General features: G+C 71.9%; 61 protein-coding genes (1 of these 61 running past the window's edge). 39 read left to right on the top strand and 22 right to left on the bottom strand.

Features of this window, described 5'->3' with window-relative positions:
* Together ACIGFK_RS39530 and ACIGFK_RS39525 are read left to right on the top strand one after the other, a co-directional pair.
* Positions 1-120, top strand: the 3' portion of a protein-coding gene (locus tag ACIGFK_RS39530) for a hypothetical protein (protein WP_400055733.1). Its footprint begins 870 nt before the window's first position; only the last 120 of its 990 coding nucleotides appear in the window; the start codon falls outside the window, past its left edge; its stop codon occupies positions 118-120.
* A 113-nt stretch (positions 121-233) separates the two neighbouring features.
* Positions 234-2,984 (top strand): DEAD/DEAH box helicase, encoded by a 2,751-nt coding sequence (locus tag ACIGFK_RS39525; protein ID WP_400055731.1) that lies wholly within the window; start codon positions 234-236, stop codon positions 2,982-2,984.
* Between the two features lie 85 nt (positions 2,985-3,069).
* Here the strand turns inward: ACIGFK_RS39525 and tpg are convergent, their stop codons facing one another.
* Both tpg and tap read right to left on the bottom strand, forming a co-directional pair.
* Positions 3,070-3,627, bottom strand: a complete 558-nt coding sequence (gene tpg, locus ACIGFK_RS39520; RefSeq protein ID WP_400055729.1) for a telomere-protecting terminal protein Tpg — start codon at positions 3,625-3,627, stop codon at positions 3,070-3,072.
* 6 nt (positions 3,628-3,633) lie between these two features.
* Positions 3,634-5,856 carry a telomere-associated protein Tap gene (tap, locus tag ACIGFK_RS39515; protein WP_400055728.1) on the bottom strand — a complete coding sequence of 741 codons (2,223 nt, stop codon included), beginning with the start codon at positions 5,854-5,856 and terminating at the stop codon, positions 3,634-3,636.
* A 111-nt stretch (positions 5,857-5,967) separates the two neighbouring features.
* Between tap and ACIGFK_RS39510 the strand changes: the two genes are divergently transcribed.
* Both ACIGFK_RS39510 and ACIGFK_RS39505 read left to right on the top strand, forming a co-directional pair.
* Complete coding sequence (locus ACIGFK_RS39510) at positions 5,968-7,098, top strand: zeta toxin family protein (protein WP_400055757.1); 1,131 nt, start codon at positions 5,968-5,970, stop codon at positions 7,096-7,098.
* On the top strand, positions 7,011-7,751 hold the full coding sequence (locus ACIGFK_RS39505) for a zeta toxin family protein (RefSeq protein WP_400055726.1): 741 nt from the start codon (positions 7,011-7,013) through the stop codon (positions 7,749-7,751). Before ACIGFK_RS39510 ends, ACIGFK_RS39505 begins: the two co-directional genes overlap by 88 nt.
* Here the strand turns inward: ACIGFK_RS39505 and ACIGFK_RS39500 are convergent.
* Entirely contained in the window at positions 7,738-8,025 is a 288-nt protein-coding gene (locus ACIGFK_RS39500) for a hypothetical protein (RefSeq protein WP_400055725.1), read from the bottom strand. The genes ACIGFK_RS39505 and ACIGFK_RS39500 overlap by 14 nt on opposite strands.
* A gap of 118 nt (positions 8,026-8,143) precedes the next feature.
* Between ACIGFK_RS39500 and ACIGFK_RS39495 the strand changes: the two genes are divergently transcribed.
* Entirely contained in the window at positions 8,144-10,822 is a 2,679-nt protein-coding gene (locus ACIGFK_RS39495) for an ATP/GTP-binding protein (RefSeq protein ID WP_400055723.1), read from the top strand.
* A gap of 171 nt (positions 10,823-10,993) precedes the next feature.
* On the opposite strand, the gene ACIGFK_RS39490 is transcribed toward ACIGFK_RS39495, so the two are convergent.
* From ACIGFK_RS39490 to ACIGFK_RS39445, 10 genes are all read right to left on the bottom strand, one after another.
* The gene (locus tag ACIGFK_RS39490; protein ID WP_400055755.1) at positions 10,994-11,677 is read right to left on the bottom strand and encodes a restriction endonuclease; all 684 of its coding nucleotides are present in this window, start codon (positions 11,675-11,677) and stop codon (positions 10,994-10,996) included.
* Between the two features lie 76 nt (positions 11,678-11,753).
* A complete protein-coding gene (locus ACIGFK_RS39485; protein WP_400055721.1) occupies positions 11,754-11,963 on the bottom strand; it encodes a hypothetical protein in 210 nt (69 codons plus the stop codon).
* A gap of 195 nt (positions 11,964-12,158) precedes the next feature.
* A complete protein-coding gene (locus ACIGFK_RS39480; RefSeq protein ID WP_400055720.1) occupies positions 12,159-12,428 on the bottom strand; it encodes a hypothetical protein in 270 nt (89 codons plus the stop codon).
* Between the two features lie 384 nt (positions 12,429-12,812).
* A complete protein-coding gene (locus ACIGFK_RS39475) occupies positions 12,813-13,679 on the bottom strand; it encodes a DciA family protein (protein ID WP_400055718.1) in 867 nt (288 codons plus the stop codon).
* Positions 13,680-13,688: 9 nt separating this feature from the next.
* A complete protein-coding gene (locus tag ACIGFK_RS39470) occupies positions 13,689-15,137 on the bottom strand; it encodes a winged helix-turn-helix domain-containing protein (protein WP_400055716.1) in 1,449 nt (482 codons plus the stop codon).
* 915 nt (positions 15,138-16,052) lie between these two features.
* On the bottom strand, positions 16,053-16,469 hold the full coding sequence (locus ACIGFK_RS39465) for a helix-turn-helix transcriptional regulator (RefSeq protein WP_400055715.1): 417 nt from the start codon (positions 16,467-16,469) through the stop codon (positions 16,053-16,055).
* Positions 16,466-16,933 carry a deaminase gene (locus ACIGFK_RS39460; protein ID WP_400055714.1) on the bottom strand — a complete coding sequence of 156 codons (468 nt, stop codon included), beginning with the start codon at positions 16,931-16,933 and terminating at the stop codon, positions 16,466-16,468. The genes ACIGFK_RS39465 and ACIGFK_RS39460 overlap by 4 nt, the downstream gene beginning before the upstream one ends.
* Positions 16,933-17,619 carry a RibD family protein gene (locus ACIGFK_RS39455; protein ID WP_400055712.1) on the bottom strand — a complete coding sequence of 229 codons (687 nt, stop codon included), beginning with the start codon at positions 17,617-17,619 and terminating at the stop codon, positions 16,933-16,935. Before ACIGFK_RS39455 ends, ACIGFK_RS39460 begins: the two co-directional genes overlap by 1 nt.
* Positions 17,620-17,640: 21 nt before the next feature.
* Entirely contained in the window at positions 17,641-19,074 is a 1,434-nt protein-coding gene (locus ACIGFK_RS39450) for a helix-turn-helix domain-containing protein (RefSeq protein WP_400055711.1), read from the bottom strand.
* Positions 19,075-19,227: 153 nt separating this feature from the next.
* Positions 19,228-19,560: a GntR family transcriptional regulator gene (locus tag ACIGFK_RS39445; RefSeq protein ID WP_400055709.1), complete on the bottom strand. Its 333-nt coding sequence runs from the start codon at positions 19,558-19,560 to the stop codon at positions 19,228-19,230.
* Between the two features lie 188 nt (positions 19,561-19,748).
* Here ACIGFK_RS39445 and ACIGFK_RS39440 point away from each other — a divergent pair, with 188 nt between their 5' ends.
* The 7 genes from ACIGFK_RS39440 to ACIGFK_RS39410 all read left to right on the top strand — a co-directional run bounded on the left by ACIGFK_RS39440 (position 19,749) and on the right by ACIGFK_RS39410 (position 25,577).
* Positions 19,749-20,129: a hypothetical protein gene (locus tag ACIGFK_RS39440; RefSeq protein WP_400055708.1), complete on the top strand. Its 381-nt coding sequence runs from the start codon at positions 19,749-19,751 to the stop codon at positions 20,127-20,129.
* 767 nt (positions 20,130-20,896) lie between these two features.
* On the top strand, positions 20,897-21,166 hold the full coding sequence (locus ACIGFK_RS39435) for a WhiB family transcriptional regulator (protein ID WP_400055753.1): 270 nt from the start codon (positions 20,897-20,899) through the stop codon (positions 21,164-21,166).
* A gap of 230 nt (positions 21,167-21,396) precedes the next feature.
* The gene (locus ACIGFK_RS39430; RefSeq protein WP_400055706.1) at positions 21,397-21,726 is read left to right on the top strand and encodes a hypothetical protein; all 330 of its coding nucleotides are present in this window, start codon (positions 21,397-21,399) and stop codon (positions 21,724-21,726) included.
* Between the two features lie 110 nt (positions 21,727-21,836).
* Entirely contained in the window at positions 21,837-22,202 is a 366-nt protein-coding gene (locus ACIGFK_RS39425) for a hypothetical protein (protein WP_390072502.1), read from the top strand.
* 67 nt (positions 22,203-22,269) lie between these two features.
* The gene (locus ACIGFK_RS39420; protein ID WP_400055705.1) at positions 22,270-24,531 is read left to right on the top strand and encodes a hypothetical protein; all 2,262 of its coding nucleotides are present in this window, start codon (positions 22,270-22,272) and stop codon (positions 24,529-24,531) included.
* A gap of 169 nt (positions 24,532-24,700) precedes the next feature.
* Positions 24,701-25,357: a hypothetical protein gene (locus ACIGFK_RS39415; RefSeq protein WP_400055704.1), complete on the top strand. Its 657-nt coding sequence runs from the start codon at positions 24,701-24,703 to the stop codon at positions 25,355-25,357.
* Between the two features lies 1 nt (position 25,358).
* A complete protein-coding gene (locus ACIGFK_RS39410) occupies positions 25,359-25,577 on the top strand; it encodes a hypothetical protein (protein WP_249004794.1) in 219 nt (72 codons plus the stop codon).
* A gap of 383 nt (positions 25,578-25,960) precedes the next feature.
* Here ACIGFK_RS39410 and ACIGFK_RS39405 read toward each other — a convergent pair whose 3' ends face one another.
* A complete protein-coding gene (locus ACIGFK_RS39405) occupies positions 25,961-26,197 on the bottom strand; it encodes a hypothetical protein (RefSeq protein WP_400055702.1) in 237 nt (78 codons plus the stop codon).
* Positions 26,198-26,306: 109 nt separating this feature from the next.
* Between ACIGFK_RS39405 and ACIGFK_RS39400 the strand changes: the two genes are divergently transcribed.
* The 6 genes from ACIGFK_RS39400 to ACIGFK_RS39375 all read left to right on the top strand — a co-directional run bounded on the left by ACIGFK_RS39400 (position 26,307) and on the right by ACIGFK_RS39375 (position 30,569).
* On the top strand, positions 26,307-26,777 hold the full coding sequence (locus ACIGFK_RS39400; RefSeq protein ID WP_249004792.1) for a hypothetical protein: 471 nt from the start codon (positions 26,307-26,309) through the stop codon (positions 26,775-26,777).
* Between the two features lie 17 nt (positions 26,778-26,794).
* On the top strand, positions 26,795-27,187 hold the full coding sequence (locus ACIGFK_RS39395) for a hypothetical protein (RefSeq protein WP_375881921.1): 393 nt from the start codon (positions 26,795-26,797) through the stop codon (positions 27,185-27,187).
* Between the two features lie 14 nt (positions 27,188-27,201).
* A complete protein-coding gene (locus ACIGFK_RS39390; RefSeq protein WP_400055700.1) occupies positions 27,202-29,421 on the top strand; it encodes a hypothetical protein in 2,220 nt (739 codons plus the stop codon).
* A complete protein-coding gene (locus tag ACIGFK_RS39385; protein WP_384563203.1) occupies positions 29,418-29,882 on the top strand; it encodes a hypothetical protein in 465 nt (154 codons plus the stop codon). Before ACIGFK_RS39390 ends, ACIGFK_RS39385 begins: the two co-directional genes overlap by 4 nt.
* Before the next feature lie 17 nt (positions 29,883-29,899).
* Entirely contained in the window at positions 29,900-30,106 is a 207-nt protein-coding gene (locus ACIGFK_RS39380; RefSeq protein ID WP_249004876.1) for a hypothetical protein, read from the top strand.
* Positions 30,107-30,233: 127 nt separating this feature from the next.
* Positions 30,234-30,569, top strand: coding sequence for a hypothetical protein (locus tag ACIGFK_RS39375; RefSeq protein WP_249004875.1), 336 nt, complete (start codon positions 30,234-30,236; stop codon positions 30,567-30,569).
* 372 nt (positions 30,570-30,941) lie between these two features.
* Here ACIGFK_RS39375 and ACIGFK_RS39370 read toward each other — a convergent pair whose 3' ends face one another.
* Together ACIGFK_RS39370 and ACIGFK_RS39365 are read right to left on the bottom strand one after the other, a co-directional pair.
* Complete coding sequence (locus ACIGFK_RS39370; RefSeq protein WP_400055697.1) at positions 30,942-31,259, bottom strand: GIY-YIG nuclease family protein; 318 nt, start codon at positions 31,257-31,259, stop codon at positions 30,942-30,944.
* 70 nt (positions 31,260-31,329) lie between these two features.
* Positions 31,330-31,560 (bottom strand): hypothetical protein, encoded by a 231-nt coding sequence (locus ACIGFK_RS39365; protein ID WP_384922262.1) that lies wholly within the window; start codon positions 31,558-31,560, stop codon positions 31,330-31,332.
* Positions 31,561-31,658: 98 nt separating this feature from the next.
* On the opposite strand from ACIGFK_RS39365, the gene ACIGFK_RS39360 reads away from it, so the two are divergent.
* From ACIGFK_RS39360 to ACIGFK_RS39275, 18 genes are all read left to right on the top strand, one after another.
* Positions 31,659-32,102 carry an RRQRL motif-containing zinc-binding protein gene (locus tag ACIGFK_RS39360; protein WP_400055695.1) on the top strand — a complete coding sequence of 148 codons (444 nt, stop codon included), beginning with the start codon at positions 31,659-31,661 and terminating at the stop codon, positions 32,100-32,102.
* 16 nt (positions 32,103-32,118) lie between these two features.
* The gene (locus tag ACIGFK_RS39355) at positions 32,119-32,631 is read left to right on the top strand and encodes a hypothetical protein (RefSeq protein WP_400055693.1); all 513 of its coding nucleotides are present in this window, start codon (positions 32,119-32,121) and stop codon (positions 32,629-32,631) included.
* 117 nt (positions 32,632-32,748) lie between these two features.
* Positions 32,749-33,405, top strand: coding sequence for a hypothetical protein (locus tag ACIGFK_RS39350; RefSeq protein WP_400055691.1), 657 nt, complete (start codon positions 32,749-32,751; stop codon positions 33,403-33,405).
* A gap of 124 nt (positions 33,406-33,529) precedes the next feature.
* Positions 33,530-34,507: an AAA family ATPase gene (locus ACIGFK_RS39345; protein WP_400055690.1), complete on the top strand. Its 978-nt coding sequence runs from the start codon at positions 33,530-33,532 to the stop codon at positions 34,505-34,507.
* Positions 34,508-34,600: 93 nt separating this feature from the next.
* Positions 34,601-35,446, top strand: coding sequence for a hypothetical protein (locus ACIGFK_RS39340; protein ID WP_400055688.1), 846 nt, complete (start codon positions 34,601-34,603; stop codon positions 35,444-35,446).
* A gap of 77 nt (positions 35,447-35,523) precedes the next feature.
* Entirely contained in the window at positions 35,524-36,294 is a 771-nt protein-coding gene (locus tag ACIGFK_RS39335) for a hypothetical protein (protein WP_400055687.1), read from the top strand.
* A gap of 87 nt (positions 36,295-36,381) precedes the next feature.
* Positions 36,382-36,684, top strand: coding sequence for a hypothetical protein (locus ACIGFK_RS39330; RefSeq protein WP_400055686.1), 303 nt, complete (start codon positions 36,382-36,384; stop codon positions 36,682-36,684).
* A gap of 90 nt (positions 36,685-36,774) precedes the next feature.
* Entirely contained in the window at positions 36,775-37,458 is a 684-nt protein-coding gene (locus tag ACIGFK_RS39325; protein WP_400055685.1) for a GGDEF domain-containing protein, read from the top strand.
* Positions 37,455-37,916: a hypothetical protein gene (locus ACIGFK_RS39320; RefSeq protein WP_400055683.1), complete on the top strand. Its 462-nt coding sequence runs from the start codon at positions 37,455-37,457 to the stop codon at positions 37,914-37,916. The genes ACIGFK_RS39325 and ACIGFK_RS39320 overlap by 4 nt, the downstream gene beginning before the upstream one ends.
* Complete coding sequence (locus ACIGFK_RS39315) at positions 37,913-38,428, top strand: WhiB family transcriptional regulator (protein WP_400055681.1); 516 nt, start codon at positions 37,913-37,915, stop codon at positions 38,426-38,428. Before ACIGFK_RS39320 ends, ACIGFK_RS39315 begins: the two co-directional genes overlap by 4 nt.
* Positions 38,429-38,437: 9 nt before the next feature.
* Positions 38,438-39,253: a histone-like nucleoid-structuring protein Lsr2 gene (locus ACIGFK_RS39310; RefSeq protein ID WP_400055679.1), complete on the top strand. Its 816-nt coding sequence runs from the start codon at positions 38,438-38,440 to the stop codon at positions 39,251-39,253.
* A 3-nt stretch (positions 39,254-39,256) separates the two neighbouring features.
* Complete coding sequence (locus ACIGFK_RS39305) at positions 39,257-39,733, top strand: hypothetical protein (protein WP_400055678.1); 477 nt, start codon at positions 39,257-39,259, stop codon at positions 39,731-39,733.
* A 106-nt stretch (positions 39,734-39,839) separates the two neighbouring features.
* Positions 39,840-40,958, top strand: coding sequence for a DNA polymerase III subunit beta (gene dnaN, locus ACIGFK_RS39300; protein ID WP_400055676.1), 1,119 nt, complete (start codon positions 39,840-39,842; stop codon positions 40,956-40,958).
* Positions 40,959-41,040: 82 nt separating this feature from the next.
* Positions 41,041-41,469: an NUDIX domain-containing protein gene (locus ACIGFK_RS39295; RefSeq protein WP_400055674.1), complete on the top strand. Its 429-nt coding sequence runs from the start codon at positions 41,041-41,043 to the stop codon at positions 41,467-41,469.
* 108 nt (positions 41,470-41,577) lie between these two features.
* Entirely contained in the window at positions 41,578-41,952 is a 375-nt protein-coding gene (locus ACIGFK_RS39290; protein WP_400055672.1) for an HIT family protein, read from the top strand.
* Positions 41,953-41,978: 26 nt separating this feature from the next.
* A complete protein-coding gene (locus ACIGFK_RS39285) occupies positions 41,979-42,464 on the top strand; it encodes a nucleoside 2-deoxyribosyltransferase domain-containing protein (protein WP_400055751.1) in 486 nt (161 codons plus the stop codon).
* A gap of 193 nt (positions 42,465-42,657) precedes the next feature.
* Positions 42,658-43,269, top strand: a complete 612-nt coding sequence (locus ACIGFK_RS39280; protein WP_400055671.1) for a plasmid partition protein — start codon at positions 42,658-42,660, stop codon at positions 43,267-43,269.
* A gap of 82 nt (positions 43,270-43,351) precedes the next feature.
* Positions 43,352-44,263, top strand: coding sequence for a hypothetical protein (locus tag ACIGFK_RS39275; RefSeq protein ID WP_400055669.1), 912 nt, complete (start codon positions 43,352-43,354; stop codon positions 44,261-44,263).
* Between the two features lie 70 nt (positions 44,264-44,333).
* Here ACIGFK_RS39275 and ACIGFK_RS39270 read toward each other — a convergent pair whose 3' ends face one another.
* Together ACIGFK_RS39270 and ACIGFK_RS39265 are read right to left on the bottom strand one after the other, a co-directional pair.
* Positions 44,334-45,026: a hypothetical protein gene (locus tag ACIGFK_RS39270; RefSeq protein ID WP_400055668.1), complete on the bottom strand. Its 693-nt coding sequence runs from the start codon at positions 45,024-45,026 to the stop codon at positions 44,334-44,336.
* A 42-nt stretch (positions 45,027-45,068) separates the two neighbouring features.
* Positions 45,069-45,422 carry a hypothetical protein gene (locus ACIGFK_RS39265; protein ID WP_400055666.1) on the bottom strand — a complete coding sequence of 118 codons (354 nt, stop codon included), beginning with the start codon at positions 45,420-45,422 and terminating at the stop codon, positions 45,069-45,071.
* A gap of 295 nt (positions 45,423-45,717) precedes the next feature.
* Between ACIGFK_RS39265 and mobF the strand changes: the two genes are divergently transcribed.
* Positions 45,718-47,691, top strand: a complete 1,974-nt coding sequence (mobF, locus tag ACIGFK_RS39260; RefSeq protein ID WP_400055665.1) for a MobF family relaxase — start codon at positions 45,718-45,720, stop codon at positions 47,689-47,691.
* 487 nt (positions 47,692-48,178) lie between these two features.
* Here mobF and ACIGFK_RS39255 read toward each other — a convergent pair whose 3' ends face one another.
* Entirely contained in the window at positions 48,179-48,622 is a 444-nt protein-coding gene (locus tag ACIGFK_RS39255; protein ID WP_400055663.1) for a hypothetical protein, read from the bottom strand.
* 689 nt (positions 48,623-49,311) lie between these two features.
* Here ACIGFK_RS39255 and ACIGFK_RS39250 point away from each other — a divergent pair.
* Together ACIGFK_RS39250 and ACIGFK_RS39245 are read left to right on the top strand one after the other, a co-directional pair.
* A complete protein-coding gene (locus ACIGFK_RS39250) occupies positions 49,312-50,952 on the top strand; it encodes a replication-relaxation family protein (RefSeq protein WP_400055661.1) in 1,641 nt (546 codons plus the stop codon).
* Positions 50,953-51,120: 168 nt separating this feature from the next.
* Entirely contained in the window at positions 51,121-51,348 is a 228-nt protein-coding gene (locus tag ACIGFK_RS39245) for a hypothetical protein (protein WP_400055659.1), read from the top strand.
* 62 nt (positions 51,349-51,410) lie between these two features.
* Here ACIGFK_RS39245 and ACIGFK_RS39240 read toward each other — a convergent pair whose 3' ends face one another.
* From ACIGFK_RS39240 to ACIGFK_RS39230, 3 genes are read right to left on the bottom strand one after another with little or no spacing between them, the layout of a single operon-like run.
* On the bottom strand, positions 51,411-51,860 hold the full coding sequence (locus ACIGFK_RS39240) for a hypothetical protein (protein WP_400055657.1): 450 nt from the start codon (positions 51,858-51,860) through the stop codon (positions 51,411-51,413).
* Positions 51,857-52,156: a hypothetical protein gene (locus tag ACIGFK_RS39235; protein ID WP_400055656.1), complete on the bottom strand. Its 300-nt coding sequence runs from the start codon at positions 52,154-52,156 to the stop codon at positions 51,857-51,859. The genes ACIGFK_RS39240 and ACIGFK_RS39235 overlap by 4 nt, the downstream gene beginning before the upstream one ends.
* Positions 52,156-54,678 (bottom strand): Helicase associated domain protein, encoded by a 2,523-nt coding sequence (locus ACIGFK_RS39230; protein WP_400055654.1) that lies wholly within the window; start codon positions 54,676-54,678, stop codon positions 52,156-52,158. The genes ACIGFK_RS39235 and ACIGFK_RS39230 overlap by 1 nt, the downstream gene beginning before the upstream one ends.
* Positions 54,679-55,208: the final 530 nt, after the last annotated feature.

Genomic DNA, 55,208 nt, shown 5'->3' with positions numbered 1-55,208 from the left:
TTCGCGGCGGTGGATCAGGCCATTCAGGACGCCGGTCGGCACATCGTTGACATGTGGGCCTCCCTGGGGGTGACCGCCAGCCTGACGGACGATGAGCAGCTCTACGTGTCGGTGGCTTGAACACGCTGATCTGCCCAGGGCGGCTGACTCAACGGGGACCGTGACCTGCCTGGCCGGGGGGACCGTTGGTCGTTGGAGCTACCTGTACAAGGTGTTCCAGGCGGTCGTTCGAGTTGTTCGTCTTCAAGGCGATTGGGTCGGGTACTACGCTCCTGCTCGGGGCGGGGAGAGAGCCTCCTCAGCTGGGTTTCGGGAGGTTGCCGGTGAGCGGTGGGCCAGAGCCGGTCCGTTTCAAGCGGCGCGTGAAGCAGCGAGCCGTGCCGGACACACCGGAGGCGCTGTTCGGGGAGCTGCCTCGCACGAGGGGTGGCCACGGTGCGCTGTGGTCCCATCAGGCGGATATTCTGCGTGACTATGTGGCGAACCGAGGTAAGTCGGATGTCGCTCTGGAGCTTCCGACTGGCTCGGGCAAGACGCTGGTCGGTCTGCTGATCTCCGAATGGCGGCGCAGGTTCTTCGGGCACCGGTCGGTCTACGCCTGCCCGACGAAGCAGCTCGCTCACCAGGTGTGGGAGGCGGCGCAGGCGCAGGGGGTTCCCGCAGCGCTGTTCATCGGGCGGTCGCGTGACTTCGATGAGCGGGACCTCGGCCGCTACGAGGCCGCCGAGCTCGTGGCCATCACGGTGTACAGCCACGTCTTCAACAGCAACCCGGTCTTCGGGGGTGCTCAGAGTCTGCTCTTCGACGACGCGCACGCGGCCGAGGACTATGTGGCCGACGCCTGGGCCTTGAAGGTCCCGGCAAACACGCACCAGTTCCGGGGCCTGCTCGACGTCCTGGGCGACGACCTGGACCCTCACCTGGTGGCCCGGCTCACCGACGATCAGGGCGAGGACACCGAGGTGCGGATGCTGCCGGTGGCGACCGTGGCCCGGCACACCGAGGCCTTCGACAAGGTGCTGATCGCTCTGGACGGCCCGGCGAAGTTCCGGTTCGAGATGATCCGGCAGCAGCTGCGCTCGTGCCTGTTCTACGTCAGTTCCCAAGGGTGGTACATCCGGCCGATGATCCCGCCGACCTTCGACCACACGCCGTTCACCAGCCCTGTGCAGCGGATCTATCTCTCTGCCACGCTCGGAGAGGGCGGAGAACTCGAACGGTCCTTCGGGCGCGCCCCGATCACCCGTGTCCGGGCGCCGGAGAACTGGGAGCGGTCCGGGAGCGGACGCCGCTTCTTCGTCTTTCCCGGCCTTGCCGAGACCGACGAGGACATCTTCGGTCCCGAGGCCGCAGCGGATGGCACGGCCGAGGGCGACGGCCAGGGCGAGGACGAGGCGGCGGTGGAGCCGTCTGGGGAAGACGTCCAGGAAAAGGGTGGCCTCGTCGGCCAGTTGGTGCGCCTCCGCGCCAAGAGCGTGCTCCTGACACCGGACGAGGCGACAGCCAAGAAGACCGCCGCTGCGATCGGGGTGCCGACGACAGAGCAGTACCGTCCCGGTGCGAGCGCGGAGGGCCTGCGGCCGTTCATCGGCGCGAGCCAGGGCATGCTCCTGGCTCCGAGCCGGTACGACGGCATGGACCTGCCCGACGAGTCGTGCAACATCATCCTGATGCGGGGCCTGCCGGAGAGCATGCACCTCCAGGACCGGTTCCTCTTCAGCCGGCTCGGTGCCAGCAACATCGCCATGGAGCGAGTGCGCACCCGGGTCATGCAGGGTGCCGGCCGCTGTACCCGGGGACCGAAGGACTTCGCTCTGGTCATCGTGGTGGGGCGCGAGCTGCAGCGGTTCCTCTCACGCGTGGACGTCCGGGCGGGTATGCCGCCCGAGCTGCAGGCTGAGATTGCCTTTGGGCGGGAGAACAGCGAGGTGCCGGCGGCCGACCTCGTCGCGCTCGCACGCAGCGCGCTGGACCGCGACGACGTCTGGCAGGAGGACGCCGAACCGGACCTGACCGAACGGCGCAGCGAGGCGACCAGGGAGGTACCTGACTACGTGACCCGGCTGGACGCCAGTGTCTGGCGCGAGATCGACGCCTGGCAGGCCGCCTGGCAGCAGGACTGGGACCGCGCCTCCCGCGAGGCGGTGGAGGTTCTCAACCGTTTGACGGGGAAGGAACTGCGCTCGTATCAGGCCTTGTGGGCCTACCTGGGCAGCGCCTGGGCGTCCCTCGCCGTCGGGTCGCCAGCAGCCGCCGAGCGTTCCCGGGAACTATTGCGCCGCGCTCACGAGGCAGCGAGCCGTACCACCTGGCTCAGGGAGATCGAGGGGCCCGGGGGCGAAGCGCGCGTCCTGGACGTGCTGGATGCCGAAGGCGTCAACGGCGTCATCACCGCCTTCAGCCGCCCGCCTTGGAAGAGCACGGCCAAGTTCAACCAGCTCACCAACAACATGGTCCGTGATCTGGCCCGCCAGGGTGCCACCGGGTACGAGCAGGCGCTCGTCACCCTGGGCGAGCTCCTCGGCGCCCGCTCGTTCAAGCCCACGGGCGACGGGCGCACCGATGCCGCGTGGATGTGGCCGTCCTCGTGGCTGACGCTCGAGGCCAAGAGCGAGCAGAAGTCCGACGGCGGCATCAGCCAGAAGTACATCCGGCAAGCCAACACCCAGCTTGACCATCTTGCCGCAGACGAGGGCCTGGACGAGCCGGCGCCCGGCAGCATCACTGTGGTGGTCTCCCCGCGCAGCGTCGTCGTCGACGACGGCGTGAAGATCGCCCGTGACCACCTCTATCTCGCCTCCCCCCAGTCGGTGCAGACGATCGCCCAGCGCGCCGTCCGTGCCTGGACGGCGATCCGCGGTGCCGCCCCCAACGGCGTCGAAGGCGAGGCTCTGCGCGCCGTGGTCCAGGACGCGCTCGCCGCGCACCGCATCCTGCCGTCCCAGGTGTTCGACGACCTCAGTACGGACCGCATCCGCCGATAGCGCCCCACGGATACGCGGGAGAGGCCCTGTACCGGCTCCAGGAGCGTGGTACAGGGCCTCACGGGCATCCGGGTCGTCCGGGGTTCTACAGCTCGATGTCGAGCCGCTCCACGTCGGTGAACTCCACGCCCAGGCCGTGTGCGCGGGAGTTGTTGGCGCGGAAGTACATCTGGGCGAGGCCATCGGCGGCGATCTGCCGGAGCTGGTCCTCGCCTGCGCCCTGGTCCCGGGCGGTGAACAGCTGGTCGGCGAACTCGGGCGGCAGGGCCTGGGTGATGTCGCGGATCCGGGCGTCGTCGGTCGTGCCCGCGGCTGCGGTGAACCCGAACCGGGCGCGGGTGGAGACGACGATGCCGCCGGTGGTCGCGGCCTTCTTCTTCGCCTTGGCGCGGATCTGCGGCTGCCACCGCTTCTTGACCTCGCTCTCCAGGCGGGCGCGCAGCTCCTGGCGGGGCCGCTTGATCTTCCCCGTGACGTACCGCTCCACGGTGCGCTGGGAGATCCCGAGCGCCTGGGCGGCGGCCTTGGTGCCCTTGAGCTGCTTGACGAGGTACTTCATCTGCGCCTGGGCGCTCTGCGGGATGCGGCGGGTGAACGCCTTCTCCAGTGCGCGGTCCAGGCTGTCCCCGAGCGAATCGACCATGACCTGCTACTCCCCTTCTCCGGCCGTCGGGTCGGCGGTCTTGATGAGGTTGGCGATGTTGAAGAGGCCGCCGCGCTCCTCGAACTGCTGCTCCGCCCACAGGACGGTCTGGGTGCCCTGCCACTTGACCATCCCGGGCGAGACCCCGAGCCGGAAGCCGCCCGGCACCGGCTTGCCCTCGGCCGTGTGCGGCAGGACGTCCAGCGGGGACGGGCCGGGCGAGGGGTAGACGATCGCGTCCGTGCCGATCGCAACCGGGTACAGGCCGGCGGCCGCCGCCGTCTTCAGCAACTTGCGGTGCAAGCCGGTCCGCTGGTTCGCGAGCACGGCAGCCCGGATGTCGGGGCGCCACGTCCACCGCTCCAGAGCCGGGTAGGGCTCGTAGTACGGCACCTGCCCCCGGGAGCGCTGGCGCAGCTTGCCGATCGCGCCCTTCGCCGTCGCCTTGATCGCGGTTTCCAGCAGCGCCATCGTCGGGTCGACCTGCTTGCGCCGCGCCATCGCCTCGAGGAAGTCGCTCCCCTCAAGGTCGGTGGTGACGCCCATGTCGGCCATCGTGTCCACGTACGCGTCGCGCAGCCGCTTGTACCAGGCGTCCAGGTAGCGGCTGGTCTGGGTGCGCACGTACGCCTCGATCGGCGCGACGTCGAAGCCGAGCTCCACCGCGTAGGCGACGGTGGGCGTGGCGTACCAGGCCGGTCCGGTGGGGGTGTCGCCCTTCGGCGTGAACGGGCTCGGGAGCCGGGTGCCGTCGACGGTGCGGCCGTTGACCCGCACGCGGGACAGGTCGACGTGCGAGAGGTCGACCAGCCACGAGCCGGGCAGCGCCGGGTCGAAGGCCGGGTTGTTCTCCAGGTGGGTGGGCCCGTTCAGCCCGACGGTGAGACTGTTCGCGGCCGCGGCGAACGACATGTTGAGGTCGACCGCGACCAGGTACGGGTTGACGCACTCCTCATCGGTCAGCGGCCGGCACCAGTCGTAGGGCTCCTCCATCAGCATCTCGGCCGGGGTGCGCATGTGGTGCCGGGCGAACTTGCCCTTCAGGACCGGGTGCTCGTCGGGGACCTCGCACTCCACCACCTCGTACCGGGCCGTGATCGCGTCGTCGTTGAACGCGGGCTTGAACTCCCCGGTCGCCTCGTCCTTCTCCGCACGGGTCGGCGGGCGCAGCGCGGTCATCAGCTCCAGGCCGGTCGTCGCCGTGCTGCCGCGCGGCGTCATCACCCGGGCCGCGTACAGGCCCAGGTACTGAACCAGGTCGGCCGGGTGCATCGTCAACAGCAGCTGCGGGTCGTCCTTCCGGCCCCACTCGCGGACGTCCAGGGCGTTCCAGGGCAGGACGCACAGCTGGACGCAGCGCCGCCGGGAGCCCTCGGGGTCGCGGAAGAGCCGCGCCCACGGGCCGAAGCCCCGCTGGGTCATCTGGAGCCCGGCCCGCTCGATCTGCTTGACCACCTTGTGGCCGGCCGGGAGTCGGCTCGCGTTCCGCTCCTCCTCCGACAGGGCGGCGGGCAGGCCGAAGCGCTCCAGCGCGGACGGGGTGAGGACGAGGATCGGGTCGGCGTCGCGGCCGTTGCGGTGCAGGCGGGCCTGACCGAGGCGGCCTTCGGCCAGCGTCCAGTCGACCAGGGCCGGGATCGTCTTGGCGGGCACGTCCAGGACCAGGCCGCCGACGCAGTACGCGGAGACCTGCCCGTCCTCGCAGTCGATGACCGCGAGCGGTCCGTTCTCGAAGCGCGGGTCGACGGCGGCCGCTGTCGTCATGGTCTTCTTCGGCGCCGCCTTCTTCGCACCCGGGCGCCGGGACGACGCGGTCGGCTTCGCGGCGGTCGCCGGGCGTACCGCAGCAATCGGGGCCGCCGGCGCTTCGGCCGCCGGGGCGGGAACGGGCGCGGGGCCGGTGAATTCCTCCGGGGTCACGGGCGCCGGGGCGGGCGTGCCGGTGAACGTGGCCGGCACCGCCGGATCCGCTGCTGGCGTGGCCGGGTACTGGGCCGCCCAGCCGTCCAGCAGGCGCTGGTACGCCTGGCGGCGGGGCGGGCGCGGCTCGGAGCGGCCGGCCTCCCAGTTCTTGATGGATTGCGTCGTCGTCTGCAGGGCCTGGGCGAGCCGGACCTGGGTGATTCCGGCCGCTTCGCGCAGCCGGGCGCGTTCCGCTGGCGGCGGCATCTCGGGCTCGCCCGCGAGCAGCGCGTCCACGGCCTCGAACAGCTCTTCTTCGGTGGGCATAGGTCACCTCCGCCACCCATCCTACCATTCTTTACCTTTAGATTTGCCGTTTGATTCCCGATGGATTTAACCTCGGTTTGAACCTGATCACTGGGGAGGGGCGGGGTGTCCATGCAGCACGCGGTGCCGGAGGGACTGTCAGAGGCGGAGATACGCCAGGTCCTGACCGACGTCCTGCTGCCGACATGGACCGCCGGCGCCGTCCCGCAGGACCGGCCGGTCGTCGTGGTCGTCGCCGGTCCGCCCGGCAGCGGCAAGTCCACGGCTGCCGACGTCATCCACAACGTGCTCCAGTGCCGGGGAGGAGCGGTCCGGATCGGCAGCGATCTCTACAAGCGGGCCCACCGGGAGTACGAGACGCTGCTGGAACGGGACGTACGGACGGCCGGCGCCGGGGTGCGGCCGGTGACCCGCTGGTGGCAGGCGGAGATCGAGGCGTACGCGCGCGCCGCCCGGCTGGACGTGGTGGTGGAGCTGGCCCTGGCCGACGCGGCCGAGGCCCGCGCCGTGTCGGCCCTGTACCGGGCAGCCGGCTACCGGGTCGAGCTGGTCGTCCTGGCGGTGGCCGAGGCGGACAGCCAGCTCGGCGTCCTGGAGCGGTTCTTCGGCCCCGAAGGCCGGTACGTCGCCTGGGAGAACCAGGACCGCTGTGCCGACGGACTGCTGACCTCGCTTGAGGTGATCGAGGCAGAGCACCTGGTGGACCGGGTGACCGTGGTCCGCCGTGGGCTGGAGCCGCTCTACGACAACGAGCTCACCGACCACGGCGCGTGGGGCCGGCCTCCGGCCGCGGCCGCGACGGTGCGCGCGGAGCGGTTACGGCCCTGGAGCGCGCCCCGCACCCGCGTCTTCCGACGGAGCCTGGTGCGCGCCGAGGTCCTGGTCCACGACGAGCGCCTGCCCGCGGACCGCCGCCTGGCCGTCTCCCGCGATGCCGAGCGGGCCGCGGCCGCCGCCGAGCCGGTCCGCCGCATCGCGCACCCGCTCCCCGGCCCGCCAGGCACCGGCTACCACCGCCTCAACCGCGACCAGCACCGCTGGACCTTCGACGAGCTGATCGCCCCGACCTTCCTGCGCAAGGCCACCTTCCGCCCGGACCCGCTGGTGTCTACCTGGTCGGCGAGCCGGGCGCACGGCAGTTGGAGGCGCGGCGGATGCTGCGCCGGGCGATGCGGCCGGGCACCGTGGTGGTGGTGGACCCCGACCTGCTGCGCGGCCACCACCCGGACCACTCCCAGCTGATCGCCGACACCCCCCGACTCGCCGACGATCTGGTGCGCCCTGATGCCGAGGACTGGCAGGCCGAGGCCGAGGCGTACGTCCGCGAACGGCGCGGCGACCTGCTTATCGAGGCCGACTTCACCAGCGCCGCCGACTTCGCCTTGAGCGCGGGCCGGTTCGCCCGGGCCGGCTACCGGATCGAGGTCGTGGTCCTGGCCGCCCGGGCGGCCGACAGCCGGCAGCGCACCCTGATCAACCACGCCCGCGCCCTGGAGCTCGACGTGGTGACCGCGCTCCCCTCCCCGGCCGCGCACGCGCGGGCCTGCCGGGTGGCGGCCGACATCGTGGCCGCCGCGGCCGCCGACCCGAGCATCAGCGCGGTGCGGGTGATCGACGGCGACCACCGGGCGCTGGGCCGGGACCGGTGGGCCGCCTGGGCCCTGGCCGCTGCCCGGCGCCGCCCCTACACCGACGGGGAGGCCGTCGGCTTCCACTCCGTTCAGCGAGCGCTGCACCGGGTGCTGCCCCGGATGCGGGAGGAGATCGCCGGCATCACGGCCCAGGCGCAGCCGCTGATGCCCGCCGCGTGGCAGGCCCGGCCGGTGGAGCACCACAGCGGCCCTGCCCGGCTGCCGCTGCCGCTGCCCGCGGCCGACTGGCTCAGTTGCCGGTGAGTTCCTTGAGCCGGGCGGCGTAGGTCACGGCGATCTGCACCGTCTCGTCTTCGTCGGCTTCCTCGAGCCGGTCCAGGTCGTCCACGGCCTGGTCCCGGCCTGCCCGCAGTTCGTCGACGGTCTCCGCGTCCGCGCCGCTCTCGCGGGCTTCGGTGAGGCGGGCGGTGTACCAGCGGAACACCTCCTTCACCGTCCGCTCGGCCTGCTCTGCGTCTCCACCGCTCTGGTGGAGCGGCTGGGGCGTGGGGTCTTCGGGGGTGAGGGGGCCGGTCACGGCGGTACCACCTTGGTCGTGCTGACGTACTTGACCAGCCAATTCTCCCTGACACACCTTCACAGCCCGCGGGGCGGGAATAGGTTGAGGGGACAGGAGACGATCACCAGGGGGAGCCATGGCGGGACGGGATCTGCGGGCGCTGTTCAGCACCAACGACCGGCAGGTGGAGGCCGGTGAGGCGTTCACGAACCGGCAGGGGCAGTGGCAGATCGTCCAGGCCGCCCTGGGCGAGCACCTGGCCCGCATCACCGCCCCCGGTTTCACGGTGGAGGATCTCGAAGCACCGCGGAACAACATCCTGGTCATGCACGGGGTCGGGGGGATCGGGAAGACGACGCTGTCGCGGACCCTGGAGGCAGCCCTCGCCGGAGCCGAGGGCCGTCCGGCCCGCTGGGGCGAGCCCGTCTGGCCCGCCCGGCCCGTGCTCCTGCCGATCCGGATCGACCTCGCCCGGTCCGCCGGCGTCGACTTCGAACGCGTCGTCCTCACCATCCGTCTCGCCCTCGCCGCGCACCTGAACCGGCCGCTGCCCGCCTTCGACATCGCGCTGCGCCGCTACTGGGAGCACCAGCACCCCGGCGAACCGCTGGAGGAGTACCTGCGCCGGGGCGGGCTCGCCGCGAAGTTCGGCAAGGCGCTGCCGCAGCAGATGCAGTCCGCCCTCAGCGATGTCGCCCAGGCCCTGTTGCTGCCTGGCACCGTCGGCAGCGCGATCGGCGCCCTCACCGGCGCCCTGACCACCGCGATCCGCGAGCGCCGCCAGACGGTGCGGGCCCTGGCTGGCTGCGCCCGGCTTGCCGACCTCCTGGACGTCGAGCCTGACGTCGACGCGCTCTCCTACTACCCGCACCTGCTGGCCTGGGAGCTCGCCCAGCTCCCCGCCGAGCAGGCCGTGGCCCCGGTCATCCTGCTGGACACCTTCGAGGACACCGGCACCCGAACCGACCGCGACCTCGAACGGCTCCTGCAGCGCCTGGTGTGGCTGATGCCGGGCAGCTTCTTCATCGTCACCGGCCGTGGCCGCTTGCAGTGGGCCGACCCCGCGCTGGAGGGCCAGCTCGACTGGACCGGCCCCACCGCCTGGCCCGGGCTCGTCGGCCAGGCCGTCCCCGGCCCCCGTACCGCCGGCACCCCGACCGGGACCGGCCGCCAGGTCCTCATCGGCGACTTCTCCCCGGAGGACTGCTCCGACTACCTTGCACGGCGCCTGACCCGCGACGGCCAGCCCCTCATCGACACCGGCCTGCGCACGGTGATCGCCGATCGCTCCCACGGCCTGCCCCTCTACCTCGACCTCGCCGTCCTGCGCTTCCTGGAGCTCCGCCGAGCCGGCCGCACGCCTGCGGCCGCGGACTTCGGCACCGACTTCCCGGCCCTGCTCACCCGCACCCTGGCCGACCTCACCCCCGACGAGCGCCACCTCTTGCGCGCCGTCAGCCTGCTGGACGCGTTCGACCTGCCGGTGGCGACCGCAGCCGCCGGCCTGTCCCACCTGTCTGCGGCCGCGCGCCTGGTGGAGCGGCCCTTCGTCCGGCATGACCCCTTCGCGCTGTGGCCCTACCACCTGCACGCCCTGATCCGCTCCACCCTGCGCACCGCGGACGACGCCACCGACGACCGGTGGACCGACACAGACTGGCAGCGTGCCGCCGCCCGCGCGCTGGCCGCGCTCGGAGCGCAGTGGCAGACCAGCAGCGGGCCGGACCGGCGCCTGCTGGTCGGCTGCCTGCGCCAGGGCCTCGCCCTGGCCCGCGACCACCAGCTCGACCTGGGCTGGCTCACCGACGCCGCTTGGGCCTACACCGACGACTACGTGTGGGAACCCCTCCCCCTCCCGGCACGCGAGCGAGGGGACGGCGAGCTCGCGACCGCCGCAGACGCCTTGGCCGAGCTCCTGGCGGCGCTGGCGCGGCGTCAGCACGAGCACCGGTCCGTGACCGCATCCCGCCTCACCCGCGTCATCGAGTCCGGCCGGCTGCCCGCCGAACTCACCGACATGGCCCTCTACTACCGGGCCAAGGCTCACCGTGACCTCGGCCAGAACGACGCCTCCCGCGACGGCATGCGCCAGGTCGCCGACGGCGGCGGCCGGCTCGCTCCTGCCGCCGCCCGCGGGCTCGCCCACCTCGCCCGCGCCACCGGCGCCTTCCCCGCCGCACTGTCCACCGCCATCACCCTCGGCTGGCCCGGGCGCGGGAACCGGGTGCTCGGCGACATCCACTTCGCCCACGGCGACATGAACCAGGCCGCCACCGCCTTCACCGCCGCCCGCACCGAGGCCGAACAGCACGGCAACACCGGGGAGCAGGCAATCGCCCAAGCCCACCTCGCCCTCACGTACGCGTTCACCGACCTCGACCAGGCCGACGACGAGATCGCCCTCGCTGAGCAGTTCCTGGCCGGACTCGACCAGCGCGCCACCGCTCTCACCGTCAAGGTCGCAGCTCTCGCCCGCGAAGCCGGCGCGCTCGCCGACCTTGACGGCGCCCGCGCCCTGCGTGCCGAGATCCGCGCAGCGGGCATCACCTCGGCCGAGGCAGTCCTCGAGCTCGCCATCGCCCTGCACCACGCCGTTCTCGGCGAACACGACAAGGTCCGCACCGTCATCGACCGGCTGCACGCACTCGCCGAGCGCGGCGACTACGCCTACTACGCCGACATCGCCCACTACATGGCCGGCCTGCCCCTGCCCGCCCCCTCCCCCACGACCTGGCTGGACGGCCCGGACGCCGTCCGGACCCGGTGGCGGCAGCTCGTGGAGGGACGGCAGACCCGCATCAGCGGGCACCGGTAACCCGGCGCACCGGCGGCTTCAGACGTGGTGCAACACGCCTGCATGCAGCTGCGCGATGGCCTCTTTCCGCAGGTGAGGGCTGCAACGCGGGGTCTGTTGCAGTGGGGCGTTGCACCCGTGTTGCACAACGTGTTGCACGTCGGTCGACTCTCCTCAGCGGCGCGGTGTCGGTCAGGCAGAGGGGCGCTGCCTGGTGCCGCCGCCGCTGCCGTTCAGCGGGATCAGGCTCTCCAGGTGAGCGCCCTTGACCCAGGAGCCCAGCAGGTCGCGGTGCAGGGCCACGATGTCCTGGCGCAGCGCCAGGCCCATCGCGTCCTTCGTGAACGAGCGGCAGGTGGTGACGAACAGGGCGACGTCCGCGCCGTGCTCGAGGCGGGCTGTGCCGACGAACTTCTGCATGTCCTGCGAGGGCACGCTCCGGTGCGTCGCGTACTTCTTGCACTGGATGACGAGCTTGCGGCCGTCGGCCAGGTAGCCGACGACGTCCGCGCCCAGGTCGCCGCTCTTGCCGCTGACGACGACATCTCGGCAGCCGTCCCGCCGGCACAGCTCCGCGATGTACTTCTCGAATTCCTGCCACGTCAGGGCGTCGACCTCGGCCATGGACAACTCGCGCGCCCGGGCCTCCTCCTGTGCCCGCCACGCGCGGTCCCGGCCGACCGCCTGGCGGTGCGCCCGCAGCAGCGTCCAGCCGGCCCCGCCCAGCGCGGCCGCGGCGAGCACCGTCACCAGGACAGGCCACACCGTCGACCAGTTCGCAAGGACCCACGCCGCTGCGGCGACCGCCGTCACGGCACCCCAGACCTGCAATTTCTTGCGGGTCTTCTTCTTCAGACGTCGTCGGCGTGCCGCCATCATTCCCCCGCCTCCCCGATCGAGCGTCCGCGGTGTGAGCTGAAGGGCTCCGTCCGGCCCGCGCGTGTGCGGGGGCTCATCGGCTGGCCTGCGTGACGCTGCCCGCCAGCTGCCCCAGGACGTCCAGGATTCCCTGGCCGACCGGGGTGGGAGCGAGAAGAACGCCCAGCGCCAGGATGATGACGGCGGTAGTCCTCTCCTCGTTCCGGCTGCGGGCCTGCGTACGGCGCCGCAGCCGGAAGAAGACGATGACTGCGAGCAGCACGGCCACGTTGATGGTCAGCAACCGTCCAGACCTCCCCCAACGATCGGCCATCACCAGGGAACGGCAGCACGCCACCCCAGCCTTCTTGTGTAGCGGCGCGTTGGTGGTGTGGGAGGCGGGTTGCCGACGAATGGCACGAAGCCATCGGGTCTGGCCGAATGCCGCACTGGCCAGGCCATGCCTTCCAGCCCAGCCGCCGGCGGCCTGGCCCCAGCCTCATCCCCTGCGCCGCCCTCCTGTGCGGGCGGACCGTACCGGCACCGGCGGCGCGGCGGTCGGCCCCCGCGTCCCGCGCCCCCAGGGGAGGAAGAGGGCCAGCGCGGCCAGGACCTGCCCGAGGCCGGGAAGGATGTGCTGTAAGTCCTCGGGCCGCGCCTTCGCCACGACCGCCCTCGCGACGATGGCGACCACGGTGAGCAGCACGACGATGACCGCGAGCGCGGCGAGCAGAACGTACGCGGGGATGGCAGAAGCAAGATCTGTCACAGGTGCCTCCGGATACAGATAAAGCCCCGGCGGGTGCCGGGGCTTCGAACACAGAACATGCAGGGTTGGGTGGGAAGACAAAGAGGTCCCGCGCTCAGAGAGTCCGGGCGCGGGAGCCTTCGGCGGTAGAGCCAGCGAGGGATTTGGTGGAGCTATCGACCTTCGCCTTCGTGCTTGCACCGTACGTGAGAGAGCTCGGCTACGACCTCGAACGTCCAGTGCCTCTGTATGTGGTTGTGGGGCGGCATCGTTGCAGCGTTGGTGACGTCCGGTCAAACCGGGTGGTCACGGGCCCGCGCCGAACGCACGACGAAGCGGGTTGGTGCCGGCGGTGAGGGAGTTGGAAGAGCCTCTGAAACCTCTGCCGTGGTGCAGGGCGCCATCCTACGCGCTCTTCGCGAAGGTCTGGGGCACCGTCGTGCCCGACGCTACGCCCGCCCGTTCGGCACGCGCCCGGCGCAGGGCTGCGGCATGGGAGGCGTCGGTAACTCGCCGCCGCTCGGCACGCGCGTCCTCGAGGGGAGTCGGGCCGCCGTCCGGGTTCGGCTCGGGATCCGGGAAGGCGCGGCGGCTGAGCTCGCGCATGGCCCGGGTCTGCCGCTCGATCGCCTCGGTGACGCCCGAGCTGACGTGCTGGCCGCGCGGGACGGCCTGGTGGGCGGCGAGCGCCCGGTGGAAGCCGGGCGCGGCCATGTCGCGGGTCTTGACCGGCGTCTCGGGCGCGGCCGCCACCGTCGGAGCGGTGACCGCCTCGCGGGTCGCCGGGGCCGGGGCGCCCAGGGGCAGGACGTGGACGGTGCGGACCGCCTGGGCGCCGACCGCCTCGTTCGCCGCGGCGACGATCCGGGAGCTGATCAGGCGCAGCTGGGTGGCGTACGCGGGCGAGTCCGGGCGCAGGTTCAGCTGGCCGGTCTCCGCGTGGAACGCGACGGCGGTGACGTGTACGGCGAGCTTCGGCGAGAGGCCGGCCGCGATGTCCGGCCAGTGGTCCAGGATGCTTCCGCCGGCGGCCGGGACGTCCCAGGCCCGGTCGGCCATCAGGCCCTGCAGCACGGCGGCGAACCCCGTCGGCTCCCGGCCGTCGCGCCGCACCGTCGTCCCGATCCGGCGCTTGGCCTTGCGGGTGCCGCCCTCGCCGCGGGCCTTGGCGGCCTCGCGCGCCTGGTGCAGCGCGACCCGGGCCAGGTCGACGCCCGACAGCTCCGGGGCCGGCTGCTTGCTGCTGCTGGCGGTGTTCAGGGTCTCGGTCATCACGGCCTCCTACCGGCGTCCGACGGTCATCAGCGAGGTGCCGCTGATCAGCTTGCGTACGCGCTGCACCAGGTCAGCGCCGTAGATCTGCTCAGCGGCAGCCGGGCCGAGGGCGTCGAGCGTCGTGACGACCTGGTCGGGCCTGCCGAGCATGAACTCCTGCCAGGCCACGGCCCGGAACTTCTTGAGCTCTTCCTCGCCGGGCACAACGGGGCTGGCCTCGCCCGCGTCCTGGTGACCGTCCGGGAGGTCGTACTGCGGCTGCTGAGGGGCGAACGCATCGGCGACCAGGCGGCGGACGGACTCACTGCGCGGCGGCGTCCAGTCGCCCTCCCACTCCTGGTGGCGGGCCTTCTCCGCGCGCCGGGAGTCCCGGTACGCCTGAACGGCGCGGGCCCGGCCTTCGGCGTGCGGCCACTGAGCCGTCGCGGTCTTGAGCCGTCCAGCGAGGAACCCCGAGGGCCGGTGAACGGTGCCCGGGGCGTCGCCGCAGTCCAGGAACGCGATCACCTCATCGGCCGTCCAGCCCGCGTCTGCAACGTCTTTGAGGATCCAGGCGATCCGGGGCACCGCAGCGCGGCCCATCCACGGCACCTGGCGGATCAGCTCCGAGGCCAGCTGGAATCGGCGCCCCACCGCGTTGAGCTTCCGGCGGCCGCGCTTGACCTTCTTCGGGGTGGGGGAATCGCTCTGCCCGCTGGCGAGCTTGCTCTCAGAGGGGAAGGAAGTAGTTCCCGCAGAAGAAACACTGCGGGAACTACCCCCCATTGGGGTGCAACGGGCCTCATCCGAAACAGCCGTCACAGCGCCCTGGTCAGCACCCTTGCGGGCACCCTTCGCCGGGGCCTTCGAGGACGACTTCGCCCGCCGCTTGCGGACCTTGCGGGCCGCCTTCTTCGACAGCGCCGCCATCAGCTCCCGGCCGGCCTCCGCGATCCCCGTCATCCGCCGCCCGGTGCCCTCACCGGCCGTACGGATGCCCAGCGCCACGTCGAACTCCACCGGCACCATCCGGGCGAACTCCGACGCCTGCGCGGCCGCCCCGCGGATGCGGGTGCCCCGCACGACGTACGCGAGCAGCCCGGCCTCCCGCAGCATCCCCAGGTGGTACTCCACCGACCGCTCCGACAGCCCGGTCCGGCGCACCAGGTACTCGATCCCCGGACGGCACGGGAACAGCTCAGCGAGCAGCTGGGCGACGCGCACCGTCGTCGGCCCGAAGCTGCGCGGCCCGTGCGACCGGTAGCGGCGCGGCTCGTACAGCCCCGCCCCGGCGACCCAGTGGACCGCCTGCATCCACGAGTAGCCGTCCAGCGCGATCCGGCCCGTCGACGTCGACAGCCACTGGGACGCCTCCGGCACGTACAGCGTCGCGGGCAGCACGGAGACCGCATCGCCGTCGACCGACGCGCGCGGGGCAGGGATCAGCGCGGCGAGGGCCGCCGCCGTGCCGCTCATCGGCCCACCGTCCCGGCCGGAGTGGTGGAGATCGCCTGCGTCATCATCAGGCCGGTGTACACGCCAAAGCGGACACCCCCCTCAGCAGGCAAAACACGCGCTTCGAGATCCATCCGCCGACCCTGCATCAGACGGCCTGTGGACAGAGCCCGCTGAGCCCGGATCACCCCCCGCGCTCCCGCACGGCGGGCAGAAATCTTCGAACCCGTCCCGCCACACGGGACGACGCCCTCGAGGACGTCCCCGCCGACGGGGTTATGGACTACCTCCGCGAGCGGGTGCGCGAGCCGGGTGGGCGAGGCCGCGACCGAGCCCGGCGAGAGCGCTCCGAAACTGCTGCTCTTGTAGCTTCCTACCGGAAATCCAATTTCCGGTACGGAACGGGAAAAGGGGCATGAACCGTACGCCGATCCCGTCACGCGGGACGACCGCCGCGCCTGAACCGGGGTGAAACGGACAAGGTCAAGCTGACAGGGGACACCACTCTCGTGCACTATGAGAAACGACCTGCCTTCCATATGGCTGGACCGATCGAGCCCCTCGGGGCTGGACCGACCTTCATGTGCGGATGTGCTGGCAAGCCCCCTTCGTGAGAAGAGGGCGGACACCGATCGGGTGGGGGGAGATTTCTCCGTCCCTCCCGGTCCTGCTGAACCGCGTGGCCCCTGTGGTGGGGGCGCCGCGGCTGAAGCGGGGCGGTACTGACTGGCTGTGGTGGCCTTGGTTAGTGGCCGGTGGTGTGTATGGCCCTGGTTAGGGGCCGTGGGAAAACAAGCGGCTGGTGAGCTGCAGCTCAGGACCGGATGCAACCGGGACCTGGGCGACCGACACGGTGGTAAGCCGGTCGGTAGACGGGCCGCGCGAGGCCAGCGGGTGGTAAATCCGCTTTTCGGCGCGCGCGGCCGATGACCTAGGTCATCCCGACCCCCCTTCGGAGGCCGGCGTCGGCATACCCTCATCCGCCGTCGCGGCCTCGGGAAAACGCGCCGCGAGGCCCTTGAGGAGACGCAAGTAGTTCTCGCGGTGCGGGCGTCGAGGGCTGGTCTGGCCCAACTCCCACCGAGTCACCGCGACCCTCTTCACGCCTACGGCATCCGCGACGTCCTGCTGGGTGAGGCCAGCCGCCAGGCGCAGCTTCGCGCACACGTGCGGAGGCGGCAGAACCTCGGGCAGGCCGTTCAGCAGGGCGTCGACCTGCTGCGAGCGGTCGTCCGGGTCGGGCATAGTCGAGCCTTCCATGATCGTTGTAACCACGAAAGATACACGATCCGGGTGATCTTTGTCGCTCACGAATGCCGTGCCGCCGGGGGTACACGAGACGGTCGCCGTCATGCCAGCTTTCCGAGGTGTGCGTTGACGGCCTTCGCGGCTGCCGCCAGCTCGGGAAGCTCCACCACCGTCACCCCCGCCTCAACCAGCTGTTCGTAGCCGACGCAGTCGTCGACGAACAGGCTCGGCTCCCGCCAGGCGATGACGACGCGAGGGATGCCGGCCTCGAGGACCCGCTGCGCACAGGGCGTACGGGTGGCGCTGCGCTGGGAGCAGGGCTCCAGCGTGCTGTAGATCGTTGCCTCCGCGAGGCGCGGGTCGTCCTGCGGGAGTTGGGCGAGGGCTACCTCCTCCGCGTGCTCGCGGGGACCGGTCGCGCGGGAGTAGCCAGACGCCAGCTCGGTGCCGTCCTCACCGACGATGACCGCCCCGACCGAGTAGGCGCCAGCAGCCGGAGGGCACAGCGCAGCGAGGTCGATTGCACGCTGCATCCAGCGCACGTCCTGGTCTCGTTCGGGCGCGTACATCAGGCGGTCCGCTCCTTCGGGGAGTAGCGGACGAAGACGACGTCGTCGATCGCCCGGATCTCCAGGACCTTCATCCGGGCCGTCGATCCGCCGGGGTAGTCGGCGGGGCCCAGGAAGCGTGCGGCCTCCGGCTGACCCACCAGCAGGGGCGCGATGGCGAGATGCACTTCGTCGGCGAGGTCCGCGGCCATGAGCTGGGTGTGGATCGTGCCGCCGCCCTCCACCATCAGCTGGCCGACGCCACGGCGCCCCAGCTCATCGAGGACCAGGCCCCAGTCGAGCTCCGGGCCGACACTGACGACGTCGGCAAGGCCATCGAGCGTGGCGCGCACCTTCTCCACTGCGTCGTCGACGGTAACGACCAGCTTCTCGCCGCCGTGGTGCCAGAAGTTGAGGTCAGCAGAGAGGTCCCCGGTCCGGGTCACCGTGACCTTGAGCGGGTAGGCCGACTTGCCCGCAGCAACCCGCTGAGCCCTGCGTTCCTCGCTGTTGACCAGGAGCCGCGGGTTGTCCTTTCGCATGGTCGTCGCGCCGATCAGGATGGCGTCGGACTCCGCGCGGACCTGGTCGACGCGGTCGAAGTCGGCGGCGTTGGACAGGCGCAGCCGCTCGGGGCTGGCGTCGTCCAGGTAGCCGTCGACCGACATGGCGGCGGAGAGGATAACGTACGGGCGGCGTGTGGTCATGGGGTCGGTGATCCGTTTCTCTCAGGACTCATGGGCAAGGACGGCGTCGAAGTTCTCACGGAAGGCGGACACCTCCGGCTGCCGCTGCCACGGGACCAGCGTCTTGTCGAGGTTGACCAGTTCGCGCATGATTCGGCCGGAGCCGGTGTCCTGCGCGACGGCCAGCGCCTGGAGGCCGACGGCCGCGGCCTCTTCCGGCGAGCCGGCGCCAGCGTGGGCGACGGCGGCGCGGGCCAGGTAGACGCCTCGGTCTCGGTGGTAGCCAGCGGGCAAAGCTTCGATGGCACGGGTGAAGACCTCCGCAGCCTGGGCGTGCTTCCCCAGCACCTCCAGGCCCTGCGCGCGGTGGACATCGAGGTACTGCTCGTTCAGCCACACGCCCCAGGGGGTCGTGTCGCTGGAGACGCGATCGAGAGAGTTACGGACGTCGTCGATCGCACGCTCGCTGTCGCTGGACTCCCCTCGAAGCGCGTGGCCGTACGACTCGTAGGTTCGGGCGACCGCCGCGAGGCGGCTCCGAGGCCGCGCCATCCGCTGCGCCGCCTCGGCCAGGTCGACGACATCGACCAGGTCCCGCATCTCCCCGGCGAGTTGTGCCTTGCGCGCCATGACGTAGGAGGTCAGGTCGCCGTCGCCGACGGTGTGGCTCCACTGGAACGCCCTGTCGAGCCAGAACTCCGCGCTGCCGAAGTCGCCCATGTCCTGATAGAGCCAGGAGGCGAACTCTGCGTACTGCGTCTGGAGCTCCATCAGGTCATGACGGTCGGCGCCCTTGGTGTCCTGACGCAGCGACTTGATCTTCTCGATGTGCTCGCGCACGGCCGCGATGGCGTGCCGCGGCCCCAGCAGGTTGTCGTTGTCGATCAGCAGGCGGCGCGCCTGCCTGAGGTGCTCGATGGGCGTGCCGTTGTACGCGGCCGCGATCCGCGAGGGCATCTTCAGGCCCTGAACAACCTCGGAGTCCGCGACCGCTGGCGTGCCCGCGCCGAATGCAGCCGCAGCGCCGATGCCCACCCCACTACGCAGCAAGTCGCGTCGATCGAGAGCCACGAATACCACCGATCCATCCCGTAGACGAGCGGGGACAAAGATCCCCTCATGGTCAGACGCTGCCCGCTGGATGCCCGCCGTGGCCAGTCCGATCGACGCTTCGGATACATGGGGAGCAGAAACGGATACAGGGGGCTGAGCGGATCCACCGGGGCTGATCCGCTCCCAGAGGTCGACCAGCACACCGCCGGCCCGGAGCAGTGAGTCGATCAGCTCAACTTCGGCTCGGTCCTTCGGCGGGCGGCTGGCGTTCTCCCATTTCTGCAGCTTGGAGTGCGACATGAAGGACTTCGCGGCCAGCTCCCGAAGGGACATGCCGCGGACCTTCCGGAGCTCTCGAAGCGTGTATCCGAAGCGGTGCAGAGGCGACTGCTCCGGCGTCAGCACGTTCGGCTGCTGCCCCACTTGGTGATCCCTCCATGTCTCCACTCGGCGTATCCAGCGCCTGGATACACGCCCGATCTAGAACTCGCTCCTGGGCTGGGCCTACAACTTTGCTAACGAAGTTGGACCGGCGAAGGAGGGACGAACATGCGCAACGGGACGCGAGGAAGGACGTCAGTCGCTTCGGCCCTTCTCGATCCGTTCGAGGCGTGCGGCGAGGTCGGCCACCTGCTCCTTAAGGGCCTTGAGGGCGCGAACAGTCGAGTCCTCGCTGGACTCGGAGGCGGCCTCCGCGACGAAGGAGCCGCGTCCCTGGTGGGAGTAGATGAGCCCCGCAGTGCGCAGCTCCGTCAGGGCCCGTTGCACGGTGCCGGCCGCGACGCCGTACTCCTCCGTCAGCTCGCGTCCGCTCGGGAGTTTCGTCCCGGGGGTCCAGCGGCCGGAACGGATCTTGTCGCGGACATCCTGAACGATTCGCTGGTACGGCTGCACGGCCTCGTTGCTCATGAGCGACATCGTAGGTCGACCCCCTCGCCTTAGCTAGCTTCCATAGCTTCCTCAATCAAGTGCTTGACACGACCCCAACTCTATCAGCTAAGTTAGGTATGTCGACAAGGTGAGCGGGGCGGCAAAGGCCCCCACCTGCCACTTTCTGGGCTCGCGTAGAGCCCGAACTCGAAGGGAGCACCACCCCCATGAACTCCACCAGCCGCCCCGCCGCCAGCCTCGCCACCGAGACCTTCGACGCGGAGACGCTCGCGCTCCTGAAGGCGGTGGAGGTGCCGCTCCCCGACTTCGCCGACCTGGACCTGGACGTTGCCTTCGGTACGCCGCTGGAGCTGTTCGAGGCTGGCCCCCTTCCCCACGAGCGGCTGGACGGCCTGGACATCACCGCCGCCGTCGCCGCGATCGAGGCCCGCGAGAACCGCATGCTCGCCGCCCGCGACATCCTCGCCACCGACCCGACCGCCACCGAGCTGGTGCGCGAGCGCCTGGTCGACGTGCTCCTCCCCTACGCCGCGCAGCTGCGCATCACACGGCCGGCCGCCGCGGCCCCCCTGCCGATCGCGGCCTGATCCTCCCCGCACCACCGCCGGGTCTTCGGACCCGGCTCCCCCACCCGGAACCGCCCCCGCGGGCGGCGCCGGATGAGGGAGCCGGAAGCGCGACTCCCGACAGCATCCGCCCGGACATCCAGCCCTTGTGCTGGCTCTGGAAGGCAGCGGCTGGTCCTTGAGAACTCAACAGCGTGATCCACCACCGCAGTACCCGCCGTGTCCGCACCGGCCGGAGGTGAGTGGAAACCCGTCGTGTGGCGCCATTACCGCTGGTGGTGGCAGTCAGCACGTGCGATGACCCGTCAGGCGCTCTGTTCCTGGAGCGGTCCGGTGCAGTACCAACCGGGCGCTCATTACTGATGGCGAGCACGGAGGGCCGACATCCCCACGACGTAAAAGAACGACGCGACACACTCCCAGACCCTCGGCAGCCGGTCCCAGCCGAGGCGAGGAGCCGCGTCGGGACTGAGGGAACCTCGTTCTCCCTCTCAGCACACAAGGCGAGCAGCGCGGCGGCAGAGGCCGCGCACCGCAACACCCCAAGCACTTCGCAGCCCCGCGCTGCCCAGTCGCCCGCCGCCGGCCTTCGGGTCGTTCGGCGGGCGGTGGAGAGCGCGGTGGACACCGGCTCTACCAACGGCGACAGCCCCAGGGATCGGACCCCCGGGGCTGTCCAGGACCTGTATGGAGGCCCTGATGCGCATCAGCATCGCACGGAACAACGGCGACTCCGACACGGACATGGACGAGGCCCTGCGCCGCGTCCGGCAGGGGAAGTGACCGCGATGGACTGGCGCCACAACGCGGTCTGCCGCGAGGAAGACCCGGACCTGTTCTTCCCGGTCGGCAACACGGGCCCTGCCCTGCTGCAGATCGAGGAAGCCAAGGCCGTCTGCCGCCGCTGCCCGGTCATGGAGGCGTGCCTGCAGTGGGCGCTGGAGTCCGGGCAGGACTCCGGCGTCTGGGGCGGGCTCAGCGAGGACGAGCGGCGGGCGATGAAGCGTCGCGCCGCCCGGAACCGCGCCCGGGGCGCGAGGAACGGGTCGGTGGCATGACGGACGCCGACCACAAGCGCCTGGAGGACAACCTCCGCCGCACCAATGAGCGCCACGACTTCGGCCGGCGCTCGCGCGGTGAGAGTCCCGCCCTGTAGGACGCGAACCCAACTTCAATCCCGCACCACGCCGTTCCACCAGGTCGGCCGCCCGCCTCGCGGGCGGTCGGCCTTTCGCATCCCCCGGATCCGGGCATCGGCCCGGCTCGACGTCCATCCCCAGGAGGCGCCATGCGCACCATCCGCCGCGACGGCTGGACCGCCGCCGACTACGACTCCGAGCAGATCCTCCGCGAGCTTGGGCACCGCGACGCCGCCGCCCGGGTGAACCGGGCCCGCCGTCGGCGCCCGATTCGCCTGGCCTGGCGCACGCTGCGCGCCCGGCTCGACCGCCGTGCCACCAACGCGACGCCGACGGCGGGCATCGACTGGGTCGCGGCCCGGGCGGCGGCCGACGCCGTCAACCGCGGCGACACCGGCGAAGCCGACCGCATCGTGCAGGCCACCGCCGACCCGCGCGGCACCGCCTTCGCGGCGTTCCGCTTCATCGGCGTCGAATGACCCACCTCCCGCCTGTCGGTTGCCTCCCCCGCCCGTTCCGGCCTGTGCGCCGGTACGGACGGGGCGAGGGGAGCCGGACAGTCCGGACACAACACGCTGAGGAGGCGTCTGTGCGTACCAGCACCGAGAAGACCAGCCCCGCCACCGTCTTCAGGACGGGTGACTTCGTCCTGTACCGCGACCCGGCGCTGTTCTGGGCGGGCAAGCCGGACCACACCTTCGTCTGCAAGATCACGTACACCTGGATGACCGGCGGCTATGACCTGTTCGCCCTGGTCTCCGGCCGCGTGATCAGCCAGGTGCGGTCGGACTACATGCGGCTGCTGCCGCCAGCCGACGCGATGCGCGACATCGACACCGCCCCGCTGCACGCCGACGCCGCGGCCGCCGACATGACGGCGGCCGCGATGGCGTGGCTCACCCGGCAGCACGCGATCGCCAACACGACGCCGGAGCTGCCCGCCCCGCGCGGCTGACCCACCCACCCCGTACAACCGCCGCCCCGGTCCTCCCGGGGCGGCACCCGACCTGGAAGGAGGCGGCGTGGCCGCCCGAACCCGTAAGAGGGCCAACGCCCGCACCAAGACGCCGGCCACGACGGCCGCGCAGCCCGCCACCTCCACCCTGCCCGCCCAGGCCCCGACCACCGAGACGGAGACCGTCGCGGACACGGCGGCGCTGGAGACGGACTGGGCGGCGCTGGCCAGGGTCGCGGACGCCCGCGACCGGGCCGCCGACATCATCGACACCGCCCGCGACCAGGCCCTCGCCCTCCAGACCCAGGCCGAGGAGCAGGCGGCGCGTACCGTCGCCGACACCCACGAGCAGACCACCGCCCTCCTGTCCGACGCGCGCACCCGCGCCGAGGCCGTCACCGCGAGCGCCCAGGAGGAGGCCACCGCCCAGCGGGCGGCGGCCACCACCCAGGCCGAGACAGTCCGCGCGGAGGCGCAGAAGCTGCGCGCCGAGGCCGACCAGCTGCTCGCCGAGGCCCGTACCCGCGCCGACCAGCTCCTCGCCCAGGCCCGTTCGCAGGTCGCAGAGCTGACCGAGCTGGCCGCCGCCGACCACCAGGCCACCGCGACGGCCATCGCCGAGCTGCGGCGCCTCGCCGAGGCCGACCTCACCGAGATCGCCGCCCTGGTCGAGTCCCGTCGCACCGAGGCCGGTCAGATCCTCACCCGCGCCCGGGAGGAGGCCGACACCCTGCTCGCCGCCGCACAGAAGGAGGTCGACCAGGCCCGCGAGCGGCACGCCCAGCTCGCCAAGGCCGCCGCCGAGCAGTACGACGCCCGGCGCACCGAGGCGGAGACGCTGCACGCGGACGCGGTCGAGGCCGCCGCCGAGCGGCGCCGCGAGGCCGACGCCCACGTCGCCGCCGTCCACACCGAGGCGGAGACGGCCCGTGCCGAGCTGCGCACCGAGCTGCGCGAGCTCGGCGAGAAGTTCGACACCGAGGCCGCGGCGAAGCGCCAGGCCCTGGCCGAGGAGCTCGCCGGGCTGAAGACGGCGTGCGACCAGCAGCGCGAGAAGCTGCGCACCGAGGCCACGACCGTCGCCCAGGAGCTGCGCGAGGCCGCCCAGAAGGAGGCCGAGCGCATCACCGCCGAGGCCGAGCGCAAGGCCAAGGGCATCACCGAGCGGGCGCAGGCCGACGAGGCCCGGGCCCGCCGGCTGCTGACTGAGGCCCGCGAGGCCAAGAAGTCCGCCTCGAAGTGGCGCGGCTGGCGTCAGAACCTCGGCGGCAAGCTGTGGAAGATGGCGCCGTGGGTGGCGCTGGCCGCCGGCGTCGGGCTCGCCGCCTCCGGCGAGTACGAGCTGGCCCGCATGGTCGGCATCAACGAGTGGGTCGCCCCGCTCCTGCCGGTGTCGATCGACGTCTACTGCGTCACCGCGTTCCGCACCAAGCGCGACATCGCGCCGGCGCTGCTGCTGATGGCGTCGGCCAACGTCGTCTTCCACCTCTCCGAGCAGGCGCACCTCGTCCCCGAGGGCGGGTCGGCTCCGTGGCAGCTCACCACCTTCGTCGTCCTGATCTTCGTGGCCGTCATCTGGCGTGTCCACACCCTCATGCACGACGACGGTACGGACGGCCACGGCAGTACGGCCGCCCCGTCCGGTACGGCCACCGGTACGCCGGTCCGTACCGGCATGGACGGCGGAAACGGAACGCCCGCCCGTACCGGTACGCACCGCCGGACGGACGGGGCGGACAGCATCGCATCCGGCCGTACGCAGCCCGCTCACAGCGACCTGTACGCCGCGAACGGCGGCGGACGAGCGGACGGTACGGGCACCGGACACGTCGGTACGGACCCTGCACACGCCCTCTCGCACCCCTCGCACCAGGACGGGGGCGAAGGGGCGCTGACCAGGCCGTACAGCGACCGTACATACGGCGTACACACCACCCAGGACGGGGCGGCGCGTACAGGTACGGCGACCCGAGGGCGTACCGGTACGGCTCACCCGGCCGTACAGGAGCGCACCGGAACGGTCAGCGTCCGTACCCAGCTCGGCCCCGACGCCGTACAGGGTGGCCGTACCGGTACGGCCACCGCCTCCTCCCGCGCAACCGGAACCGGCGGTACGGGCCGTACAGCCGGTACGGACCGACCCGGTACGCCCGCCCGTACGGACGCCGAACTCCTTCCGCTCGTACAGGCACTGCCGCGCGACGAGGACGGCTACGTCACCCTCTACCGGGCCCGTACCGACCTCTCGGTCAACCTGCCCCGCGCGGTCCGGCTGCTGAAGGAGGCCGGCCTGCTGCGGCCCGAGGACGCCGACAAGCACCTCACCTGATTCACCCGTCCGGCACACACCAAGGAGGGCCAGCCCGCGCTAATCGGGCTGGCCCTCCTCGCGACTGCCGGAAGCAGCCACCACCAGTACAGCACGTTTCCCCTGATCAGACCCCGATTCCGGCATGCCTGGACGGGCTCGAACCCACATCGCAAAGGAGCAGCCGCCCATGTCCGGCATCGACTGGGACAAGGAGTTCACCCTCATGAACCCCCAGACCCCCCAGACCCCCGCAAACCCCCCGACGCCCGAGACTCCGGAGAAGCCGAACAAGCCCGCGACCTCGCGTCTCTCCGCCGCCGTCGACGGGATGCGCCGCAACACCGCGGCCCTCGCCGTGTGCGGCACCATCGCCGTCGTTGCCGTGTGCGGCACGGTCGTCGCCGTCACCAACATGCAGGCCGACCAGGCCGCCCAGGAGCGTGCGCGCGCCAAGGAAGACGCCGCGAACGCCCTGGTCGCGGCGGAGGCCGACAAGCAGCGGGCCGAGACCGAAGAGGCCACCGCCAAGGCCGCGTACGAGCGGGAGATGACCGTCTACCGCGAGTGCATGAAGGGCCGCGCCGCGGCGGTCGCCAAGGCGTCCAGCTACGACGTCTCCAGGATCCCCGAGTGCAACGCCCCGGTCTTCAGCACCGCCTCCACCAAGGCCCAGCAGCCCGCCGGCTCCAGCTCCGACAGCGGCATCACCTCCAGCCCCTGGCTGTGGGTGGCGCTCATCGGAGGCGGCGGATTCATCGCCTACAAGAAGCTCTCCGTGCCCTCCGGTTCGGGCGCGGTAACCCCCATGAACGACAAGGGATTCACCTTCGAGAAGGGTGCGTGACATGACGCTTCAGTTCTTCGCCCTCGCCCTGTTCTGCTGGGCCCTCTTCTTCACCTTCAAGAAGACCAAGGGAAAGCAGATGGCGATCTGCATCATGCTGATCGTCTCCGGGATCTTCCTGCCGTACACGCCGTTCAGCGAGGAGATCCGCAGCACGCTGGAGTCCGTGTTCAACACGGCCAACACGACCGTGAACAACATCGGCTCGTCGTCGCGCTGAGTGACCGAGTGCGGTTACCGGTTACCGGTTACAGCCCCCGAACGCCCCCGGAACCGCCCCGCGGACGACCTGAACCGGGGTCTCAGGGGCCTGTAACCGGTAACCGGTAACCGCCGGAGACCACACAGCGTCACAGAAGGGAGGCTCATGGAACTCCTCTTACTCCTCGCCATCAGCTACGTGTTCGGCGTGGAGAAAACGCACGGCAAATACGAACAGGCGGGAATTAAGAAACCCCCCGCAAAAACAAAAGACAAATGGAATCCGACCCGGGCGCCGGACACATTCCGAAACACGCCGTACAACATCGCGGCGAAAACACATTACGGGCTCCTGGCCGGTGCCCATATGGCCGGTGGCCTGCGCGACGGATGGCGCTCGGCTTACCTCAAAAAGACGACCGGGAAGCCTTCCGTTTCCACCTCCGGAGGACCTTCTCCAGCCACCCCGCCGACAGGGACCTCGTCCACGACGACGCCGCCGTCGGGAACCTCCTCGACGACGACCCCGCCGTCGGGAACCTCCTCGACGACGACCCCGCCGTCGGGAACCTCGTCCACGACGACCCCGCCGTCGGGAACCTCCTCGACGACGACCCCGCCGTCGGGAACCTCGTCCACGACGACCCCGCCGACGACGGTGCCGCCGGGCTCCGCGGTCCCCCCGGCCGGCACCATCCCGCGGCCCCGCACCGTCAAGCTGCCCGACCACATCCGGAAGGACCCCGCGATGCAGCCCAACCCGCCCGTCCCGCATGCCGCGACCGTCGACGACAAGGGCGTCCACGTCACGACCGCCGCGGGCAAGACCCGCACCTACAGCGGCGGCGAGGTCATGACCCTCACCCAGGTCATCGACCTCGCCGACGGCTCGGCCACCCTGTGCCAGGCCAGCACCGACACCGCCCTGGAACTCATGGACGAGGCCACGGAGCTGGCCACCGACTGCGACACGCTCATCGCCGACATCACCGCGAAGGGCGTCGGCGCGGGCCTGATCGGCAAGTGCGAGTACCTCAAGGAGCAGCTCGACCTCCAGGCCGCCGCCGCCAAGGACGTCCACGACAAGATCCAGGGCGGCGAGGAGGCGTGCCGCACCGCCTCGGCGAACGCCGAGGCCCGGCACGGCGGCATCTTCCGGGCCGTCGCCGACTCCCCCCTGACCAAGCCCGCCGAGCGCGACTTCTACAACGCCCGATAGAAGAGGAGCAGCCCCGCATGAGCGCCACCGAGACCCTGAAGGACGCCGCGAACTACGCGGCCCTGCGCACCAAGCTGGCCTGGCTCACCCACAAGGTCCACGCGCACGCCCAGACCGTCACCAAGCTCGCCGCCGACGTCGACGACGCCGCCGAACAGATGCTGGACGCCTCCGAGACGATGAAGGCGCTGGCCGTCGACGACGCCACGACCTCCGAGTTCGCCGACGCCGCGCTGACCATGACCGGCGTCAAGGACGCGGCCGGCGCCTACACCTCCGCCGCCGACAGCGCCTCCGCGGCCGCCGACGACGCGAAGACCACCACCGAGAACGACCACGGCGGCATCGCCGACGCCGTCGCCACCTCCCCCGTCGACATGGCCGAAGCGGCCTTCTACACCCAGCAGTAAAGGAGCTCAGGACCGTGGGGCCGACCCGAGTAAATTTCATCCAGTACGCGCCTGCCGCGCTCGCGGTGGTGCCTCTCGTGGCCGGCCCCTGGTCCGCCCTCGCCGCCGCGGCGGCCGGAGCCGGGGCGTGGGCCGTCAACGCCTCCGCTCCCGTGCTGCGGTCCCTGATCGCGTGCGGGCTCACGACCACCGGGTGCGGCATCGCCGCGCACGAGGTCCTCGCCAGCGGCATGAACCCGCTGATCGCCCTCGGGCTCGCGGTCCCGGCCGGGGCGGCCGCCCTGGCCCACCACCGCAACCTCGCCGGCCACACCCCCGTGCCCGCGCTCACGCCCGCGACCATCACCAAGAGCGCGGGCACGGCGGCGGGGCTGACGTCGCAGGAGCAGGTGATCGCCGCCTTCTGGGCGGAGTTCATCTCCGGGCCCACCCAGACCGAAGGCCGCAAGCTCATCCAGCCGGGCGCCGCCCTGGAACACCTCGTCCTCCAGGTCGACGGCGGCCACGTGGCGTTCACCGGGATCATCACCCTGCCCCCCGGGCAGCAGGTGCGGGTCCGGGAAGGCGACATCGCCTCCGTCTACCGGGTCCCCATCTCCCAGATCGAGCTGGGAGACCCCAAGCACTACGCGCCGAACGCGCTGCCGGTCACCGTGCAGCTCACGGCGCCGACGGCGCAGCCGCAGATCGCGGCCGGCGCCCCCACAACTCCCGAGGAGCTGTGGGCCGCGTACGTCGGCGTGCCGGAAGGCGCGATGCCCGGCACCACCCTGACCGTGACCCGCTACGACGGGCCGCTGGACTGGGAGGGCATTGCGACCCGCGACCGCCGGGCGATCGGGACCGTCAACCTCCAGGACCTCGCGGGCAACCTCGACCTGGAGACGATCCAGATCGCCCTGGCCCCCGGCGACAAGCCGTCGCAGATGGGGATCCGGGTGATGCGGGAGCACGCGCTGATGCACGGCACGATGCTCTCCTCGGTCCTGGACGAGCTGGCGATGGACTCGCGCGGCTACGTCCGCGCCGGGACCTACGTCGATGGCCGGGCCGCGCTGCTTCCGCTGGCGCAGCCCGGCTCCGGTGCCCGCCACCTCTACCTGGTGGGCGGGTCGCGGTCGGGCAAGTCGGGGCTGCTGGAGCAGATCCTGCTCTCCGCCCACCGCTCCGGCATCGCGGTGGTCCTCGCCTCCCCGCAGGCCGGGACCATCGCCGGCGCCTCGCTGTCCGCGTACCTCGGGGACGGCCTGGACGAGGCGATGGGCGCGCTGCGCCTGGCCTACGCGATGATGCTCGACCGCGAGGCCCGCTACCGCTCCCCGGCCTTCCCCTTCACCGACCCGCTGATCCTGGTCGTCATCGACGAGGCGCACATGCTGCTGTCGGCCTCCTCCCCGTACCACCTGGAGGCGAAGGCGATCGTGGAGCAGCTGACCCGCCGGTCCCTCAAGCGGGGCATCGGCGTGGTCCTGGCCACCCAGACCCCGCTCGCCGAGGACCTCGGCAACAGCACGGTCATCCGCTCGCAGCTGCTGATCGGCGGTGGCGCGGTGTTCCTGCGCTGCGCCAAGGGCCAGGGCTCGCTGGTCGGGGCGAACGCGGTGGAGGGCGCGGAGGGCATCGACCTGTCGATGATCCCCTCGCAGTGGCCGGGCCAGTACGCCAAGGTCGCCGACCGCGACATGTCCGGCCTGGCCACCGAGGCCGCCGCCGCTCCCGAGGACGGCACCTTCGGCCTGGGCTACCTCCTCACCCCCGGCAGCCAGGCCGTCCAGTTCCGCTCCCTGCACCTGGACGTGCCGCCCGTCTCCCTCGCCGGAGGTGAGCGGCCGGTCGGGATCGAGGACTGCGACGCCTGGCGCGAGCGCGACGCGATCGCGAGGACGCCGATGGTCGACAAGCGCGGCAAGAACTTGGTCGGCAGCCTCGCCGACCTCCTTGCCGCGGCCGAGGGCGCCCCCTCCTCGCAGGAGTCGGCGGCCCACCACAACCCCGCCCATCTCCACGCCGTCCCCGGGCCCGCCCGGCCGGGCGGGGCACCGGCGGCGTCCGACGGACAGGAGCTGATCAAGCCGCGCATCCTCGAGCTCCTCCAGGAGCACGCCATTCCCATGACCGCCGAAACCATCGCCCGCAAGCTCGAGATCCCCGCCACTCGTGTCAAGCCGCGGTTGTCCGAGCTGAAGAAGCGGGGCGAGGTCACCAACGAGAACGGACTGTGGCAGGCAGCATGAACACCTACACCCAGAAGACCGACTTCACCCCCGTCGACCAGGACCTGTACGCGGCGGCGTTCCGGCTCCTCGACCCCGCGCCCACCCCGGCACCCGCGCGCCCCGCGGCTGTTGCGGTTCCCGCGCAGGTTCCCCTCACCGCCGCCGCTCCGGTGCGCCTGACCGGGCCGGTGGAGAAGACCCTCACCGACGCGCTCACCTTTCTCGACACCCACGGCTGGGCCAGGTACAGCCTCATCAACTCCGAGGGCGCCCGCTGCTCCATCGGCGCCCTGCGCGCCGCGGCCGGCTCCCGCAGTGCTGCCTACCGCGACGCCGGGAACCTCTTGTTGGACGAGGCCCGGCGCCAGCACGGCAAGAAGTGGGAGGCGATCCCCGCCTGGAACGACTCCCACAGCGGAGCGCAGGTGCGTAGCGTGTGGGAGGCCGCCATCCGGCGGGCCCACCACATGAACATCTGACGCTGGAGGAGCTGCCCGTGTCGTTCTCGTTCACCAACCCCGAGCCGGACGACGGCCGGTCGTTCTCGTTCACCGGTCCTCAGCCGGGCAGCGACGACGGCCGGTCGTTCTCGTTCACCGGCTCGGACCCGGCCGACATCGACAGGCAGCTCCAGGCGATCACCGACATGGCCACCGAGCTCATCCGCCGTGTCGAAGACGTCCGCAGGCAGATCAACACCTGACCGTCTCCTCCGCCCTGACGCGGAGACACCCGCACACAGCTCGGCTCACGCCCCGCCCGGATCCCTTCCGGGCGGGGCGTCGCCGTTCCCTGCCCGAAACCATCACCCTCTCGGGAGACCGAACACCGTGCGCCGATACCGCTACCGCTGCACCATCTGCCGCACCACCAGCCCCGTCGTCCTCCACCCCGACGACCTGGCCGCCGAAGGCGACGCCCACCGCCAGGCCGTCCACGGCGGCCACTTCCCCGACGGCGAACTCGGCGGCGAAATAGACCGCCAGGGCCGCTGGTACACCGCCATGTCCCCGCTCGCCGTGCTCCACGCCCGCATCGCCGACGGCCTCAGCGACCTCCGCGACGAGAAGACGATGGGCCACTACTGGTGGGCCAGCACCGGATCCGCCCTCCTGATCGGCGGCTCGGCCGCCCTCATCGCCCTCGTCGTCACCGCCGCCCTCTGACACAGGCTCCGACCGCCCCGCCTGGCCACCGGCACCGGCCCGCCCCGCACCCGGGAGCGGCCGGTCCCCGGTGACCGGACAGGCCGACCGGCCACCCGCCCCTCACCCCGTGCTCTGTCGACAGAGCCCAGCACTGCCCGCCACCCATCCCGTTGGAGGACACCCGTGCTCATCCCCCGCCCGCGCCGCCGGATCGGACGACCCCGTCCGCAGCGCCCCGGCCCCCGCTACCCGCGGTACCCCGCCCAGCTCCCTGGCCCCTGGAGCCGGTGATATCCGGTCCGGCCGCACAGAGAAGCGCGCCGCACGGATCATCCGTGCGGCGCGCTCACCGCTCCGATCGAGCGTCGAACTACTCCGTGGTGGTTCCGGCTAGATGCTGGGCGGCGGGATCGGGGTGGTGTCGTACCCCTCAGCCGCCAGCTTGGCCAGGAAGAGGCGACCAAACGCAGGCTGGTCCTTCCCGTATCGGGGAGTGCCGGCCCGTTCGTCCTGCTGCTCGACCACGGCAGCAGCGAAGCGGTCCCTGTACCAAGTGATGACCGTCCTTGCGCGGTCCACCTCGTTCCACCAGGGCTTGTTCTTGGCGTGCTCCTCGAAGCGTCGATCGGGGCTGACGGAGATGCCCACGTAGAGCAGCGTCTCCTCGAGGTCGAATAAGCGGTAGACGGCTGTCGGCCTTGCGCCCATGGCCTTTCTCCAAGTCGATTCGTGTCGCGACGACGGGTGTCCGAAGCAGATTCTCGCGATGCTGCGGTGCCTACTTGCTGCTCTTCGGCCCGGGCTTTGCGGGCTCGATGCCGTTCTCCCGGGCGATCCTTCGCACGTATGCCGCGGTGAACGGTGACCGCTCCGTTACGTCGGTGGGCCGCATCCCGTTCTTCAGCGCCGCAATGACCGCTGCGATGGCGGCTTTTCGTGCCTGGTCGTGGGCTTCTTCGGTCTCTCTGTACCGCTGGGTGGCCTGATCCAGTGCCTGCTCAACATCCATGCGCAACAGAGTATCGCTACACGCTTGCGCATGGCTTCCTTGTATCGCTACTTTGTATCGCAACACGGAGGCGCTTTCTCGGTGAAGGGAGGCAGTGCATGCGCACCCACGGCACCAACAGGAGCGACACCGACGAGGACCTGGTCGACGTCGACCCGCACGACCCCGGCGACGGCTCGCTGCCGGTCTTCCGGTGGCGCCAGGCCGGCCCCGGGCTCGCGACCCGCCGCCAGCTGCGGGAGATGGGCCTGCGCCCCGGCGGCCAGGAGCCCGTCGCCCGCATCGAATGCCGCGGCGGCCGGCGGTTCGCGTGGCTGTATCGGATCGACCTGGCCAGGCCCAAGTTCCCGATGACCCTCGCCAAGGAAGCCGCGCTCGACGCCGCGATGGCCGCCCGCCAGACCTGCGGCACCTGCCGCCGGCGCTACTTCCACTGCATCCCTCTGAAGACCTTGGGCTCGTGCCTGGAGTGCCACGACGGCACGCCCGCCGACCCCGCCTCCTACCTCGCTCCCCCGCCCCCGCACCTTCTGGCCGCCTGAACCGAGAGGACCCCTCATGCAGGCTCACCGTCCCGCCGTCTTCGCCGCCGTGCTCGGACTGACCCGCGCCGCCAGCGCCGCCGGCGACTTCTGGGTGCAGAGCGACTTCTGCGCCCGGGTGAAGGGTGCGTCCGACGACCACCCGGTCACCTACGAGGACCCGGTCACCGAGAAGAAGACGGTCCACGGCACGGCCGACGGCCGTAAGGCGTGCCTGGAGCACTGCCTGACCTACACCGCCACGCAGGCGATCGTCGCCGGGCTCGGCGCCCGCGCGCTCGGCATCCGCGTCCACCCGGCCGCCGCTGCGGCCGCCCTCGCCATCTCGTTCGGCACCCACTACGCCGCCGACCGGCGCGTCCCGGGCAAGGGCCTGCTGGAGAAGCTCGCCACCAAGACCGGCAAGGGCGGCTTCTACAAGCTCGCGGACTTCGGCATGAACGGGGCCTTCCACCTCGACAGCGCCTGGCACCACGGCTGGGAGACGGTCGCCGCCCTGATCGCCACCACCGGCGCGAAGACCCGGTAACCGGCCGCTCCCCCGCCCGCGCCGTCCGGCCGGGCACGACGAACCGCTCTCTTGACCCGCCCCGGACCGGCCCGCAGTTCTGCGGGCCGCCCTCACCCATCCCGAAGGGAACCCGCTGTGCGCGCATCCGTACGCCGCTCCATCCAGGCCCTGCTCGACGGCGCCGACATGGTCACCATGCTGGCCGGTGCCGCCAGCGGCGCCGTGGCCGGCTACACCTACTACCCCGCCACCTTCGACGCCGACCTGCGCCTGGCCGCCACCGGCGCCGTCGCGCTCGGCGGCACCTTCCTCTTCACCACGGTCGCCGACGCGGTGCTCGCCCCGCTGCGCCGCCGCTTCGCCCAGGCCGACGTCGCCGACATGCGGGCCGCCGCCCAGACCCGCGCGGCCGAGGCCCGCGGCGTCGCCGTGCCGAGCGGCCTGAGCGAGGCGGTCGACCAGGTCGCCGCGGCCGCCGAGGACGACGCCGCGCGCCGCGCCGCCCAGGCCGCCTACCGCATCGACCTCAGCGAGCAGCTGCTGAGCAACCCCGGCCGGTGGCGCGGCTACATCAACGGCGAGGCCAGCTACTACCTCGCCCCCGGCACGGTCTTGCACTACAGCCGCGAGGAGAACGAGCGCGGCATCGCCGAGCACCGCTACACGCTCCTGACCGCCGACGACCCGACCCCGGTCCCCGTCACCAACGTCCGGGACATCCTCGAGGACCTCGTCCCGCGCGCCCGCAAGACGGCCGAGGACCTCGACGCGGTGGCGCCGAGCACGGTCTGACGGCTTTCTGTGCCGCCCCCTGGCCCGCGCACCGCGCGGAGTCCGGGGACGGTGCGGAGGACCGGACAGCCCGGCCCCGGCCGTCCAACGGCCTCGCACACCCGCGACAGGAGAACTCGCGCTCATGGCCCGCACCTTCAACGCCACGCTCCAGCCGCTCGACACGGCCATCCCCGACCCGGCCGTCGTCGTCCTGATCGGGGCTGCCGGCTCCGGCAAGTCGACCTTCGCCTCCACCTGGTCCCCCTCCCAGGTGCTGGAGCTCGACGCGTTCCGGGCGATGGTCTCGGACGAGGCCGGCGACCAGGCCGCCACGGCCGACGCGGTCGCCGCCCTGCAGACCGTCCTGGAAGCCCGCCTGACCCGCAAGAAGACGACCGTCATCGACGCCACGAACTGCGAGAAGGCCGTGCGGGCGGGGCTGGTGCAGGCCGCCCGCCGCCACGGCGTCCCTGCGGTCGCGGTCCTCATGGGCACCCCGGTCTCCCTCTGCGTCAACCGGCAGACCGCCCGCACCCCCGACCGCGCCGTGCCCGCCGACACCGTCCGCGCCCAGCACGCCGCCGCCGTCACCGCCTTCCCCGGTCTGCGCGCCGAAGGCTTCGACCATGTGGTTTTCGCCGACCAGCTCCAGCGCCTGGAGCCGCTGCTGCAGCGGGCCAGCGACACCCGCCGCGCCGACCTCGGCTGGGACGGCCACCCCGGCCTCGGCTCCCTCCTCCTGGTCCGCCGCGTCTTCGGCGACGCGGTCCTGCCGCTGTGGCGGTGGGTGGAGGGCTCCACGCTCGCCGGCGGCGACCGCGTCGCCGAGATCACCCTCGGCGCCGACCGCCTCCGCCTCGCCCTGCGCCAGGACATCGACGGCGAGGGCGACTACGGCTTCGACCTGCTGACCGCGTGCCCCGTCGACGACGAGTGCACCGCCCCGGCCTGGACCCCCGCCCACTCGGTCACCACGCTCCTCGACGCGATCACCGGCGCCCTCGCCGACACGGACACCGTCTGCACCGTCCACGGCGGACCCGCCGACCACGACCAGGACGACGACCCCGAGCGCCGCGCGGACCTGGAAGAGCAGTACGCGGACGCGATCCGCGCCTGAGCCGCGCCCCCAACGCCTCGCCGAACAACCACAACCCGCCGCGACCCGCCCCGCGCCGGCCGCGCGCTGTCACCTCGGGAAGGACACCCACGCATGAGCATCACGATCACCACCACGTACGGCAACGCGCACAACGTCAGCGACACCAACCCGGCCCACGTCACCAGCTGCGACCGCTACCGGCTGCCCCTCGTCGGCACCATCGCCCCGGGAAACCCGGGTTACGAGGACATGGTCGAGATGCTGCGGGAGAACGGTCACGACACCCGCCCCGAGGGGTACGGGCTGATCTTCCTGGAGTCCGAGGAGTTCAGCGCCACGTACTTCGGATCGATCGAGCAGATCGAGCAGTACAAGCGCGACAACATCGACGGCACGGCGACCTTCGACCCCTCGCAGGGCGTCATGTACGCGAAGTGGCCACACGGCAAGGGCTGGGACACCTTCCTCCCCCGCGTCTTCTGGAACCAGGCGCAGCGCGGTGGGATCGCGGACGGCGTCGGCCTCGTCACCGCCTTCGCCCACACCGAAATCCCGGGCGCCGAGGTCATCGTCTACGAGTTCGAAGGCAAGTGGCTTCCCGACAGCGAGCCGAAGCAGATGATCACCTACCACTGCACCGCCTGCCACCTCGACACCTTCCACGACAGCGGGCACGTGCACGAGAACACCGGCCCCGACAGCCGCCGCTGGGCCGCCCGCCAGGCCCGCCAGCACATCATCAGCGCCCACCGGCACGGCGTCGGCGACAAGAGCAGCGCCTGCCGCCCCAGCGACGGCGAGATGCTGCGCGTCGTGAACGCGGTCGCCCGCGACATGTGGGGCACCCAGGGCAATGCCCTGCCGGACACCGACGACGCGTACTGCGCCACCAAGGGCCCCTGCTCGCTCATCCGCGAACTCCGTGCCGGAGTCCGCCCGCCCGTCTACCGCGCCTGACCACCGACGTGCGCACCCCGCCCAACACCCGGTTATCCAGCGGCTCCGGCCGCGCACACCCCTTCACGGAGGACCGCATGGCCAGCAAGCCCGTCACCTGGTACATCGCCACCCCCGCCGACGGCACCATCGAGGTGTCCCGGCACGCCGGCACCCCGGTGAACCTCGCCGACAACGTCGGCCAGGTCGTCGACCACCCCAAGCCCTGCACCAACCTGTGGTTCGACGAAAGCCCCTTCTCGTACTTCCGCATGGTCAAGCGCGTCGGCGAGGCGCTGGAGGACACCGGCATCTGGCCCATCACCTGGCCCGTGCGGCTGTGGATCGTGGAACCGCTGGGCGAAACCGGCAACTGGGGCCAGCGCCACTACCCCTACCGGCTGCTCTCCCACCAGATCCGCGTCATCGAGGAGACCGACGCCCACCGCGCGCTCGGTGCCGCCGGCCGCGACGTCCTGGACGTCGTCCAGCAGCAGATCCCCGAGCAGGCCGTCCGCTGGGCCGCGGACTGGGACGCCGACCCCGAGGGCATGCGCCAGCGGCAGTGGAACTGGGCGCAGTGCGGCGGCCGCGCCTGTGGCAGCGGACGGTGGGCGGAGTCGGTGGCCCTCACGACGTCGCACGCCCACCGCGAGTCGGCCGCGCAGACCTGGATCGAGCACCTCGCGCGCCACGCCGTCGACCAGGCCCTCGCCGGCACCGACGCCAGCATGTACGCGTACAGCTACGCCTACAGCCGCGCCACCGGCCACGCGGTCGCCGCCCAGCACCAGGCCCGCTTCGACGCGTACGTCCTGGACGCGCTCCGCGGCACCGACCTCGACTCCCCCGCCGCCGTCGCTGCCTGACGGGCTCTCCGTGCCGCCCCGGCCCTTCCGTAGCCGGGGCGGTCGCGGTGGCCCCTCACGCACCAGACAAGGAAGGAGATGGGCGTCATGCCGAACCGCGAGTTCTACGAGGTAGACGTCCCGATACACGACACCGCCAACCCCACCCTGCGGGGGCTGCACGTCTTCACCGGCGTCGCTGACTCCCCGGCCGCGGCCCTGCGCCGCGCGCACGAGGTGTACGACGCCGCGCTCGCCGCGCACACGGCCGGCCTCGAGACCCCCGGCAGGCAGCCGGACAGCTGGGGAGCGTCCGGGCTTCGGCCCGGCTGGCAGATGGAGTGGACGGCCGCGAAGGCCGGCCCCTGGCACAACCCGCTCAGCTGCACCCCCAGCGGCTTCGCGCTGTAGCTCCGCCCCGGGACAGGCGCACATCGGCGTCCAAACCAGCTCGCCTGCCCCGGGCCACCCAACTCGTACGAGACGAGAGGGAGATCCAGTATGGACCCCGTCACGCGCGTTCCGGGCCCGCTCGGGCAGCGCGCACTCCTCATCACCACCCTCGCGGTCCCGCTCACCGGCTGGACCCTCCACGCCCTCACGCTCCACCGGCGCCTCGCGGCCGAGCGCCGCGACCCGCTCACCGGCGCCCAGCGCCGCGCCGCGTTCCAGCGCCGCGCCCAGCGCCTCCTCGCCCGCCACCGGCAGGACGCCCTGCTCTGCCTGGTCGACCTCGACCACTTCAAGTGCCTCAACGACACCCACGGTCACGCCGCCGGCGACGCCGCGCTCGCCGCGACCGGCGAGCGCCTCGCCCGCTGGGCCGGACCCCACGGAGTCGTCGGCCGCCTCGGCGGAGACGAGTTCGCCGTCGCCACCCGCACGGACGCCCTTACCGGCGAAGACGCGATCGGGCAGCACCTCCAGGCCCTCGTGGACGCCCTGCACGAGCCCGTGCCCACCGAGGCCGGGCCCGTCGCGGTCGCCGCGTCGGTCGGCGCCGCCGTCCCCGACTACCTCGGCATCCACGCCCTGCCCGCCCTGATGCGCGGCGCGGACGTTTCCATGTACCGCACCAAGCACTCCGGCCACTACGGCTGGGCGGAGATCGAGGACCTCCAGACGCCGACCGTCAACGGCCGCCGGCAGGGCCGCCCCGGAACCGCGCTGGAGCGTGCCGCATGAGCAACTCGGCCCTGCCCGGCGACCCGGGCACCTGGGTGCGGGGCATCACGGTCCGCCAGCCCTGGGTCACCTGCCTCCTCGCCGGGAAGGACATCGAGAACCGGCCCGTGCACTGGCCGTGGCGCGGCTGGCTCCTCCTGCACGCCGGACAGACCACCGAACGCGCCCCGCTGCGCGACCCGCTGGTCGCCACCGCGATCCGCGGCCGCGACCTGCACACCGGCGCCGTCATCGGCATCGCCCGCCTGACCGACTGCCACCAGGACCCGGCTGGCACCCCGCCCTGCTCCCCCTGGGCCCAGACCGATGCCTGGCACCTGGTCCTGGCCGACGTCCACGAGCTCCCGCTGCCGATCCCCGCCGTCCGCGGGCAGCTCGGCGCGTGGAAGCCGACGCAGGACCTCGTCGACCAGGTCCGCCTCCAGCTCCCCCAGCTCACCCCGGAGTCCGCGTCATGAGCCGCACCCACCCCACCGAGCCCGCTCCCGACCCCCGCTTCCCCTTACCGCACACCCCCGCCCCGACCCGCTGCCGCACGCGCCCCGAGCTGTTCGACCTCGGCTTCGGCGACCTCAGCGGCGACACGAAGAAGGCGGCTCGCAAGAGGCTGGAGGCGGCGCGGCGTGCCTGCTCCGCCTGCCCGGTCGTCACCGCCTGCCTGCGGTGGGCGCTGGTCAACGAGACGACGGAGAACGTCTTCGCGGGCACCACCCCCGGCCAGCGCCGCGTCCTGCGCCGCCGCCTGGCCGACCGGCTCGGGCCCGACTGGGTGGACGTCCTGGCCGCCCGGGACCAGGCCCGCCGCGAGCGGGCCGAGGCCGCCCGGTACACCCCGCTGCCCGTGCCCCAGGCCCGCATCGTCCACCTCGACCGCGAACTCAACGGCCCGCTCCGCCTGCTGCCGCAGCTCACCGCCGAGGAGCAGCGGCTCAACCGCTCCCGGCTCGAGGCCGGCCTCAAGGCCGCGTAGGAGGCGCCCGTGTTCACCGAACTGACCGTCAGCGCCCGGGCCGGAGCGCTGGCCGTGAACCCCAGCCCGGCGCCTGAGCGCGCCGCCGCCGCGCGGACCGTCGCGCGGAACGCCCGCGACACCGCCGACCTCGCGCTCCTCCTGGATGTCCTCGGACTGCCCGCCACCACCCACCCGCTCCCGGAAACCGGAGAACCCGCCACCATGACCACCACCGGCACCCTTTCCGCGCACCACTCCGTCGCGCTGTCGATGCACGCCGACGGCGCCAGCGAGCAGGCCATCCGCGAGACCACCGGCCTGACCGAGACCGAGCTGAGCGACCTCATCGCCGACAAGGTCCTCGAACTGCCCCGCGCCGACGCCCTGACGACCCCGGTGATCGACGTGCCCGTCATCCCGCTGTCGGGCTCCGACTCCCTCCAGCAGCTGATCGAGTGGGCGGCCACGCACCCGGCCGCCTCCGTCCGCAAGAGCGCCACCCGCATCACCGCCGCCCTCACCGAGCTGTCCGCCCGCCGCGACAGCGAGGCCGCGCAGCGCGAGGCGGAAGCCCGCGTCGCCCAGGCCCGCGAGGCGCTGGAGAAGGCCGAGCAGGAGCTGCGCGCCGTGAAGACCGGCACCCGCAGCCCGGCCGCCCTCGCCGCGCCCACCCCGATCCGCACCGGCACCAGCGGCGCCTACAGCCGCGAGGAGCTCGCCGCGATCCGGACCTGGGCGCGCGCCAACGGCCACCAGGTCGCCGACCGGGGCCTGCCGAGCAAGACGGTCCTGGACAAGTACGCCGCCGCCCACCCGGTCGCCCCGGCACGGAAGGCGGGCTGAACCGTGACCGCGATACCCCTGGTCCTCGACGGCTACCTCGACGAGCTCCCCATCCCCGGCGACGACGGCCTCACCGCGCGGTTCCGGGTGATCTCCTCGCCCACCGACGACGCCGCCGACGAGACCGTCTTCGCCTGCCGTACCGCCGACCCGCACCTCGCGCACGCGCTGCTCAACCTGATGCGGCCCGGCGACCTGCTGCGCGTCGGCGGCCACCTCGTCCTGCCCGGCCCGCACACCGAGACCGGCCCGCGGATGGACGTCGACGCCCTGGAGCTCCTGGCCCCCGCGCCCGCCCGGCACCTCGCCGAGATGGTCCTCGACCGCTACGGCCCCTACCTCGTGGTCTTCAACCCCGAGGTCGACACCGTCCCGGTCTTCACCGAGGCCGGCACCTGGGTCGGCACCGCCGAACACGCCGACGCCATCACCGACCTGATCCACGCCCACGAGTCCGGCAGCCCGCCGCCCACGCCCTGACCCCGCACCCCCGCGCGGGGCGGGGCCGCCCGAGACCACCGGGTGGCCCCGCCCCCACGGCCGCGCAGCTGCTCCTCGACCTCACCGCGCCCGAAGGGACACCCCTGTGAAGCTCCGCATCGACCACGCCGACCTCGCCGCGGCCGTCGGCTACGCCGCCCGCACCCTGCCCTCCCGGCCCCCCGCCCCGGTCCTGGCCGGCCTGCTCCTGGACGCCACCAGCGACGAGCGCCTACGCATCAGGGCCTTCGACTACGAGGTCTCCGCCGACACCACCGTCCCGGCCGCCATCACCACGCCCGGCCGCGCCCTGGTCCCCGGACGGCTGCTGGCCGACATCACCGCCACCCTCCGCGACGACGTCCACCTCGACCTCGACAGCACCCGCCTCACCCTGCGCGCCGGCAGTGCACGCTTCACCCTGCCGCTGCTGCCCCTGGAGGAGTACCCCACGCTCCCCGAGCCCGGCGACGTCACCGGCACCCTGTCCGCCCCGGCCTTCGCCGAAGCCGTCGCCCAGGTCGCCTGCGCCGTCAGCCGCGAAGAAGCCCTCCCGGTCCTGACCGGCGTCAGCCTGCGCCACGACCACGAGGCGTCCACGCTCACCCTGTCCGCCACCGACCGCTACCGCTACGCCGTACGCACCCTGCCGTGGAAGGACGCCCACCTCCCCGACACCGGCGCGGTCATCCCCGGCCGCGCCCTCCTCGACGCCGCCAAGGCTGCCGCCGGCGACGCCACCGTCGACCTCGTCCTCCCGGCGCGCAGCGGCCTGTTCGCCCTGCGCGGCGAGCAGCACACCACCACCATCCGCGCCCTGGACGGCGAGCTGCCGAAGTACGCCTCCCTCTTCCCCACCGAGTTCGCCCACACCGCCACCGTGGAGATCGACGCCCTCAAGGCCGCCGTCCAGCGCGTCGCCCTCGTCTCGCCGAAGAAGGACGGCCCGATCAGGATGACCTTCGCCGGCGACGGCACCCTCGTACTGGAGAGCGGCAGCGGCGACGACGCCCAGGCCCTCGACGCCGTCGACACCGCCCTCGACGGCCACGGGCTCACCATCGCGTTCAACCCGGCCTTCCTCCTCGACGGGCTGAGCGCGCTGACCGCCGAGTCCGTCCGGTTCGACTTCACCTCGCCCACCAAGCCCGCCGTCCTGAGCGGCCACGGCAGCGACGACCAGGCCCTGCGCTACCTCCTCATGCCGATCCGCCAGACCGACTGACCCGCCCCAAGAGCCAGGCCCACCAGCCGGCCCCCGCTCCACCTGACCGATCCCCACCGAGCACCCGTGCAAGGAGCCGACCATGACCGACACCCACGAGAACCACGCGACGATCCGCTACACCGCCGACGTCGTCGCCGTCACCGAAGACGACCGCGTCCTGCTCATCAAGCGCGACTGGGACCCCTACGAGGGCCACTGGGCGCTCCCCGGCGGACACGTCGATGACGGGGAGACCGGCCTCCAGGCCGCCATCCGCGAACTGGCCGAGGAGACCGGCGTGCACGTGAACGTCGGAAACCTCCACCAGATCGGGGTCTGGGACCAGCCCGGCCGCGACCCCCGCGGCCGCTACATCACCACCGCGTACATGATCACCGTCCCGGACGGCACCCCGATCACCGCCGGGGACGACGCCCGCGACGCCCGCTGGTGGCCCCTGACCGACCTTCCGGATCTGGCCTTCGACCACGCCGACATCATCACCGCGGCCGTGACCCCCAACCCCTAACCCACCGCCAGGCCCCTGGAGCGCCGCGCCCCGACCACTTCGGCCGGGGCGCGGCGCTCCGCCATTTCCGCCCCTTCACCAGCGACCGACCAGACCAGGAGCCCCGACATGCAGACCTGCGTCTTCTGCGACATCGCCGCCGGGCAGGCCCCGGCCGTCATCGTCCGCCAGTGGCCCGACGCCCTCGCGATCCGCCCGCGCAGCGGCGGCGTGAACGACGGGCACGTCTTCGTCCTGCCGCGCGTTCACGTCGCCGACGCCGGCACCGACCCCGAGGTGACCGTTGCCGTGATGCGGCGAGCCGCCGAGCTGATGGCCGAGCTCCCGGCTGCGAACCTGATCACCTCGAAGGGAGAAGCCGCGACGCAGTCGGTCCCGCACCTCCACGTCCACGTAGTGCCCCGCCAGACCGACGACGGCCTGCCTCTCCCCTGGAGCCCGCAGCACGCCGCCCGCGCCGCCAAGAACAGCGCTACCTCGTGAGCGGCCCAGACCCCGTCACCCTGGTCATGGCCCGCGAGCCCATCCCGGCCGCCGGACCGTCCGTCTTCCTCGCCGGACCAACCCCCGACAAGAAGACTCCCGTCCCGTCCTGGCGGCCTGACGCCCTCCGCCTGCTGGCCGAGCAGTGGACCGGCCACCAGACGCTGACCGTCCTCAGCCCCGAGTCCCGGCACGGCCAGCGCGCCGACCGCTACGAGACCCAGGTTGACTGGGAGACTGACGCCCGCGCCGCGGCGACAGCGATCCTCTTCTGGATCCCCCGCGACCTGAAGACGATGCCGGCCATGACCACGAACGTGGAGTTCGGCCTGGACGTCGGGACAGGCCGTGCAGTGCTGGGCTGCCCGCCCGACTGCCCCAACCCCGAGCGCAACCGCTACCTGATCTACGTCGCCCGCCGCCACGGCGTACCGGTCTGCACCAGCCTGGCCGACACGGTGGCCGCCGCTCTCACCACCGTCTCCGCCCAGGGCACCCCGGCGGACCTGTAGTCAGCCAGCCCCCGAGGCCCTGTACCCCGATCGGGGTGCAGGGCCTTTTTTCGTTTCTGGATCGCCTCCAGGCCGACTTGTGACGTGGTGCCGGTCTCCATGCCGGAGGAGACGTGGCAGCATCATGCGGAAGGTAGCCACCGCATGAAGAGAGACCCCCGCTGTGCTCATCGCCAACATCAGCCCACGAAGCATGGGTAAAACGACCGACACCGGCATGATGGGACACGCATTCCACGAAGCTGGGTACCGCGTGCAGCTGTGGGACGCGGACGAATCTGAGCACCTCACGCAGTGGTCCGAGCTCGCGGCCTTCCCCTTTCCTGTGAATCACAACGCCTCCGCGAAGTTCGCCGAGGAGTACACGCCGCTCGGGGAGGCCGGGATCGACATCGTCGACGTCGGACACACCGAGAACCACCCGCACATCGCCGACAGTGTGCTCAAGGTGGCCGACCTGGTCCTCATCCACATGGAACCCTCGATGGCCGACTACCAGCGCGTCCATCAGCCACGTACTTCCACGCCGGTCAAGACGATGGTCGGCCGCTCCGCGTTCGATAGGCCCTCGCGCACGGCCCCGCCGATGTGGGTGCTCCTCAACCGAGTCCGCCCCAACGTTCGGAGCGAGAAGGAGATCCGGGGGCTGCTCGCCGACGACGACTACAACGTGCTCACGGTGAAGATCCCGGTCCTGGACGACATCAAGCAGGCCACCGGTTTCCCGGTGGAGAACGCGGCTCGGGGGCCGTTCGGCGAGCTGATCACGGAGCTGCAGGACCGGGGACTGATCAAGAGTGTCTAAGCGTCGTGACTTCCGCGCGGCGGCTAGCAAGGGAGCCCAGCAGCCTTCCGCCAGCACGAGTCCCGCGTCGGAGACCCTGGCTGTGAAGGACCAGCCTGCCGAACCGCCGCAGATGCGCGCCCAGCCCTTCACGATGGAGCACTGGGGACTGACCCTTCCCGATGTAGATGCCACGCCGGAGACCGCGTACGGGCCGCTCGACGAGCAAGAGCAGCGTCTCCTTGCTGAGGCTCACCGCGCTGTCGACAACGCTCGCACAGCCCGCTGGATGCTCGGCTACTCCCTGGAGGTGGTGCGCAGGCGCCGGCTCTACCGCGGCGACGGCACCCGCACCTGGGAGCAGTACCTGAATCAGGAGCACGACGGTCTCTCGACCAGCGAGGCGGATCGCCTCCAGAAGACCTGGCGCCTGGCGCAGACCGTGCAGAAGGAACTCGGCCGGCCCCTGCCCGACAGCCACCTGCGAAAGCTGCATCCGTACGCGGAGCGCACCAGCGACCAGGAGGCCGCGCGCGCCTACGCCGAGCTGTACTGGGCCCACCAGGAAGGCGGGGTCCGGCTTGTCGCCACCCAGGTCCAGCAGCGAGTGAAGAAGGCGGTGGCAGCCGCCAAGGGAGTCTCCGATCCGGCGGAACGCAGCCAGGCCGTCAGCGCCGCCTGGACGACCGCACCCGAACCGGTGATGCCCACGCAACGGACCGAAACGAAACCCGAGCTGGGCGGAAAGCCCAGCCGGAGCTCGGACCCCGTAGACGGTGCACTCGAGCTGCTGAACGTGGCGCGACAGGCAATCGAGAACGCCACTGAGGACAAGGCCGCCCGCAAGACTCGTAGTGGCGAAGAAGCTCAGCGGCAGCAGGACGCCATCCGTCGCATCGGCCGGATCCTCAGCAAGGTGAAGGTCGACGCTGATGCCACCCACGATGCCGTCCTCGTTGATGCTCACGCTGGCGACGAGGACGGCATCGTCGACGCAGAGCTGGTTGAGGACTGACCCCTGCTGTTGAGCGGGACTTCCCCAATTGGGGAAGTCCCGCGATTTTTGGCGGCAGCAGCTCGGCCAGTCAGCGTGAGGCAACACCTTTGAACCCCGGACCGAGCCCGCGCCGCTTGCCGCGTGATGCAGCGCCGGGCCGCGCGGCGAGGGCCGCGACCACCGCCTGGGTCGCCTGCGGGGTCAGGCCGGCGCTTACCTGCCCGGAGGCAAGGACTCGTGCGTAGGCGCCGGTGCCGTGGGCGCGGAGAGCGTCGGCGAGCGCGGCGGCCGCGGTCTCCGCCGGCCCGGCCCCCCAGCCGTCATCGTCTCCCTGCTGCGCCTGTCGGGGGAGGGCCTCCCGTCGGCTGAGGAGCACGGCCAGGGCCTGCGCCTCGGGCGCGTCCAGCGTCACCGTGACCAGCGCGGCACCGAGCTGGTGGACACGGTGCCGGGTCAGACCGTGAGCGGCGAGCGCCTGACGCAGCGCCGCGCTCGTCCCGGCCGCCGCCCTGCAACCGATGGCTTCGCTCGTCCCGGCCGCGGCCTGTTCAGCGCGCTCGACGACGGCGGCCGCGGCGATCGGCACGACAGAGAGGATCTCCGCGCACTCGGGATCGAGCTGGGCAAGCGCACCGGCCAAGACCTCGAGGGCAGCGGCCGCGTCCTCCACCGCGTCCGCGCTCCAGCGCGACGGGCTGGCGACGTCGGCCAGCGTGCACGCCGCCACGACGGCCTCCTCCGCCAGCGCTTCGACCCTGCCCGGCCCGGTAGTCAGCTTCATGTCCCGCCCAACGAGGTGACCGCGCGAGGTGGTGCGCGCTGATCACATGATGACGTCCGCGATCCGCTCCATCCCCGGGCCGGCACGACGGCCTTCGGCCAGGGGCCGGTCCAGGATGTCGTGCGTCCCGATGCGGTGCCATATGACGTGGGGGAGTCCGGCGATCTTCTCCCCGCCGTACGACCACGTCGCGCGCCCGTCCGGCGCCCAGGTGAGCTCGTAGATACCCGGGGCGCGGCGCACGCCCTTGATCCGTAAGCCGGGGCGGAACTGGCGGCCGGTACGCAGGTCCGGCACGAAGGCATCCAGCACCACGCGGCGGAAGCGCCGGCGCTGGGCGGGAGTGAGGTGCTGGAGGTCGGAGGCGAAGCGGGGGCAGGTCTCGAAGGTGGGCACGGTGGTCTCCTCCGGGCAGCACGACGAAGCCCCCGGCGGTTGCCGGGGGCAGCTGTAGGCGGTGCTCGTTGGTGGTGTTCGTTCCGTGGTGCTGGATGGTGCTCAGTAGTGCTGGATGGTGTTGGCCGGGCTGTGGTGTGAGGTCTGCCGGAGAGCGATGACATTCGCGTTCGGCCCGGGGTCGCTTCCCGCCCGGCGGGCACCTGAGAAGAAAGTTCGGCTCTCGCTCCCGCCTGGCGGGACGTCCCGCTGATCGGCCTTTCCTTGCAGGTCAGCGCCGTGTGGCGTGGTCTCCATGACAGTGGATATCAAGATCATCCGGGCCGGTCAGATGTACCGCTACTTCTTCCGCGAGACCGTCGTCGGTGACGGCCGCCGCCCGGCTCGCACGCCGCTGCGCGAGGCCCAGGAGCAGGCCGGGGTCCCGGCCGGGCGATGGATGGGCCGCGGCCTGGCCGTGCTCGGACTCGCGCCGGGCGAGGAGGTCACCGAGGCGCAGCTGCGGAACCTCTTTGGGGAGCGGGGCCGTCACCCGGACGCGGACCGGATTGAGGCCGACCTGCTCGCCAAGGGCGTCTCCCCGAAGAAGGCGTTCAAGGCCGGCGCCCTCGGACGCCGCGTGATGGTCACCGGCGTGGACTTCGTGTTCCGGCCGCAGCCGACGATCTACCTCCTGTGGGCGCTGGGGGACGAGGAGACCCGGCTGGTGATCGAGGCCGCGCACGAGCGGGCGATCGAGCGGGTGCTGGAGTGGATCGAGGACGAGGTCGCGGTGATCCGGTACGGCAAGGACGGCATTTACCGGGTGCGGCCGCCCGGCGGTCTGCTCGCTGCGCGCTTTCGCCACTACGAGGCGCGCTCCGGGATGCCCTTGCTCCATGACCATGTGCTGCTGTCGGTGAAGGGGCAGCGCGTGGACGGGAAGTGGAACTCGATCCACACCACGGCCTTGTACGAGAACACCGTGGCCGCCTCCGCGCTCTACAACGAGCTGGTGGCCGCGGAGGTCTGCGAGGCGTTGGGGCTGGCGACCGAGCCGCGCATCGTCACGCCGGGGCGCCGGCCGGTGATGGAGATTGCCGGGGTGCCGCACGAGCTGATCCGCTGGACCTCCCGGCGCAGCGACCAGATCGCCGCCTGCCTGGCCGAGCTGGAGCACGAGTACGTCACCGCCGTCGACGACGACGGCGAGCCGCGGTTCTTGCCCGTGGTCTCCGAGACCGCCCGCGCCAAGATGAACGCGATGGCCGCCCGGAAGACCCGCCCGCCGAAGCAGAAGACGCTGCCGCTCGCGCAGTTGCGCGTCTGGTGGAAGGCGAGCGCGATCCTCACCTCAGGGGTGGCCGTCGACGTCATCACCTCCCTCCTCGAGTACGCCCGCGCCGCGGCCGCAGCGATCCGGGCCCGGGTCGCCGCCGTGGTCGACGTCGCCCTGGCGGCCGTCGACGTCGCCGCGACGGTGTTCGTGATGAACGACGGCGGCCGCTTCCACCGTCGGCACCTGGTCGCCGAAGCCCGCCGTCACCTCGCTCTCGTCCTGCGCGGCCGCCGCCGCGAGCCGGGCCTGGACGACCAGGTCGTGGCCGCCGCCATCTCCACCCACTGCCTGGACATCAGCGAGCCGAAGACCACGATCGGCCTGCTGAAGGACTACCGCCTCTACACCGCCCGGTGGGCCCTGTCCGACCTCCCCGCCCGGCCCCGCCCACCTGCCTTCGTGCCCGATCCGAGCCAGCACCCGCCAACTGATCCCGGCGAGCCGGCCGACGTTCGGGCCCTCGGCGAGGACGCGGGGGAGTGGGAGATCCCCCGCGTCCCGCTGCAGTACGAGCGCGCGGTCCTCGCCGGTGCGGTGGTCCGCGAGAAGCTGCGCACCGCCACCGCCGTGCGGGGCCGGGCGTACGACGTCGTCGCGCACCAGCAGGCGGCGATGCCTGAGCAGCTGCTCCCGCCTGCGGCCGCCGACCCCGAGCACGACGACCAGGAGCCGGAGGCCGGGCCTACGGAGGCGATCGACATGACGGCGCTGCGGGCCTTGCGGGAGTCCCGCACGGACGTGGAAGCCCTCGATCTCACGGCCGACCGGCTGCGGCACCTTCAGGACGCGTTCGCCAAGGTCGGCGAGGAATCCCGCACCCGCGCCACCCGCGTGGCCTGGAACGCCGCACCGGACGATGCCGATGCGGCGCACCCGGTGCGCCGGGACGACCAGCAGGCGCACCGCCCGCAGGAGCCCGGACCGCACCGGGGCCGGGAGGTCGGCCACTGAGTGGACCCGATGGTGCGTACCCGGTGCGGTGGCGCGCGCACCGACGATGTTCGGTGTCCACTTCGCCGAGTGGAGTCCACCCGGTGGGGAGTGGACGCCACCGTGCTCGGCACCCACTCCACCGAGTGGAGCCCACCGAGTGGAGTCGCCGACATCGTGGGGAGTGGACGACACCGGCGGGGACGATGCAGCGCATCCACCCGGTGCGCACCCGCCGGGTTCCTCCTTGACAACGGCCTGTGTCAAGGAGAAATGCGGCGCCTCCACCCGGCCCACTCCACCGCACCGAGTCCATCCGGTGCGCACCACCCCGCGCGCCGGCCGCACCGGTGCGCGCACCACCACCGAGTGGAAGCGCACCGGACGGAGGTGGTGCGCTCCGGATTGACGGTGGTGCGCGCCGGACCACCGCACCACCGCACCACCGCACCAGTGCGCACCGGGTGGGTGCGCACCACCGCACCGGAGGGCAGGCGCGTGCGTCGGGTTACGGACGCCCGGTCATGCACTGCACGGTGTGGGCCCATTCCAGGTGCTCGCGGCGCATGGTCTCCAGGGTGGCGAGGGTGTCGCCGTGGTCGTCGGGGTCGGGGATCACGTTCTCGACGAAGCGGATGATGGTGCGGGCATTGCCCAGCACTGCGGTGGTGGGGGAGTCGCGCGTCCAGTCCCGCAGGGCGGAGAGCAGGATGCAGCCGACCTCGTCCAGGACGAAGGAGTCCGTGTGCGGGTCCCCGTCGCCCAGGAGCCCGGTGACGGGGAAGACGATGTTCTCGGCGAGCCGCAGCAGCAGGAAGGCCAGCTCCGGAGTGGCCTCCGTGAGGCCGGTTGCGTGGGCCCCGCCGCCCGACTGCAGCGCGGCGAGGTAGTCGAAGGCGCGGTCAACCTCCTTCGGTGTGAGCGGTGCGCGGTCCGGGATCAGGTACGCCACGGGGGCCTCCTCAACAGGGTGGCCGCCGTGCCGATCACGGCGACTTCCCGGACAGGATTGAGCCCGGGGCCTGTGGACAGCGCCCGGAGAAATCTCCCTCCCGACCGAAACGGGCGAATCGGGTCTGCAAGGGCCAAAGCGGGCCCCCTTGTCCAGGGTGGTCGGCCCGATCCCGAACCCGACCGCACCCCCTTGTCCACCTCTGCCGCCCCCCGGCCATAGCCGCGTTTCCCCTGGACAGCCTCCGCTACCGGCCACGGTCAGACCGCGGACAAGGGGGTCCCGTGCACGCTGCTCCTTCGCCATGACTGCCCCGGCCGGGGCAGCGAAGGAGACGAGATGATGACGACCACCCACCCGGCGGCCGGGCAGCGGCACCGCTCGGGCCGATCCCCGCGGAAGGCCGGCCCCGTGCTGGGCAAGCCCAAGGGGGATCCCTGGGCGCCCCCTTCGAAGGCCCCTTGGGAACCCCCTTTGGTGCCCGGCGCACGGGAGTGGGGAAAACCCCTTGTCAGCGCAGTGATGGGCGCGAAAACTGCGTCGTCACACCCCTCTTCTCTCCTCCTGTTGTCCGTAGTGGAGGAGATCATCGGGTTCCGGGGGGCCCGGAGGCCCGCCCAGGCCAGGCGCGGCCAGCAGCAGCGGCGGTCGGCCGGCGGCCGGTCGCGAGCAACGAGGGAGCAGAGCTGATGGCGGGGAAGCGGATCACCAACCCGGCGGGGTCGACGAACAGCTACCGCGGCGACGTGCTGCGCGTGCTCGGAGCGCTGAAGGTCGCGACGGCTGATCAGATCCAGCGGATCGGTGCTCCGCACCTGACGTTCCGGCACGCCGACAAGGAGAGCCCGTCGAAGCAGAAGCAGGCCCGCACCGCCTCGCACACCGGCGCGCTCTCCGACATGCGCAAGCACGGCCTGTCCGAGAACGGCGGCTCCACGGAGACGGGGGACTCGCTGCGGAACCTGACCACCAAGGGCCTGGAGGCCGCCTCCTACGAGCTGCGGCGCCCGGCGACGGAGATGGGCTCCACCGCGCGCGGTGCGGGCTCCAGCGGGGCCTCCCACCCGATGGCCGTCAACGAGACCGTGATCGCGATGCTGCGCCCGAAGCCGAACCTCGCCAAGCTCGCCGACGACCCGTCCCACGTCCAGGCCGCCGCCCAGGCCGCCGCCGACGGACCGGACGGGATCGGCACCATCGCCTCGTACTGGACCGAGGTCCCGCTCCCGGCGAACGGCACGTGGAACGCGCCAGGCAAGGGCGGCGCCCAGGCCGACTTGGTGCTCACCGCCCCGCAGGACGGGGTGCCGCTGCTGTTCATCGAGGTCGACAACTGTCACGAGACCGCAGAGGAGCTCGCCGCCAAGCTGGAGAAGTACGCCCGCTTCTTCAAGCGGAAGATGAAGGACACCGACGGCCGTGAGCGCCCGATGTGGCGTACGCGCTGGACGGGTCTCGAAGGCCGGTACGGCGATGAGCCGCATCCGCCCGTGCTGCTGGTGTTCAACCGCATCGGTGAGCGCAACCCCGACCGCACCGTCCCGCGCCTGATGGAACTGACCCGTCACCTGTGGCAAGGGGAGCGGCAGCGCGGCGGCCACCATCTCTACGACAGGAGGATCCCGATCGTCGCGGTCGGGCTGAAGAACCTTCGTGCCCACGGACCGGCCGGCCCGGTCTTCCTCCGCTTCGGCCGCACCCACCCGCAGCCGCTCCTGGAAGCGATCGGAAACCCGCGCCGCGATGCTGCCGAAGCCCGCGAGGCAGAGGAAGCCAAGGTCCGCGCAGCGGAGTACCAGGCGCAGGTACGGCGCGCGGCACAGGAGCACGACGCGAAGAAGGCTGCCGCCGCTGTACGGGAAGCCGCTCAGCGCGAGGCTCGCCGGCCTGCCTGCGCCAGCTGCGGGACGCCGTTCACCGACGAACGCTGGGAGGCCGCGGAGAAGACGCACTGGGGAGAGCTCGTCGACACCCACCCGCAGCTGTGCGACGGCTGCAAGCACCAGGCTGTCGCCGCCACCAAGGAGCGCCAGGAGCCGGTGCACAGCGAGGCAGCGGCGAACGACTTCTGGCCCGGCCCCCAGCGCCCCGTCTGCACCGAATGCGGTGCCGCGTTCACCGACGAACGATGGAAGGCGACCAAGCCTGTCGGCTGGGGTTCCTCCCCGGCGAAGCACCCGTCTCTGTGCGGGGACTGCGACCAGCGGTACGAGCTCGACTCGGATCTGGCCTGGGGCGTGAGCCACCGGCAGGGGGAGCGCGACCAGGAACCGGACCAGGCCGTGCCCGAGCAGAAGGCCACCGGCTGGCTCTCACGTCTGCGCCGCTGAGCGGGCAAGCCGCCGGCGGGCGCGGGCAAGCCTAAGGACACCCTGGGCAAGCCCGCCTCGTCGGGTGGGGGCAAGCCCAAGGGCACCCTGGGCAAGCCCGCCTCGTCCACGGCCGGCGACCCAGCGACGCTCGGGTGACGCCCGCGCTCCGCCGTTCGTTGATCCCACATGCCTGTACTGCCGTCACCTGAAGAGATCGAAGCCGCCAAGACGTCCAAGGGGGCGTGGACGCGTGCTCAGCTTGCCGAGTGGGGCGTGCCGTGGCCCCCGGAGAAGGGCTGGAAGGACGAGCTGATCGAGCGCTGGGAGGCCGCGCGACAGGAAGGCGCACCGCCGCCGCCCCTGCCCAGCCCGGCCCCAACCGACTTCGCCCAGGACACGCTCGACTTCGGCTGACCCGATGGCAGCGGGGCCGGACAGGAACACCCTGCCCGGCCCCGCTGCTGGTTCCCGGCTGATCACCGGTTGAGGCGGATCCGCGGCCCCCACGCGAACTCGAGGTCGTCCAGGAAGACCGTCTCCAGTTCCTTCTCCCACTGGCCGCGCAGGAGGAACGGGGCGCTCTCCATCCGCTCCACGATGACCAGGGTCTCGGGCTGTCCGATCAGCGCGTACCGGCCGTGCGAGGCGGGCTCGCTGCCAGGCCCGTGCGTGCGCAGCATCTCCTCCAGGCGGGCGCGGTGCTGCTCCACGAACGCCTCCAGGCGCTCGATGTACCCGGCGCGTTCCTCGGTGCGCACCGCGCTCAGCGCGACGTCCAGGAAGTCACCGCCGTCCGGCCAATGACGCTCGCCCGTTGCGGCCACGGCCCACGGGAAGCGTTCCGCGGCCGCCAGGACGTCCTTCACATCCAGCGCCGGGGCCAGCTCCTGGCCGTACGCGTCGGTGTCGTGCTGCTCGGTGCTCACGCGGTGCCTCCCTTGTCGTGGCGGGTGCGGTTGGCGACCCAGTCCGGGTCGCGTACGGGCGCCGTCGGCTCCGTGGTGGTGGCCGGGGCGCGCATGATGCGCCAGCTGTTGCGCGGCGCGGTGACGGCGTGGACCAGGACGACGACGGCCTGCCGCCCCGCGCCGCCCCGGACCCACGTCCCGGCGTGGCGGACCTGGTCGGCCGCCCAGTCGCCCGCACGCCGCCAGAGGCGAAGCCGTCCGAGCAGATAACCGACCGCGAGCGCGGCGGCCGCGATGACGACGACGGCCATCATCAGGACCACCGCATCCCGACCCTGGACAGCTGCTCTACCCGCTCCGGGGTCAGCGCGGCGGCCCGGCTGCGCTGGTTGTTGACCCATGACCCCAGCCGGAACTGGAGCTCCCCGCCGTCCTCGGAGAGAACGGTCTCGACATGCTTGCGGGGCACGGTCAGGTGGCCCTCGCGCTCGAAGAACTGCTGGGCGGCGCCGAGGTGGGCGGTCCACTTGTCGGCCTGCGTGGGGCGCGGCTTCGGCTTCTCGTCCTCGGTGGCGGGCTCGATCCCCAGGACCTGCTCGCACATCCACTGCTGCACTCCGGTGAGCTGGTCCCAGCCGTACCGGACCGAGGTCACCCACCGCCCGAGGTCCTCGCCCTGGCGCACGACCTGGCCCGCCTCGGTGGGCAGGGCCTCGCCCGTGTCCAGATGCTGGCGGACGAGGTGGAAGGCGCGCTGCCACGTCACCGGCCAGCTCGGGCACCAGGAGGGGTCGATGTCCTCCAGCTGCTCGCGCCGCTTGTCCGTCAGCGCGCCGGCCGACGACTCCACCGGCAGCCCCTCGGCACGCCGCTGCTTGATCTCGGCGGCCTTCCTTGCTGCGGCCCGCGCGTTCTTGAGCCAGATGCCCACCGCTGCGCCCTGGAACGTGGCGTCCAGCGGCGCCAGGAGGTGGCCGTTCTCGGCGGCCCACCCGCGCGCGGCGGCCAGGCCCTCTTCCCAGGCGACGTCGAAGTGCGACCAGACCATGCCGAGCTTCTCCAGCTGGGCGATGCGGTCCTCGTCCATCTCCCCGCGGGCGTAGAACCGGCGGGCGTCGGCGGTCCACTGCCCCAGCGGGAAGCCCGCGAGCGAGGCTGGCCACCCGGCGGCTTCCGCCTCCTGGTCGTCGACGGAGGGCACGCGGAACGTGAACGGCACCTTCAGGTCGCCGTGCTCGCGGGCGTAGATCACGGCCGCTTCCACGCCGCGCCGCCAGTGCTCGTGTTCCGGGTTGAGGACGCGCAGGTTGATGAACGCGGCGAGGGCGGCCGGGTCGCGGGGCGTGGAGAACTTCAGCAGGGCCTTGGCGGGGGCACTGACGCCCCCGGAGCCCTCGCCGCTCCCGCCCGTGCTCTTGGCGCTGTCGTCCTTGCTGACGGGCTTGTAGCGGCTCGGGGCCTGCTGCTCCGCGAGCGTCTCCACGACCCTGGCGTCGTGCGCCCGCAGCGCCTCCAGCAGCTTGGCCAGCCCGCCGAACGCCCGGGACGTGAGCATGTTGTCCGCCGTCTCCCCGGGCCCGAGCAGCACCGGCACCACGAGCGAGGCCATCTTCCCCTCGCCCGGTTGCATCCGCAGCGCCCGGCCGACGGCCTGGACCAGGTCGGGCATGGAGCCGCGTACGTCAGCCCAGTACACGGAGTCGCAGTTCTTGGTGTCGATGCCTTCGCCCAGGACCTTCACGGAGCACAGGACGCCCTTCTCCACCACGGTGCCGTCCGTGGCGAGGCCGGTGGCGAACTCGCCCAGCACCCGGCGGCGGTGGCCCGGCTTGTGGTCGCCGCACAGCCAGTCCGCCCAGACCGTGGCCGGGTACAGCTCCGGGTCGGCGGCGTGCAGCTGGGCTGCGACGTCGGGAAGGCCGGCCGCGAACGCCTCGGCCTCCTTTACGACGTGGTGGAAGACGAGCGTGCGCCGGAAGTTCTCCTCCGAGGACGCCTTCACCAGGGCGGTCTGCAGCGCGGCGAGCCGGGCCCCGCGGACCTCTGCGGAGCGGCCCTCGGCGCCCAGGAGCTGCGCGGCCTGGAGCGCGGTGTCGGTGACGTCGACGCATACGACTTGATAGGGGGCACAGATTCCCCGGTCGATGGCCTCCGAGAGGGTCAGGGTGAAGCAGCGGCTGCCGAAGGGGCCCTCGGGGTCGTCTTCCATGCTCGCGACCAGCTCGCCCGGTGCGCCGGCCTCGTCCTCGTCCCCGAGCTGCCACAGCCGGGGCGTGGCCGTCATGTAGAGGCGGCGCAGCGAGGGGATGCGGGTGTTGTCGTGGACGACCGCCCACGGTTTCCCGATCCGGCCCGAAACGCGGTGGGCCTCGTCCACGACGATCAGGTCCCAGGCCGCGAGGCCCCCGGCGTGCGCGCGCTCCAGCGTGCCCAGCCCGAGGCTGGCGTACGTGGCGTAGACGGTGACCTTCTCCAGGCCGCGCGTCCACTCCACCAGCTCGTTCACGTCCGTGGTGTTGGGGAAGGACACCTCCTCACCCCGCAGCGAGGACACCCCGATCATCGGCCCCCGGCGGCCCCCCTCGCGCCACGCGGCCTCGGTCTGGGCGAGCAGGTCCAGCGAGGGCACCAGCACCAGCACACGGCCCGCGTGGAGCTCCTCCGCGCTGCGGACCGCCACTCGGGTCTTCCCGGACCCGGTCGCCATGATCACCTGCGTTCGAAGCCCTCGTTCAGGCACAAGTGATCTTGCAGGCAATTCAAGGGCCCGCACGACCGCATCAATGGCTTCCCGCTGGACTGCCTCACGCTGGTCAACGCGGCTAGTGGTCGACATATCCGTCTGCCTTCTCGTGAATGCCGTCCGGGCGACTGGAGCGGCGGGAAACGGGAAACCTGCACCTAGAGAGCCTGTGGAGAGCTAGGGTTGAACTGACGCGATCGGCTGGCGACTCCGCCTCACCGATCACTGGGTCAGGCCGTGTGGTGTACCTCGAAAACATCTCGGAGCGCTTGGGGTGGCGTGCTCTGAGTCCAGAGTCTATCTCGCTCCAAAAAAAGAGACACACAGAATCCCAAGATTCCCCCTAACGTGGCCGAAAGCTGTTAGTCTTGCCTTATCGCAAGCCCCCAAGGGACCTTGACGGTCCCTCAATCCGCACCCCCGGCCCGAGAGCCGCCCCCGCACTCCGTCACCTTCCCCGACTGCCCGTCACCGCCCCTCCCCTTGCTGCCGCTCGGGCCGCAGGCCCGTGGGTGGGTCTCGCGGAGCGTGGCCCACCTGGCCCGCACGGGAGTTGGGGGCGCGCCCTGGAGTGGCTGGAGCGCAGCGGAGGCCACGGGTCGGCCGGAGGCCGGCCCCGGCCC

This window comes from Streptomyces sp. NPDC085524, from assembly GCF_044541755.1.
Taxonomy (GTDB): Bacteria; Actinomycetota; Actinomycetes; order Streptomycetales; family Streptomycetaceae; genus Streptomyces.
The sequence above is the reverse complement of the archived record's forward strand: the minus strand, read 5'-3'. Positions and strand labels throughout refer to the sequence as shown.

Excerpts from the sequence above, each read along its gene's own strand:
- tpg (WP_400055729.1), bottom strand. The coding sequence starts at position 3,627 with ATGGTCGATTCGCTCGGGGACAGCCTGGACCGCGCACTGGAGAAGGCG.
- tap (WP_400055728.1), bottom strand. The coding sequence starts at position 5,856 with ATGCCCACCGAAGAAGAGCTGTTCGAGGCCGTGGACGCGCTGCTCGCG.
- ACIGFK_RS39510 (WP_400055757.1), top strand. The coding sequence starts at position 5,968 with ATGCAGCACGCGGTGCCGGAGGGACTGTCAGAGGCGGAGATACGCCAG.
- ACIGFK_RS39505 (WP_400055726.1), top strand. The coding sequence starts at position 7,011 with ATGCTGCGCCGGGCGATGCGGCCGGGCACCGTGGTGGTGGTGGACCCC.
- ACIGFK_RS39495 (WP_400055723.1), top strand. The coding sequence starts at position 8,144 with ATGGCGGGACGGGATCTGCGGGCGCTGTTCAGCACCAACGACCGGCAG.
- ACIGFK_RS39490 (WP_400055755.1), bottom strand. The coding sequence starts at position 11,677 with ATGGCGGCACGCCGACGACGTCTGAAGAAGAAGACCCGCAAGAAATTG.
- ACIGFK_RS39475 (WP_400055718.1), bottom strand. The coding sequence starts at position 13,679 with ATGACCGAGACCCTGAACACCGCCAGCAGCAGCAAGCAGCCGGCCCCG.
- ACIGFK_RS39470 (WP_400055716.1), bottom strand. The coding sequence starts at position 15,137 with ATGAGCGGCACGGCGGCGGCCCTCGCCGCGCTGATCCCTGCCCCGCGC.
- ACIGFK_RS39465 (WP_400055715.1), bottom strand. The coding sequence starts at position 16,469 with ATGACGGCGACCGTCTCGTGTACCCCCGGCGGCACGGCATTCGTGAGC.
- ACIGFK_RS39460 (WP_400055714.1), bottom strand. The coding sequence starts at position 16,933 with ATGTACGCGCCCGAACGAGACCAGGACGTGCGCTGGATGCAGCGTGCA.
- ACIGFK_RS39455 (WP_400055712.1), bottom strand. The coding sequence starts at position 17,619 with ATGACCACACGCCGCCCGTACGTTATCCTCTCCGCCGCCATGTCGGTC.
- ACIGFK_RS39445 (WP_400055709.1), bottom strand. The coding sequence starts at position 19,560 with ATGAGCAACGAGGCCGTGCAGCCGTACCAGCGAATCGTTCAGGATGTC.
- ACIGFK_RS39440 (WP_400055708.1), top strand. The coding sequence starts at position 19,749 with ATGAACTCCACCAGCCGCCCCGCCGCCAGCCTCGCCACCGAGACCTTC.
- ACIGFK_RS39435 (WP_400055753.1), top strand. The coding sequence starts at position 20,897 with ATGGACTGGCGCCACAACGCGGTCTGCCGCGAGGAAGACCCGGACCTG.
- ACIGFK_RS39430 (WP_400055706.1), top strand. The coding sequence starts at position 21,397 with ATGCGCACCATCCGCCGCGACGGCTGGACCGCCGCCGACTACGACTCC.
- ACIGFK_RS39415 (WP_400055704.1), top strand. The coding sequence starts at position 24,701 with ATGTCCGGCATCGACTGGGACAAGGAGTTCACCCTCATGAACCCCCAG.
- ACIGFK_RS39410 (WP_249004794.1), top strand. The coding sequence starts at position 25,359 with ATGACGCTTCAGTTCTTCGCCCTCGCCCTGTTCTGCTGGGCCCTCTTC.
- ACIGFK_RS39400 (WP_249004792.1), top strand. The coding sequence starts at position 26,307 with ATGCAGCCCAACCCGCCCGTCCCGCATGCCGCGACCGTCGACGACAAG.
- ACIGFK_RS39395 (WP_375881921.1), top strand. The coding sequence starts at position 26,795 with ATGAGCGCCACCGAGACCCTGAAGGACGCCGCGAACTACGCGGCCCTG.
- ACIGFK_RS39385 (WP_384563203.1), top strand. The coding sequence starts at position 29,418 with ATGAACACCTACACCCAGAAGACCGACTTCACCCCCGTCGACCAGGAC.
- ACIGFK_RS39370 (WP_400055697.1), bottom strand. The coding sequence starts at position 31,259 with ATGGGCGCAAGGCCGACAGCCGTCTACCGCTTATTCGACCTCGAGGAG.
- ACIGFK_RS39365 (WP_384922262.1), bottom strand. The coding sequence starts at position 31,560 with ATGGATGTTGAGCAGGCACTGGATCAGGCCACCCAGCGGTACAGAGAG.
- ACIGFK_RS39360 (WP_400055695.1), top strand. The coding sequence starts at position 31,659 with ATGCGCACCCACGGCACCAACAGGAGCGACACCGACGAGGACCTGGTC.
- ACIGFK_RS39355 (WP_400055693.1), top strand. The coding sequence starts at position 32,119 with ATGCAGGCTCACCGTCCCGCCGTCTTCGCCGCCGTGCTCGGACTGACC.
- ACIGFK_RS39345 (WP_400055690.1), top strand. The coding sequence starts at position 33,530 with ATGGCCCGCACCTTCAACGCCACGCTCCAGCCGCTCGACACGGCCATC.
- ACIGFK_RS39340 (WP_400055688.1), top strand. The coding sequence starts at position 34,601 with ATGAGCATCACGATCACCACCACGTACGGCAACGCGCACAACGTCAGC.
- ACIGFK_RS39335 (WP_400055687.1), top strand. The coding sequence starts at position 35,524 with ATGGCCAGCAAGCCCGTCACCTGGTACATCGCCACCCCCGCCGACGGC.
- ACIGFK_RS39330 (WP_400055686.1), top strand. The coding sequence starts at position 36,382 with ATGCCGAACCGCGAGTTCTACGAGGTAGACGTCCCGATACACGACACC.
- ACIGFK_RS39325 (WP_400055685.1), top strand. The coding sequence starts at position 36,775 with ATGGACCCCGTCACGCGCGTTCCGGGCCCGCTCGGGCAGCGCGCACTC.
- ACIGFK_RS39320 (WP_400055683.1), top strand. The coding sequence starts at position 37,455 with ATGAGCAACTCGGCCCTGCCCGGCGACCCGGGCACCTGGGTGCGGGGC.
- ACIGFK_RS39315 (WP_400055681.1), top strand. The coding sequence starts at position 37,913 with ATGAGCCGCACCCACCCCACCGAGCCCGCTCCCGACCCCCGCTTCCCC.
- ACIGFK_RS39295 (WP_400055674.1), top strand. The coding sequence starts at position 41,041 with ATGACCGACACCCACGAGAACCACGCGACGATCCGCTACACCGCCGAC.
- ACIGFK_RS39290 (WP_400055672.1), top strand. The coding sequence starts at position 41,578 with ATGCAGACCTGCGTCTTCTGCGACATCGCCGCCGGGCAGGCCCCGGCC.
- ACIGFK_RS39285 (WP_400055751.1), top strand. The coding sequence starts at position 41,979 with ATGGCCCGCGAGCCCATCCCGGCCGCCGGACCGTCCGTCTTCCTCGCC.
- ACIGFK_RS39280 (WP_400055671.1), top strand. The coding sequence starts at position 42,658 with ATGGGTAAAACGACCGACACCGGCATGATGGGACACGCATTCCACGAA.
- ACIGFK_RS39270 (WP_400055668.1), bottom strand. The coding sequence starts at position 45,026 with ATGAAGCTGACTACCGGGCCGGGCAGGGTCGAAGCGCTGGCGGAGGAG.
- mobF (WP_400055665.1), top strand. The coding sequence starts at position 45,718 with ATGACAGTGGATATCAAGATCATCCGGGCCGGTCAGATGTACCGCTAC.
- ACIGFK_RS39250 (WP_400055661.1), top strand. The coding sequence starts at position 49,312 with ATGGCGGGGAAGCGGATCACCAACCCGGCGGGGTCGACGAACAGCTAC.
- ACIGFK_RS39245 (WP_400055659.1), top strand. The coding sequence starts at position 51,121 with ATGCCTGTACTGCCGTCACCTGAAGAGATCGAAGCCGCCAAGACGTCC.
- ACIGFK_RS39235 (WP_400055656.1), bottom strand. The coding sequence starts at position 52,156 with ATGATGGCCGTCGTCGTCATCGCGGCCGCCGCGCTCGCGGTCGGTTAT.
- ACIGFK_RS39230 (WP_400055654.1), bottom strand. The coding sequence starts at position 54,678 with ATGTCGACCACTAGCCGCGTTGACCAGCGTGAGGCAGTCCAGCGGGAA.